We start from the raw sequence: 57,671 nt of genomic DNA, 5'->3' as shown, positions 1-57,671 counted from the left end.
AGTCCGTCTGCGGCGCGGGGTGCGGCGCGGAGCAGTACGGGGAGGGACGCGGGCAGCTGGACGTCGTGCCGGCCCAGAGTCGCGGGGCTCCGGACGGTGCGGGTCATCACCTGTATCCCGCTGCGTGACCAGGCGGGGCCGGAAGCCGGTGGGGCGGGATCGGCCCCGGCCACGACGTTCAGCTCCACCACCAGAGCGTCCTCTGCGGCCTCCGCCAGCAGGTGGTCCGTCTGCCCATGGCGCTGCAGCGCAGGGAACAGCAGTGCCCCGGCCAGGACGAGAATGCCGAGGTGGGCGAAGAGGACGTGGACGGCACGGGAGCCGCCGGCGAGCATGATCGCGCTCAGCGCGAGCGCGACGATCACCGCGCACGCGGCGACAGCTGCCGCGGTACTGACCATCACGCCCAGCACCGCGAGGATCCAGATGCAGGCGGCGGCGGGTATCAGTCGCAGGTCGGCGTGCTTCACGGGGTGCCGGTCGGGTCGGCGCCGAGGTGGTCATACGCTCGCGTGCTCACGGATCTTCTCCAGGGTGGCGGGCCCGATCCCGGAGACCTCGAGCAGCTCGTCGACGGACTCGAAGGGCCCGTTCTTGTCGCGGTGCTCGATGATCCGCTGACTGATCGCCGGGCCGACTCCGGGCAGCTGCTCGAGTTCAGCGGCGTCGGCCGTGTTCAGATCCACGGGCGCGGTGGAACCCGACCCGGAGCCGCTTCCGCCGGATCCCTCGGTGTCTGCGGAACCGGAGCCGGCGGCCGAGGGAGCGGGTACGGAAGGGGGATCTTCTCCAGGCCGTGGGACATGGATCTGTTCGCCGTCGGCGACCGGGCGGGCGAGGTTCACGGCGGAGAGGTCGGCCTCCGAGGTCGCTCCTCCGGCGGCCTGGAGTGCATCGTCGACCCGCGAGCCCTCCGGGAGGGTCACCACACCGGGAGATTCGACCGCGCCGGCGACGTGGACGACCAGGCCGCCGGACGGGTCGGTGCCCTCGCTGCTCCGGTCGCCGTCAGCCCCGGTGCTGCGGTCCCCGGGTTCTGTCGTCTCCGAGCCGCCAGCGTTCCCGGCGTCCCCGGCATCGGAGGAGTCCGACGGACCGCTCGGGGGCTCTCCCGGCCCCTCACTCCCGCCGTCGGCATCGGAGGCGGGCTCGTCATCCCCTCCGTCGAGTCCGTTGCCCTCCCCACCCGGACTCGGATCACCGGCGGCCGCCGGCTTCTCCTCCTCCAGCGGCACGGCGGAGCCGGCGCTGGAGAGGTGGATGACGCCGATCCCGATCAGGACCAGCACGGCGATGCCGACGAGGGCCGACGGCGCCGGGGACGGCAGGGAGAAGCGGCGCTCGGGACGCGCGTCGCGGTGATCCCGGCGTTCGATGAGCGCCTGACCGCTGCGCCGGTGCCTTCCCGCGCGGCCGCGCCCCGTCGTCCCGGATCGTCCGTGTGCTCCCATGGCCGCGACCCTAGGGAGGCGGGAGAGCCCCGGTCAGCGCAGGGTGCTGAATTGGGGACGCAGATGCTCTGGGGAGGAACCTCAGCCCAGGCCGAGCATCATCAGCCACTGACGGTGGAACGCTGCCAGGATCACGAGGACGACCAGCACGTACCAGGCGATGGTCAGCACCACCCAGCGGCGCAGCACGCCCGCCAGGGGTCCGGGCACTCGCAGCTGCCCGCTCTCGACGGTGTGCGCGAGAGTGGAGAAGAACATGGGCGCGGTGACGGTCCAGATGACCATGCACCACGGGCACAGCGCCTTGATGACGAAGATCGTCGAGATCGCCAGGAAGTGGATGTAGCCGAAGGCGAACGTCATGCCTCCCAGGCGAGCCCAGCGGAACCACGCGGGCAGGGCGCCGCCGCTGAGCATGAGCGATCCGACAACGCCCATGATTGCGAAGCCGGCCAGCCCGATCGCCTGGTTGGGGATGCCCAGTGCTGAGGCCTGCCAGGTCATCATCACATTGCCGCAGGAGATGAACGGGTTGATGTCGCAGGCCAACGAGGCGCCTGGATTCGCGAGCAGGTACTCCTTGTCGATGGTGAGCATCAGCGCGGCGATCCAGCCGATGAGACCGCCGAGCAGCAGTACAGCACCGGTCAGCCGGGAACCCGCGCGGGACCTGGCGGTGCGCTCGGCCGCCAGCTCCGCGTCGATCTCGGCCAGCAGCTCCTCATCGCTCGCCTCGGCGCCGGCGGTCCGGTCGAGGCCTGCAGACCGTGCGGCGGAGTCGTTCTCACTCATGTCGGCGCTTCCTCCGTGCGATCGAGTCCCGGGCATCAGGCCGTCACCGGATGCTCGGCGAACCAGGCGGCGAGGTGTGCGTTGCCCTCGTCCATGCTGACGCGTGGTCTCCACTGCAGCCGCGTGCGGGTGCGGCGCTGGTCGAACCAGTGCGCCGTCGACATCTGCTCGGCGAGGAACTCCGTCATCGGCGGTTCGTCGTGGCCGGGACGGATCTCCCAGACCCGCTCGACGACTCGGCCGGCGAGGCGGCCCACGCTGCCGGGAATCGTGATCCTGGGGCGGGGGACGCCGGCCGCATCGCACCAGCCGGCGAAGACGTCGCGCACCGTGCGGGGTTCACCGTTGGTGATCACGAAGCTCTCACCATGGACGTCCTCGATGCGGTCGTGGGCGGCGACGATCGCGTCGGCCGCATTGGTGACGTACGTGGTGTCGATGAGCGCCATTCCCTGGTCCAGCAGCGGCAGCCGTCCCCGCCGGGCGCGGTCGACGATGCGCCCCACCAGCTGCGTGTCCCCGGGTCCCCACACGATGTGGGGGCGCACGGAGGTCACGAGCATGCCGTCGCGGCCGTCGGCGTCCATCGCCAGCAGTTCGGCGGCGGCCTTGGTGCGGGAGTAGGGACCGCGCGCGCGGCCGGGGTCGGCGGGGGTGGCGTCCAGGCCCTCGATGGCGCGGCCCAGATGGGCGACCGACGGGGAGGAGACGTTCACAAGCTTTCCGCCGCCGCCGGACCGCATCGCGGCGAGGATGTTCTCGGTGCCGCCGATGTTGATGGCACGGTACTCGTGCTCGGGACCGGAGATCGAGACCTTCGCGGCGAGATGGATGACCGCGTCGGCGCCATCCACCGCGCGGCGCACGTCCTCGGCGTCGGTCAGTGAGCCGGTGACGTCCTCGACCCCCGGGATGCCGGCGGGCCGTCGCTGGAAGGCGCGGACCCGTGCGCCCCGGTCGCGCAGCGTGGCGGCCACGGCTCCGCCGAGCATGCCGGAGGCGCCGGTGACCAGGATCGTCGAGGTGCTCACAGCGGGTCGGGCCTCTCTCCCCGGAGGGTCTGACCGGACCATCGCGCCAGGGCCGCCCGGTCGATCTTGGAGTTGTGGCGGATGTCGGTGGGCAGAGTGCGTGTGGTGAACACCGCCGTGACGTCCGCTCCGGTGCGCTCGCGGACGGCGCGGCGCACGGCTTCCTGGAGGGAGGTCTCCGCGGGACGCGGCCGGGCAGGCTTCCCGGGGCGGTAGCCCTGCTCGGTCTCGAGGACGACGACGATCTGCTGGGTCCCGCGGGGTCCGATGGCGGCGGCGCCCGCGCGGCGCACCGTCGGCACGCTCTCGGCGGCCTCCTCGACCTGGACCGGCGTGAACAGTCCCTCGGCCGTGGCGAGGACGTGGTCGGCACGACCTTCGACCCAGAGGCGACCGGCCTCGTCGAGGTGGCCGACGTCGCCCGTGGCGTGCCACCCCTCGAAGCGCATCGAGGTGCGGGTGGTGCGCCAGAGCATGAGGTACCGGTCGCGCACGTGCGGGGCGCGCACGAGGATCTCACCGGTCGCGCCGGGCTCCTGCGTGATCTCGCCGGAGGTGCGGCCTTCGGCGTCCATGACGGCGATGGCGATCTCGGCCCGCGGGACCGGGGTGCCGACGCAGACGCCGGATCCTTCGCCGGCCCGGTCGATGCCCTCGAGGTCGATGGCGGCCACCGCCAGGCATTCCGTCATGCCGTACGGGGTCAGGGCCTTCGCCCGCGGCATCAGTGCGCGCAGCTCGCGCAGCAGGTGGGCCGGGATCGGGGCGCCGGCGGAGAAGAAGCTCGCCGCACCGGCGAAGGCCGCCCGCCCGCGCTCGTCGAGGTTGGAAGCGGTCTCCAGGATGTTGCGCAGTGCCGCTGGTGCTGTGAACACGGCGGGCCGGCCGAGGGCGGCGATCGCGTCGGCGAGGGCGGGTGCGGTCAGCTCGCCGGGGCGGGTGATGTCCATGTCGGGCACCACCGAGGGTGCGCCGAGGGCCGGTCCCAGCAGCGCGAAGGGGGCGAAGCCGGCGACCAGGCCCCGCTCGGGGTCGAGCTGGAGGGTGTCGCCGACCGCCGTGAACATCGCACTGAGCTGGCGGTGGGTGTAGACGGCGCCCTTGGCCGGCCCGGTCGAGCCGGAGGTGAACAGGATCGCGGCGTCGGCGTCCTGGTCGGGCCAGGCGGCATCCAGGGGAGCTCCGAGCTCGCGCATCATGGAGCCGGAGGTGGCCAGCTGGGCGATGGAGGTCTCCACGCCGAGCGCCGCCCGATCCAGCGTGGGCAGCTGGTCGACGCTGATGCGCCGGCCCGGCCAGCCCATCGCACGGGCGCCGACGAGCGCCTTGTTGATGCCGATCAGCCAGTCCGGGTGGGAGCCGATGACCGCGCGGGTCAGGCCCGCCGTGCCGAGCCCGGCGTCGGCGATCACCGCGACGGCCCCGATGCGCAGGCAGGCGTAGAGCACGGCGGTGAGATCGGCGCCCGGGGTGATCAGGATGCTGACGCGGTCCCCGGGGCGGATCCCATGGCCCAGCATGCCGGCGGCGATGTCGTCGATGCGCCGATTCAGCAGCGACCAGGAGATCTCGCGGCCGGGGCTGCCCTTGCCGGGCATCTCGACGACTGCGGGCAGGTGGGCGTGGGTGCGGTCGGCGGCCAGGCGGGCGATCGGCTCGCCGATGTGCCGCTGCGGCGCGGGCTCCGCGAAGGAGGAGACGGGCCGCCACGTGACCGGGTGGGCGTCGGCCCCGATCCCGGCCCCCGATCCGACCCGGTCGCGGAGCCAGTCGGCGACGGTCCCGGCGACGTCGGCGTCCTCCCACACCAGGTGGGAGGCGTTCTCGAAGCGGTGCACGTCGGCGTGAGGAACCCGCTCGAGGAGGTCGCGCAGGTAGCGGTCGGAGAAGGTGATGTCCCGGACGCCCCAGGCGAACAGGGTCGGCACCTCCAGGTGACGGATCCCCTCGGCGAGCCGCTCGAGGGCCGGCCGGGACGGGTGGTGCGCGTCGGCCGGGATGTCGGCGACGAAGTCCTCGATGCCCTTGCGGCGGGCGCGGGAGCGGTACGGCGCGAGGTAGGCGTCCTGGACGTCCTGCGGCAGCGGCGGCTTGGACAGCGACAGCGTGGTGCGCAGGAAGGCATCGGTCAGTGAGGTGGACGCGGGCAGGAACGCCGGCGCGGTCGCCAGTTGGAGCGCCTTGGGCAGCGACTCCCCCAGCTCCTGGTGGATCCCGGTGTTGGTCAGCACCATCCCGGCGAGGTCGTGGCGGTTGTCCAGGGCCCAGCCGACCGAGACGATGCCGCCCCAGTCATGCCCGACGGTGACCACCGGCCCGCGGACCGAGAGCGCGTCGGTCAGCAGCGAGAGGTCGGTGATGCGGTCCTGCAGGCGGCGGGTGATGCCCGTGCGCTCGGACCAGCCCATCTCGAGCTGGTCGACCGCGATGACGCGCCACGGGATGTCCTCGCGCACCAGGGAGCGGAAGAGGAAGGAGTAGGTCGGGTTGCCGTGGACGGCGAGGATCGTGCCCTGCGGGGCGATGCCGCGCTCGGCCAGCAGCGGGCCGGAGTCCAGCAGGTGCCAGCGGCGCGGCTCGCCCGTGTGATCCCGCACCTCCAGGGTGCGGCTGATGCGCGGGTCGACACCCGGCAAGCTCTGCTCGAGCGGGATTTCGGGGAGCGCGGCCCGGCGACGACCCGTGGCGGCGGCGTTCACCACTGCACCTCCAGCATCGCGGTGTTCAGGCCGGAGCCGACGCCCATCAGCAGGACGCGCTCACCCCGGGAGATCTTGTCCTGATGGTCGGCCAGGGTCATCGGGACGGCCTCCGCGGCGATATTGCCCCAGTCCGGGAAGCTGACAGGGATTCGTTCCATCCCTACGCCGGTGATCTTGGAGAAGTTGCGGGTGTAGACCATCGAGACCTGATGGGGGATCACGTGCTCGATGCTCTTGAAGTCCAGGCCGGCCTCGTTGGCACCCTTCCAGGTGTCCAGGATCAGGCTGATCCCGTTCTCCAGCAGGCCGGCGGAGTCCGTGCGCATGTCCTGCATGTCCGCCACGCACAGCTCGTGGTGCTCCGTGCCGGCGCGGGCCTGGGTGAGCTTGAGCGGGTGGCCCTCGGGATGCTCGTCCGCCGGCCCGATCACGGCGGCGGCAGCTCCGGAGCCCAGGGTCAGGGACGCGAACTGGTTGTTGAAGTCCTCCCGGGTGGAGGTCTTGGAGTTCAGGCGGTCGATGGTGCCGCGCTGGACCTCCTCGACATCCTCCGCGCCGACGATGAGGGCGTACTTGATCTGACCGGCGTCGATCAGCCCCGCCGCCATGGACATGGCATTGACGAACCCCAGGCACGCATTGGTGATGTCGAAGTTCATGCAGCTCGGCGGCATCCCGAGCGAGTGGTGGATGCCGGTGGAGACCGCCGGTTCCAGGTGCTGGCGGGACACGGAGGCGTTGATCATCAGCCCGACCTGGTCGCGCATGATGCCGGCCTTGGCCATGGCACGCTCGGCGGCGAGCACCACGCCCTGCTTCCAGCCGTCGCGGGGATCGCGCCACCACCGGCGCTCGTAGACGCCGGCCACGCGCTGGAGGACCCCCTTGGGCAGCCGCAGTCGTTTGCGGGCCGGGGCCAGCATCTCGTCGATCTCATCCGAGGTGACGGTGACCTGCGGAAGGGACATCTCGACCGAGAGCAGGGTCGCGTTCCTGTGGACGAAGCCTGTGTTGCCGTTCCCCATCTGCGTGCGCTACCTCGTTCGTCTCGTGCAAATCATGTGGCATGGCCGCGGGACGGACGCCGGCACCGACGGGCCGGCGCCGGGGCGCTCGGCCGCGACAGGGTCGGGCTCATGCACCGCACATTCTCCCACCGGGAGCTGAGGGCTGCCTCAGGGGGTGTCGGATTCGACGTCGGCCCCGTTGCTCCCGTCGGCCCCCTTGGTCCCCTCGTCCAGATGGTGGCCCAGGTGGTGGCGGGCGAAGGCCAGGCACTGGCGGAGGATCTGCTCGCGGCCGTCGGCGTTGCCGCTGGTGCTGACCTCGAGCAGCACGGAGCCGTGCCAGCCGCGGTTGGCCAGGCGCCGCAGCACCTCGGCGCAGGGCTGGTTCCCCTCCCCCGGCGGCAGGTGCTCATCCTTGGTGGTGCGGCCGGACCCGTCGGCGAGGTGCAGATGGCTCAGCCGGTCGCCGAGGCGGTCGATCATCTCCAGCGCATCGTCGCCCGCGGTGGCGGCGTGGGAGAGGTCGACGGTGACGTGGGCGTAGTCCTCGTCGGTGGGGTCGTGGTCAGGAAGGTAGGTCATCAGTTCACGCACGCCGAGGCGCCACGGGTACATGTTCTCCACCGCGATGTCCACGCCGTACGTCGCCTCCAGCTCGGCGACACCCTCGACGAACTCGCGGGCGTAGCGGCGCTGCCACCGGAACGGCGGGTGCGCGACGACCGTGTCGACCCCCAGCTCCTGCGCGATCTGGACGGTGCGCTCGACCTTGACCCAGGCGTCGCGGCCCCACAGGCCCTGCAGGAAGAACAGGGTGGGCGCGTGCAGGGACAGGATCGGCAGGCCGTAGCGCTCGGAGTACTCCCGCAGGAGCTCGGGATCCTGACTGTCCTTGGGGTAGGAGACCATCACCTCGATGCCGTCGTACCCGATCTCGGCGGCCAGCCGGAAGCACTCCTCGACCCCGGCCGGGAACACGGACGAGGTCGACAGCCCCACCGGGATCCGGCGCTGGGGGTCCTGCTCGCTGCGAGGGTCGCCGGCGGACAGCCGCTTGTACAGAGCGTCCCGACTCGCCTGCCCGGCGCGATTGGGCCGCGTATACGGTTTGCGTGCGCCATTGCGCGGCGCGCTCCTCGCGCGGCGATCACGGCGTGGGCTCACGGTTGCTCCTCAACGGTCGGCGGCCGGCGGCCGCAGACAGTATGCAACAGGCCCCGCCTAGACTCGTCGCCATGCGCCTTCGAGATCTCACGGCCGACGACTACGTCGCCTATCGGACCATGACCGCCGGAGCCTTCTCGGGCCGGTTCACCGACATCGAACCGCAGCCGTTCGATCCCGGCGAGACGGCGATCGGCATCGACTCCGAGGAGCTGCCGGGCGGGGTCCAGGGCGTGCTGGCCGCCGGCGCCCGCATCCGCCACGACCGCATCACGCTGGGCGGGGGCGTCGCCCGTTGCGGGGGGATCGGCGGCCTCGCGGTCCATCCGGCCCACCGCGGCGGCGGTGTCTTCCGGGAGCTGTTGACCGGGGTCATCGCCCGATGCGCCGGGGAGGGGATGGCGCTGTCGATGCTGTACCCCTCGAACCCCTCGATCTACCGCCGGCTCGGCTACCAGGTGGTCGCCTCCATGCAGAAGCTGATCGTGCCGCTGGTGGACCTCCAGAGGCTGCCTGCCGTCCCCGATCGGCGGCTGGTGCCCGTGACCGAGGAGACCATGCCGCGTCTGCGCGCCGTGTACCGCGAGCTCAGCGCCGGCGACAACGCGATGCTGCTGCGGGAGCCGCCGCTGTTCCCCGAGACCCTGCCCGGCGATGGCTGGTCCGCGCTGCTGCTCGAGGACGCCGAGGGCACCGACCACGGCTACATCTCCTGGACCCGCAGGGGCGGCGAGCACGACGGGGTCGGTCTCGACGTCCACGAGATCTTCGGCCGTACTCGGGGGGACCGCATCGCACTGCTGCGCTCCCTGGGTTCGTGGTCGACGGTGACCGAGCTGGCGCGGCTGCGGGTGCGCACCGAGGACCCGGTGCTCGATGCCCTGCCGGGCGGACGCCTGCGCCCCGATCCCGGAGTGCTGCCGCTGGTGATGATGCGGGTGATCGACACCGCAGCGACTCTCGAGTCCCGACGCGCCCCGGCGGGTCTGGGCGGCGCGGTGCGCCTCACGGTCGAGGACGACACGGTCCCGGCGGGGACCTGCCGGTCTGCGGGGAGCTGGATCGTCTCGGCGGCCGACGGGAACATCACGGCCGTCTCTGCGGGATCGACCGACTCTGCGGGATCGACCGCCGCGCCCTCGGATTCCGAGGTGCTGGGTGAGGTGCGGCTGGACATCCATGCCGCCTCGCTGCTGCTCGTGGGCGGCCGCACCGTGGCCGACGCCCGGCGGCTGGGACTGAGTCTCAGCGCCGATGCGCCCGCGGAGCGGTTCCTCGACGCTCTCCTGGCCGGGCCGCGCCCGAGCGTCATGGACGCCTTCTGAGCAGCGTCATCCAGGCGTTCTGAGCAGCGTCATCCGCGCCTTCTGAGCAGAGATGCCCGATCCGGCGCCGGTCGCGGCAGAGGGCATCGCGCCCGTACTCTGACGGCTCCGCCCGCCGCGCCGGCCCGCCCCTCGCCGGTCACTGTCCCCGCCCTCACCTCGGAGCTCTCCCGCATGGCCAAGCTGCACTTCAAGTACGGAGCGATGAACTCCGGCAAGTCCGACACTCTCATCAAGACCGCCTACAACTACGACGAGCGCGGTCTGGCCACGATCACCGTCAAGCCGGTCCTCGACACCAAGGGCGAGGACTGGGTGGTGGCCCGAGGCGGCGCCCAGCGTCGGGTGGACGTGCTGGCGCATCCCGGGCAGGATCTGCGCGAGCGTGTGCACGCCGTGGCCGATCAGCGGGGACTGCGGCCGCTGCACTGCGTGCTGGTCGATGAGGGGCAGTTCCTCGATCCGGTCCAGATCGATCACCTGTTCCGCATCGCCAAGCAGGACGGCATCTCGGTGATCTGCTACGGCCTGCGCACCGACTTCCGCACCCACATGTTCCCCGGCGCGGCGCGCCTGTTCGAGCTCGCGGACAACGTCGAGAAGCTGCCGACCATGTGCCGCTGCGGCTCACAGGCCGAGTTCAACTGCCGTGTGGTCGATGGCCGGCACGTCTTCGAAGGTGACCAGGTGGCGATCGATGATCTCGCGACCGGCTCGGTGACCTATGTGTCGTTGTGCGGGCCGTGCTTCATGCAGGAGCAGCAGACTGCGGGCGTCTCCGTGCTCGGCGGCTGACGCCGGGGCCGCACTGACCGCGGCGCACCGGAGATCGGTCCGCCGCCCGGGCGTGCCGGGCAGCGGACCGAGTCGCCCAGAACGGACTCAGGAGCTGAGCGGGCGGCCTTCGCCGACCTCGCCGTCTCCGCCGACGTCCGCGGGCTCCTCACCGGACGCCGAGCCCGTCGAGGAGGCGTCCGTGGCGTCCGCGGCGTGGGAGCCGGAGTCCTTGCCCAGGCGCTGTTTCGCCGAGGTGGCGGTCCCCTCCGCCTTCTCCTTCGTCGCCGACGCCGTCTCCTGGGCCTTGCCCTTGACGTTCTCGGCGACCTCGGGGGCCTTGCTCTTGACCGTCTCGGCGGTGTCATGGGCGACCCGCTCCGCGGTCTCCTTGGCCTGCGCGGTCCGGCGCTGGACTTCCGGATCCTCCGCGACCTGCCGCGCGGTGCGCTCGAGGGACTCATAGGGGCCGCGCCCCGCGCGGGAGCCCACCACGAACCCGATCGCGAGTCCGGCCAGGAAAATGAACTTCTTCATCACTGCCTCCAGGGATCCTCGGGGTTGTGCTCCGCATGGTGTCACAGGCCACCCAGGGGCTCGCCATGCCTTGACCGAGCGGTTCAGCGCGCGCTGCCCCGTCCCCGATCCGTCCCATCCTGGTCACAGGACCTCCACCGCGCCGGTCCCCTGCGCGTGCGCACGCCCCACATGGAAGCCCTACGATCGTGTCCGAGGGCGATGGCGCCCTCTGCCGAGATCTCACCGTCCCCACGTCCACCGTTCCTGGCACGGTGACAGAGGAGAGGACCACGTTGTCCCCGTCATCCCCGCCGCACGCCCCGCGCTCCGAGCGCCGCTCCACCACGCTGACCATCGAGGACGTCGCCGCTCAGGTCCGCACCTGGCTCGAGGCGGCTCGCGAGCGCCCCGTCCCGGGCCCCGCCAGGCTGCTGTCCGACCTGCTGCGCGACCCGCAGGGCCTGGACTTCACGCTGTCGTTCGTGGATCGCGTGATCCGCACCGAGGACCCTCGCGCCGCCGCGGTCGAGCTGCGCCGTCTGGCCCAGGATCCACCGGCGTTCCTGCCGCCGGCATTGCGTCGCGTCGTGGCCCTGGGAGGTACCGGCTCGCGGGTGGCACCGTCGGTCGTGGTGCCGACCGCGCGGGCCGCGATGCGCGCGATGGTCTCCCACCTGATCCTCGACGCCCGCAGCGGCCCGCTGTCCCGCTCGATCGCCCGTCTCACGGCCGACGGGACGAAGCTGAACATCAACCTGCTCGGCGAGGCCGTGCTCGGGGCGCAGGAAGCGGCGCGCCGGCTCGAGGGTGTGCGCGAGCTCGTCGCTCGAGACGACGTCGGCTACGTGTCCATCAAGGTCTCCTCGATCGTGGACCACCTGCCCCTGTGGGCCGCCTCCCAGACCGTCGACCACATCGTGGAGACGCTGCTGCCGCTGTACCTGGACGCCGCCCACGAGGACGAGCCGACCTTCATCAACATGGACATGGAGGAGTACCACGACCTGGAGCTGACGCTTCAGGTCTTCGAGAAGCTCCTGGACCGTCCCGAGCTGGCGCATCTGCGCGCCGGCATCGTGCTGCAGGCGTACCTGCCCGATGCTCCCAGCGCGATGGCCCGTGTGCGCGCCTTCGCCGAGCGCCGCGTCGCGGCCGGCGGCGCGCCCGTCAAGGTGCGGCTGGTCAAGGGTGCGAACCTGGCGCTGGAGAAGGTGGACGCCTCGATCCACGGGTGGACGCAGGCTCCGCTGCTGACCAAGGAGCAGACCGACGCCCAGTACAAGCGGATGCTGATGGAGGCGCTGGACCCGCAGCGGCTGGAGGCCGTGAACCTGGGCGTGGCCGGCCACAACCTCTTCGATGTGGCCTTCGCGCACCTGCTGATGCGCGAACGGGGCATCCCGGCCGGTCCCGGCAGCGGCGTCGAGTTCGAGATGCTCGCCGGCATGGCACCCGGCCAGCAGGCCGTCGTGCGTGAGGCGACCGGCACCATGCGGCTGTACGTGCCCGTGGTCCACCCCCGTCACTTCGATGTGGCCGTCTCCTACCTGGTGCGTCGGCTCGAGGAGAACGCCTCCTCGGAGAACTTCCTCTCGGCCGCCTTCGAGCTCGACACCTCACCAGAGCTGTTCGACCGCGAGGAGCTTCGCTTCGCGCGCGCCCTGGACCGGGCTCTGCGGACGACGTCCGTGCCCACTCATCGCGACCAGGACCGGGGCGCCGAGAGCGACGCCGGTCCGGCCCAGCTCGGGTCCCCGGCACTGCCCGCGGTCCCCGGGGCTTTCCGCAACACTCCGGACACCGACATGTCCACCGCGCCCAATCAGGCGTGGGCCGAGCGGATCACTCATCGCGTACGCGCCTCCACGCTCGGTGAGGACGAGGTGCGCGCGGCGCGCGTGGAGAGCGTCGAGGGAGTCGGCGAGGTCATCGGCCGCGCCCTGGACGCCCAGCACGGGTGGGCGGCACTCGGTGTCGAGAAGCGTGCGATGGTGCTCCGTCGCGTCGCGGGCACCCTTGCCGCTCACCGCGCGGAGCTGCTCGAGGTGATGGCCTCGGAGACCGGCAAGACGCTCGACCAGGGTGACCCCGAGGTCAGCGAGGCCATCGACTTCGCCCTGTACTACGCGGAGCAGGCCGAGCGACTGGACGCCCTGAGTGACGTGCGCTTCTCACCGCGTGCACTGACTCTGGTCACGCCGCCCTGGAACTTCCCGGTCGCGATCCCCACCGGCGGCACACTGGCGGCGCTGGTCACCGGCAGCGCCGTGATCATGAAGCCCGCTCCGCAGGCACGCCGCTGCGGAGCACTCATCGGCCGGCTCCTGCTCGAGGCCGGTGTCCCCGAGGGCGTGTTCACCCTCGTCGACGTGCCCGAGAACGAGGTGGGCCGGGCGCTGGTCACCGATCCCCGGATCTCCCAGCTCATCCTGACCGGCGCCGCCGACACGGCCGCGATGTTCGCCTCGTGGCGGCCCGGGCTGCGGATCCTCGCCGAGACCAGCGGCAAGAACGCAATCGTGGTGACCCCGCATGCCGACCTCGACCTCGCGGCCAGCGACGTCGCCGCCAGCGCCTTCGGTCACGCCGGGCAGAAGTGCTCGGCCGCCTCACTGGTGATCGCCGTCGGCTCCGTCTCCCACTCGCGCAGGTTCTCCGCCCAGCTCGCCGACGCGGTGCTGAGCCTGCACGTCGGCGAGCCGAACGACGGCACCGTGCAGATGGGGCCCGTCATCGAGCAGCCCGGCGAGAAGCTCGCCTCCGGGCTGACCGAGCTCGGGGACGGGGAGACCTGGCTCGCCAGGCCACGTCAGCTCGACGACGAGGGGCGCCTGTTCACCCCGGGTGTCCGCACCGGCGTCGAGGAGGGCTCCGCCTTCCATCTCACCGAGTACTTCGGACCGATCCTCGGTGTCATGCATGCCGACACCCTCGAGGACGCGGTGCGCCTCCAGAACGGCACCGACTTCGGCCTCACCGCGGGGCTCCAGTCGCTGGACCCCGACGAGATCGCCTGGTGGAGCCAGCATGTCGAGGCGGGCAACCTGTACGTGAACCGGGGTATCACCGGAGCCGTGGTCCAGCGTCAGCCGTTCGGCGGCTGGAAGCGCTCCTCGATCGGGCAGACCGCGAAGGCCGGCGGCCCCAACTACCTCGTCCATCTCATGGACGCCTCCGATCCCGAGGACGTCGCGGCCCGCGACGAGGCGGCATGGCTGGAGGATGCACGCCACTCGGATCGCCAGTACTGGGCCGGCACGTTCGCCCCGCGCGACGTGCAGGATCTGCACGGCGAGATCAATGTGCTGCGCCACCTGCCGATCCCCACACTGGTGCGGGCCGCCGCGGGCACCCGTCCCGTCGACCTGCAGCGGGTGCTGCACGCCGCCGCGACCGTCGGCGCCGAGATCGAGGTGTCCGTCGCGGATCGGGAACTGGTGCAGGTGGCCCTGGCGGCCGGCGTCGCGGAGTCCCGGGTTCGGCTCGAGGACTCCGGCGCCTTCGCGGAGCGGATCCCCGCGGTCCCGCAGCCGCGCATCCGTCTCATCGGGCACGCCGACGAGGCGCTCCGCACCGCGATGGCCGCACACACCGAGATCGCCCTGTTCACCGGAGCGGTCGTCGCCAGCGGCCGGGTCGAGCTGCTCTCGTTCCTGCGCGAACAGGCCATCAGCGCCACCGATCATCGCTACGGCAACCCACTGCCCCACCGGCTGGACCTCACCGGTGGTGCGGGCTGGTCGCGCGGTCCGGCCCCGACCGGCTGAGCCGCGGGAGCCGGGCGCAGGACCCGGTACCGGACATCTCGGGCGTTCAGGAACGTTCCCGGGGAAGCTGGTGCGCTGCGTCACAGAAGGCTGTAGCGTGGATCGGCCCCCTCCCCCGAACGCACACAGAGGTGCTTCTCCATGACTGACCAGGGTTTCCCCGCCGCACACCGTCGCTCGGCCCGAGATGCTCCCGGCAGCTCCGGCCCCTCGCGACGCGGCATGCTCGCCGCCGGCGCGGTCACGGGCACCGCCGCCCTCGCCGCGGCCCCGTCGGCCCTCGCGGCGCCGACGCCGCCCGCAGTGACCGTGCCGGCCGAGCAGCCGGCCCCGGACGGCCGGCCGGTGCCGCCGAAGGAGGCGGCCGCTCGGGCGGTCGCGGCGACCGACGCCCTGCTGACATACTTCGCCGCCGAGAACGATCCGGACATGCTCCTGGAGCAGTACCCGCGCCAGGAGGGCGATCCGGAGTTCAGCTATGTCTGGCCACTGTCCCAGGCCCGCGCCGCCGTGACCGAGCTGATCGCCGCGTTCGCCAAGGGCGGCCCCAAGGTCGATACCGGCGACCTGGACCTCGACGCGGCCGACGCCTCCCTCATCCGCGCCCAGGAGCACTACTGGTACCCGCAGGGCGGGACCACCGGGCTGCCCGGGTACACCGCGGCCACGGACTCGGAGCAGGGCGCCCACGGCGACTTCTTCTACGACGACAACGACTGGATCGCGCTGATCGAGATCGAGCAGCATCTGCTCAGCGGCGGCGAGAAGGGCGACCTCGACCGTGCCCGCCAGCTGCTGGACCTGTTCCGCTCCGGGGAGTCCACCGACCCGAGCCTGGCCTCCCCCGGTGGCATCGAATGGACCCAGGGTGACTGGAACCAGGATCGCAACACGGTCTCCACCTTCCCCTCCGCCAAGGTCGCCCTGCGCCTCCACCAGATCACCGGTGAACAGCAGGCCCTCGAGGACGCTCTGCGCTGGATGGACTGGGGACGCTCGACCCTTCTGGCTCCCGAAGGTCTGTACTGGGACAACATCAAGCCCGACGGGGAGATCGACCGCACCTTCTGGGCGTACAACCAGGGCGTGCCGCTGGGCACCGAGGCTCTGGCGTACCAGATCACCGGCGACCGGGAGCATCTGGACAACGCTCTGAGCCTGGTGGAGGCGATCATCGCTCACTTCCAGCCCTTCGAGGAGGGCGGCGAGCTCGATGCACAGCCCATCCAGTTCTCCGCCATCATGCTCTCGAACCTGCTGATGGCCGAGTCGATCCTCGGTGGCGAGGTCCAGGGTCGCGCGATTACCCAGGCCTACGCACAGCGACTGTGGGAGAACCGCCGCGATCCCGAGACCGGTCTGGTGACCGATTCGCGCGAGAGCGAGTCCGGAGTGCACCTCCTGGACCAGGCCGGCTTCGCCCGCAGCCTCGCCCTCGCGGTCATGCCCCGTCCGCTCTGGCAGCACCTGAGCTGACCCGCGGCACGACGAGACACGCACGCGGGGTCCTGGCCGACGCTGAGCGGCCAGGACCCCGCGCCGCGGTCAGGCGTTGCTGATGGAGCCGACGCGGGCGCCCTCGGGCACCTCGCCGCCCTCTTCACCGAGCACGGCGTCACCGATCACGGAGACGTCTGCCCCGAAGGTCCAGTCCCCCTGGACATCGAGACTCTTCGCCTCCCGCAGCGAGGGCACGCCCTGGGGGAAGCGCAGCTCGAAGTCCTGGATCAGCTTGTAGGGCTCCGGGGCGAGCGTGATCGTCGGGGCGGAGTCGACCTGCTGGACCAGCGCGGCGCGCCCGTCCAGGGTGTACGCGTCGGAGCGGACCAGCATCAGGTCGCTGGTGGACTTCACCGGCAGGAACCGATCGCGGCCGACGACGATCGCGGTCGCCCCCTCGAACACCTCGATCGCCGCGCCCATCGCGGATTCGATCTGGTAGACCTTCGGGCTGGTCTTGTCGGCGGGATCCACGGTCTTCTCGTTGCGGATCAGCGGCAGCCCCATCACGCCCTGTCGCTCCTCGAGCACGGCGGACAGCTGCTCGAGGTCGAACCACAGGTTGTTGGTGTGGAAGAACGGATGACGGTGCTCGTCGGTGAAGTAGTCCATCTCCTCCTCCGGCGTCTGCGCGGTGTCACGCAGGATGAGCCGCCCGTCGGACTTCCGCACGGCGAGATGTCCGCCCTTGCGATCCGCCGGGGTGCGGGGGCACAGCTCGGCGGCGTACGGGGCTCCGGTGGAGGCGAACCAGGCCGCCAGGACGGGACTGGGCACGGTGCCGAGGTTGTCGGAGTTCGAGACGGAGGCGTACTTGAAGCCGGCATCCAGCAGCTGCTGGAGAACGCCCGAGGTCTGCAGCGCGGTGTAGATGTCGCCGTGGCCGGGCGGGCACCATTCCAGCGCCGGGTCCTGCGGCCACTGGACCGGGGTGAGATCGTCAGCTCGCAGCTTGGGTTCCTTGTTCTGCAGGAAGTCCAGCGGGAGGTCGCCGACGGGCAGGTCGGGATACTTCTCGAGCACCGCCAGCGTGTCCTCGCGGGTGCGGAAGGAGTTCATGAAGATCAGCGGCAGCCGGGATCCGGTCCCCTGCCGCGCCGCCAGGACCTGCTCGACGATGATGTCCAGGAAGCTCTTGCCCTCACGCACAGGCAGCAGGGACTTCGCCTGGTCCAGCCCCATCGAGGTGCCGAGGCCGCCGTTGAGGTTGATGACGGCGAGCTGATCGAAGACCTGCTTGGCGTGCGCCGGATCGATGGTGACGTCCTCGAGGCGGGGCGGATCGAGGTAGGGCTCGATCGTGTCCTCGGGGATCGTTCCCGTCACGCCCTCCTCGAGCTGACCGTAGTAGTGGGTGAAGACGTCGATCGCGGTCTGCGCGACTCCGTCGTCGGCCATCTTCTTCTGCGCTGCAGAGAGTCCTTCAGTGCTCATGGCCACAGGGTATCGGGCTCCCGTCGCCGCAGCATCGCCGACGCCGACCATCCGATCGACGCGATCCGGTGCGTGCTCGCGGATGCCGCGTCCCGGCTCACTCCTCCGGGTCGGGCCAGTCCAGATCGTTCGCGGCGACCCAGTCGATCGCACCGCTGAGACGGTCCGGCGCGGCGGCGAAGTCCTCGAGCACCCGGAAGGCCAGCTCACCGCTGATGAACGTCCCCATCGGCACCTGTGCCTGATTCGGCTTCACCAGGAACCCGTGCAGCAGCTGCCGGTTTCCCACGCTCATCACCGTCGGCTGCAGGCGGCCGTCCGCCTCCACGCGGCTCCAGGCCAAGGAGAACCCGCGCCCCGGGTAGTACTCGTAGGAGAGCGTCGGGCCGTGGGGACGCTTGGGGAGGGTGCTGAGGACATCGGCATCCTTGGCCGAGGCCGCGGTGACGAACCCGTCGGAGCCGAACTCCGCATCGTCCTCGTCACCCACCAGGAAGAACGGCCGCAGCTCTGCCACGTCGTACTCGTGGCGCCCCGAGGCCGGGTCGCCGCCGGGCAGATAGACGTGCGAGGTGTGGACACGGGGCATGGGTGCTCCTCGGGAGTCGTCGGCGGCCGTCAGCGGGCTGGCCGCCGATTCTGCCATCCGGGCGGGCGCCGGCACCGTGCTGTCCACACCGTGCTGTCCGCGCCGCCCCGCAGACGCTTCTGTGCACCGCGCCGAGCAGGTCGTCCGCGCGGGGGCGAGCTTGTTCGTAGACTGGTGCGCTATGAGCACAGTCCTGTCCGCGGTCGCCTGGCCGTATGCCAACGGTCCCCGCCATATCGGCCATGTCGCCGGTTTCGGCGTCCCCTCCGACGTCTTCTCGCGCTACATGCGCATGGCCGGTCACGACGTGCTCATGGTCTCCGGCACCGATGAGCACGGCACGCCGATCCTGGTCGCCGCCGACGCCGAGGGCGTCAGCGCCCAGAAGCTCGCCGACCGCAACAACCGCCTCATCGTCGAGGACCTCGTCGCCCTGGGACTGTCCTATGACCTCTTCACCCGCACCGTCACCCGTAACCACCAGCAGGTGGTCCAGGACATGTTCGTCACCGTGCGTGACAACGGGTACATGATCGAGAAGACCACCTCCGGTGCCATCTCGCCCTCGACCGGGCGCACTCTGCCGGACCGCTACATCGAGGGCACCTGTCCCATCTGCGGCGCCGGCGGCGCCCGCGGCGATCAGTGCGACAACTGCGGCAATCAGCTCGACCCCACCGACCTCATCGACCCCGTCTCCCGCATCAACGGCGAGACCCCGCAGTTCGTGGAGACCTCCCACTGGTTCCTGGACCTCCCGGCCCTGGCCGGCGAACTGGGCCGGTGGCTGGACGAGCGCGAGGGGACGGGTCTGTGGCGACCCAACGTGATCCGATTCAGCCAGCACATCCTCGAGGACATCAAGCCTCGTGCGATGACGCGCGACATCGACTGGGGCATCCCGGTGCCGGGCTGGGAGGACCAGCCGAACAAGCGCCTGTACGTCTGGTTCGACGCCGTGGTCGGCTACCTGTCCGCCTCGATCGAATGGGCGCGCCGTTCCGGTGACCCGGAGGCCTGGCGTCGCTGGTGGAACGATCCGGACGCCCTGAACTACTACTTCATGGGCAAGGACAACATCGTCTTCCACTCCCAGATCTGGCCGGCCGAGCTGATCGCGCAGAACGGCGCGGGCGACAAGGGCGGCGAGCCCGGGACCTTCGGGGAGCTGAACCTGCCCACCGAAGTCGTCTCCAGCGAGTTCCTCACCATGGAGGGCAAGAAGTTCTCCTCCTCCAAGGGCGTGGTGATCTACGTGCGCGACGTGCTGGAGCGGTACCAGCCCGACGCGCTGCGCTACTTCATCTCGGCCGCCGGTCCGGAGAACCAGGACGCCGACTTCACGTGGGTCGACTTCGTCTCCCGCACCAACAACGAGCTGGTCGCGGGCTGGGGCAACCTCATCAACCGCACCGCCGCGATGATCGCCAAGAACGTCGGGGAGATCCCGGCGGCCGGTGAGCTGGAGGAGATCGACGAGCGTCTCCTGGCGGCGATCCGAGAGGGCTTCACGACCGTCGGCTCGCTGATCGAGGCCCACCGTCAGCGCGCCGCGATCGCCGAGGTCATGCGGCTGGTCGGCGAGGCCAATCGCTACGTCTCCGAGACCGAGCCGTTCAAGCTCAAGAGCGAGGAGCAGCGGCCGCGGCTGCTGACGGTGCTGCACGTGCTCGCCCAGGCCGTCACCGACCTCAACACGATGATGGCCCCGTTCCTGCCGCAGTCCGCCAACGCCGTGGAGAAGGCGCTGGGCGGGGACCGCCAGATGGCGCCGATGCCCCGGATCGAGGAGGTCGAGGATCTCGACGGCGGCCCCGGGTACCCGATCATCACGGGTGACTACACCGACGTGCCGGCGTGGGGACACCGTCCCGTCGCGGTCGGGCAGACGGTCGTCAAGCCCACCCCGATCTTCGTCAAGCTCGACCCGGCGGTCGCGGAGCAGGAGCTCGAGCGCCTCGAGGCGGCGGCGGAGGACTGATCCCCGGCCGGGCCGGGGCACCGGAACGGTACAGAGCGTAGGCTTGCTACTTACAGTTTCTCGAGAACTGTCAGTAAGGGGCCACCATGGGGACAGATCATTCGCACGCCGACGCCGCCTCGCCGATGACTTCGAGCCTCCCCGTGCCGCCGATCGGTCAGCGGGCGGGTACCTGGACCGTGCCCGATACCGGACTGCACTCACGGCGGGCGAGGACCGCGGGCACCGGCAGGTACCACGCCGCCGTGCCCGCTCGGCTCGCCGAGAGCGACTGGCGCGTCCCCTCCGATCTCGCGGCCGACGTGGCCGACGCCGAATCCGCTCTGGTGGCCCTGGACCGCGACGCCGCGACCTCGCTCCCACAGACCGGCGACGCGTCGCCATCACGGGGACCGGTCCTCGGTCCGATGAGCGCGATCCTGCTGCGCACGGAGTCGGCGTCGTCCTCGCAGATCGAGGACCTCACCGTGGGCGCCCGCCAGCTGGCCCTCGCCGAGCTGCAGGAGTCGGCCAGCGCCAATGCCCGGGTGGTGGTCGCGAACGTGCGTGCCATGGAGTCGGCGATCGCCCTGTCGCGCCGGCTGGATGTCGGCGCGGTGCTGACGATGCAGCACGCCCTTCTCGGCGAGGACGCGGTGCACGGACAGAGTGCCGCCGGGCTGCGCGAGCAGCTCGTATGGATCGGCCGCAACGGCCATTCACCCGTCGGCGCCGTGTTCGTCGCCCCGGAGCCCGCGGACGTCCCCGCGGCGATGGAGGACCTGATGGCGTTCGTCGGCCGTGAGGACCTGCCTGTGCTGCTGCATGCGGCGCTGGCGCACGCACAGTTCGAGACGATCCATCCCTTCACCGACGGCAACGGTCGTACCGGTCGCGCGCTGGTGCACGCCATGCTGCACGGGAAGGGACTGCTCTCGACCCTCGCGCCGCCGATCTCCGCCGGCCTGCTGCGGGAGCTGGAGGGATACACCGACTCGCTCACGGCGTTCCGCGCCGGGGATGCACGGCCGGTGGTCGAGCGCTTCGCGCAGGCGGCCCGATACGCCGCCGCGACCGGCCGGCAGCTCATCGGCTCGTTGTCGGCGCAGCTGGATGGTGACCGCCGCCGCCTGGGGGGTCTGCGCCCCCAGGCGGCGGGGTGGAGGCTGCTGCCGCTGCTGGTGGGACAGCCGGTGCTCAACGCCGCCTATGTGCGCTCTGCGCTCGGCACGTCCGACACCACCGCGCAGCGGGCCATCTCGCAGCTCGCCGACGCTGAGATCCTCACCGAGCGGACAGGCGCCTCGCGGAACCGCGTTTGGCAGCACTCGGGGATCCTGGACATCCTCGATGAGTACGCCGAGGCGATCCGGCGCCCCGGGTGAGCGCCGCCCGGGACCGCGGGGATCCCGAGCCGCAGGCTCCCGGGCCGCGAACGGCTCAGTGGCCCGCGGGCTCCGGGATCTCGTCGAACTCCTCCGGCTTGCGGACGAACCAGGCGAGCACGACCGGCACCAGCACGATCATCGCCGCCAGCAGGAACGCAGTGCGGGCGCCCGGGGCACCGGCCGCCGCCGTCTCCAGGCCCTCGGCCTGACCCGCGTGCAGGACGCTGGAGTACAGCCCGATCAGCATGGCCACACCGACGGCCCCGCCGACCTGCTGCAGCGTGTTCAGCGCGGCCGAACCGTGCGAGTACAGCTTCGGGACCAGCGAGCCCAGCGACGCCGAGAACAGCGGCGTGAAGGACATCGCAAGGCCCACCGACATACCGGCCTGGACGATCATCAGCACCACCACCGGGGTGCCGTGCGCGGTCATCGAGTAGAACAGCAGCGCCCCGGCGATCAGCAGCGTGCCCGGCACCAGCAGGGTCCGAGGGCCGCGGGCGTCGTAGACGCGACCCATCACCGGGCCCAGCAGGCCCATCAGGATGGAGCCGGGCATGAGGATCAGGCCGGAGGTCACGGCGTTCAGACCGACCACGTCCTGCAGGTACAGCGGCAGCAGGTTCAGCGTGCCGAACATCGCCAGCGCCACGATGCCCATGATGACGACAGCGAGGGTGAAGTTGCGCGAACGGAACACGCGCAGGTCCAGCAGCGCGGCGCCGGAACGCTGCAGGACGATCTGACGCCAGGCGAACCCGGCCAGGACCACCGCTCCGAACACGAGCAGGATGACGCCGGTGCCGATGGCGGACGTGCCGGGAATCGTGGCGGCGGAGATCTCCGCGCCTTCGGCGGAGCCGAACAGACTGAGCCCGTAGACGATGGTGCCGAAGGACAGGGCCGACAGGACGATCGAGAAGATGTCGATCGGGGCGCGGGTGGACTCACCGAGGTTCGTCATCCAGCGAGCGCCGAGCAGCAGCGCGACGATGGCGATGGGCAGCACGATGCCGAACAGCCAGCGCCAGCCCAGGGTGTCCAGGACGATGCCGGACATCGTGGGGCCGATCGCCGGTGCGAGCGAGATGACCATGCCGACCCGGCCCATCATGCGGCCCCGCGAGGACGGGGGCACGACGTCCATGATCGTGGTCATCAGCAGCGGCATCATCACGCCGGTGCCTCCGGCCTGGATGATGCGGCCGGCCAGCAGCATCGGGAAGCCGCTGGCGACCATGCACACCAGGGTGCCCACGGCGAACGTGGTGATCGCGGCCAGGAACACCTGGCGCGTGGTGAACCGCTGCAGGATGAAGCCGGTGGTCGGGATGACCACGGCCATGGTGAGCATGAAGGAGCTGGTCAGCCATTGACCCAACTCGGGCGGCAGGCCGAGATCCGCATTGAGGTGCGGGATCGCGATACCCATCGTGGTCTCGTTGAGGATGGCGACGAACGCCGCGACCAGCAGCAGCCAGATGACCCGCATTCCCTGCGGGTTGATCTGGGGCTGGGAGGGCGGCGCGGTGGCGGTGTCGGTCGTAGTCATGCGACTCCTGCACGGTCAGCGCACCCCGGCGGAGGCCGCCGACGTGCGGGAGGGGTAAAGAAAGGTGGTGGCACGGGCGGCCATGGCAGAGCGACGGCCCGCCGCCACGGGCCGGGCCGGAACTCCGACACTTCGACAACCGCGTCAGGGCTCAGCCTATTCCCGGCCAGCGCCGCCATGCCGAGGGAATATCGGTATGACCCCGGACACATCCGGCGGGACCCGGTGGGGATCCGCCCCGGTGGTGGTCCCCCTCGCGACGCCTCGACCGTCCGGTCTTGATCCCCACGCCACGCATCGGGGGCCGGTAGCCTGGCCCGGCTCATCGTCCCCGCACGGGAGGCAGCTGTCCCATGTCCTCAGCAGATCAGCCCACCGGCTCGTCGAGCGAGACGCAGGCTACGCACCTGAACCCGAAGGTGATCGTGATCAGCGTGGCCGCCGCAGTCGGCGGATTCCTCTTCGGTTTCGACACCTCGGTGATCAATGGTGCCGTCGATGCGCTCTCCGCCGACTTCGAGCTCGGCGCGGGCCTCACCGGCTTCGCCGTCTCCTCCGCTCTGATCGGGTGCGCCGTGGGCGCATGGTTCGCCGGCAGTCTCGCCAACCGCTACGGGCGCATCACCGTCATGGTGGTCGCCGCGAGCCTCTTCTTCGTCTCCGCGCTCGGCTCGGGCTTCGCCGTCGGGGTCGTCGACCTCATCATCTGGCGCATGATCGGCGGGCTGGGGGTCGGCGCCGCGAGCGTCATCGCCCCGGCGTACATCGCCGAGGTCGCACCGGCCCGATTCCGCGGCCGCCTCGGGTCGCTGCAGCAGCTGGCGATCGTGCTCGGCATCTTCGTCGCGCTGCTGTCCAACGCGCTGCTGGCCGGGGTCGCCGGCGGCGCGGCCGAGACCCTGTGGTTCGGGGTCAGCGCCTGGCGATGGATGTTCGTGATCGAAGCGATCCCGGCCGCCGTCTACGGCGTCATGGCCCTGTTCCTGCCCGAGTCCCCCCGCTTCCTGGTGGGCAAGGGCGAGCGCGACAAGGCCTCCAAGGTGCTCTACGACTTCACCGGTGAACTCGATGTGAACCTGAAGATCCAGCAGATCCAGCACTCGCTGGAGCGCGAGAAGAAGGAGAGCTTCCGCGATCTGCTCGGGGGCAGCTTCGGTCTCAAGCCGATCGTGTGGATCGGCATCCTGCTCTCCCTGTTCCAGCAGCTGGTGGGCATCAACGTCATCTTCTACTACTCCACCACGCTGTGGCGCTCGGTCGGTTTCGAGGAGTCCCAGGCGCTGCTGACCAGCACCATCACGTCCGTCATCAACATCCTCGCCACGATCCTCGCGATCATCCTGGTGGACAGGGTCGGCCGACGGATCATGCTGCTCGTGGGATCCGCCGGGATGACCGTCTCGCTCGGGGTGATGGCGCTGGCCTTCTCCTTCGCCCACGCCACCGACGGCGCCGAGAGCGTCACGCTGGAGCAGCCCTGGTCGATCATCGCCCTGATCGGCGCCAACTCGTTCGTGATCTTCTTCGGCACGACGTGGGGCCCGCTGGTGTGGGTGCTGCTGGGAGAGATCTTCCCCAACCGGATCCGTGCCTCCGCGCTGGCCGTGGCGGCCGCCGCGCAGTGGGCCGCGAACTGGGCGGTCTCGACCACCTTCCCGATGCTCTCCAACATCGGACTGACCTTCGCCTACGGCCTGTACGCGGCGTTCGCCCTGGTCAGTTTCCTCTTCGTGTTCCTGCGGGTGCCGGAGACCAAGGATCGCGAGCTCGAGGACATGGACGACCTGAAGCTCGGCCGGGAGCGCAGCGGCTCCAGCAGCACCTGACCCGCCGCATGCAGAGAGCCGCCCCTGATCCATGATCAGGGGCGGCTCTTCGTCTGAGTCGGTCCGTCTGCGCCGGTCCGTCTTCGTCGGCCCGCTCCGTGCGCCGGGGACTGCCTCACCGGTCGTCGACAGGACGGCGCTGGCGCAGAGGACGGCGGCTCTCAGGCCTCCAGCAGGCTCCGGGCCGCGCTGGCGATGTGCTCGGCGTCGATCCCGGCCCACCCGAGCAGCTCCGCCGTGGTGCCGGAGCCGGGCACACCGTCGACGGCGAGGTGCTCGAAGTGGAGATCATTGATCGGCGCAGTCGCCAGGGCCGCCAGCACGGCGGCGCCGAGGCCGCCCTCGTGGTGATGGTCCTCGACCACCACCACGCGACCACCGGTGGCCTCCACCGCCGCCCGGATCCCTTCCACGTCGATCGGCTTGATCGAGTACGCGTCGATGACACGGGCACGGGTGCCCTGCTCACCGAGGGTCTCCGCCGCCGAGAGCGCCTCGTGCACGGTCACGCCGGCGCCGATGATCGTGACGTCGTCGCTGTCGGAGCTGCGCACCGTCTTGGACCCGCCCACGGGGAAGGTCTCCCCCGCCTCGTACAGGACGGGGTAGCCGCCGCGAGTGGTGCGGAGGTAGCTGACGCCCGAGGTGGCCGCCATCTGCTCGACCAGCGCGACCGTCGACGTGGCGTCGGAGGGGTACAGCACGGTCGATCCCTGCGTCGCGGTGAACAGGGCGAGATCCTCCAGCGCCATCTGGGAGGGACCGTCGGCTCCGATCTCGACGCCGGCATGCGAGCCGACCAGCCGCAGGTCCGCCTGGGAGACCGGGGCCATGCGGATGAAGTCCGCCGCGCGGGTGAGGAACGCCGCGAACGACGAGGCGAAGGCGACGTATCCGCGCGTGGACAGGCCGGTGGCGGCGGCGACCATCTGCTGTTCGGCGATGAACATCTCGAAGAAGCGGTCCGGGTACTCGTCGACGAAGGTGGCGGCACCGGTGGAGTTGGAGACCTCGCCGTCCAGCGCCACCACGCGCTGGTCCGCCGCCGCGACGGCGGCCAGGCCCGCACCGTAGGCCTTGCGGGTGGCGATCTCCTCGCCCTTGTCGAACGTGGGCAGCTCGACCTGGCCGGTGCTGAGGTCGGGGCGCTGGACCTCGGGCGGCTTCGGGCCGCGCACCTGCAGGTTCCGCTCGCCGCCGAGCTCCTCGATCGCCTCGCGGGACTTGTCCTCCGGCAACGGCTTGCCGTGCCAGTCCAGGGCGTCCTCCATCGGCGTGTAGCCCTTGCCCTTGACGGTCTTGGCGAGGATCACCAGGGGACGCTCGGGGTCTTCGTCGATCAGGGCGAGGGCCTCGTCGATCTGCTCGAGGTCGTGCCCGTCGATCTGGACGGCGCGGGCGCCGAAGGCCTCCACCCGTGCGGCGTAGGTCTCCAGGTCCCAGCCCAGGGCGGTCTCACCGCGCTGGCCCAGCCGGTTGACGTCGACGATGGTGACCATGTTCGTCAGCTCGTAGTGGGACGCCGTGGCCAGCGCCTCCCACATCGAGCCCTCGGCCATCTCGCTGTCGCCGCACAGCACCCACACGCGGTAGGGGGCCTTCTCGAGGTACTTGCCGGCCAGTGCGATGCCGACCGCGTCGGGCAGGCCCTGTCCGAGGGAGCCGGTGGCGACGTCGACCCAGGGCAGTGCGGGGGTGGGGTGGCCTTCGAGCCGATGATCGAAGCGGCGGTAGCCGTTCATCAGTTCATCGTCGGAGACGACTCCGACGGCCTTGTACACCGAGTACAGCAGCGGGGAGGCGTGCCCCTTGGAGAAGACCAGGTGGTCGTTTCCGGGGGCATCGGGCTGATCCCAGTCGTAGCGGAGGTGCCTCGAGGTCAGCGTCGCCAGGATGTCTGCGGCGGACATGCTCGAGGAGGGGTGCCCGGAGCCGGCGCTGGTGGAGGCGCGGACGGAATCGACGCGCAGCTGCGCGGCGAGCTCGCGGACCTGGTCGAGGTCGGAGTTCTCCTGGATGGACGTGGTCATGTCTTCTCCTTCCCGGACCCCGGGGCGGAGAGTATCGGGACGCCGCCGACGGGTCCGTGGCTCGTCGTCCTGTGTGCTGATAACCCTAGGAGCCGGATCCCGGTGCGGCAATGCCGCGGTGCGACCAGGCGGTCAGAGCCGTCACGCCGTCGGCGGTTCCAGGCCGCCGAGGTCGTGGACTCGCAGCGTGACGGCGTACTCGGCGCCGGCCGCCTCTCCCCCGGCCCGCAGGATCTCGGGGATGAAGTCGCCGGGGGCCGGATGGCCGGTGACGTGCTCGAGGTAGGCCTCGTGGGCGCCGAGAGAGGCGACGGCGGCCCGGACGTGATCGCCGTCGACGGTCTTGGCGTGCGTGGGCTCGGGATGGCCGACCACCAGGAGGGCGCGCGCCTGCCAGGGGGCGAGTGCCTCGTGCTCATGCAGTTCGCGGAAGACCCAGGGATTGGCGGCATCCCGGGTGCCGTCGGCGGCGCTGAGCCCGGCGGCGCGGTGATCGGCCTGGTTCAGGCTGCCGTAGGCCTCGAGGTCGAAGTTGGCGGTCAGCACGAGGTCCGGGCGTACCTGCCGCACCGTCCGGGCGACGTCGCGGCGCAGGGCGAGGCTCGGCTCGAGCATGCCGTCGGGGTGCTCGAGGATGCGCAGGTCGCCGACGCCGACGATGTCGCAGGCGCGACGCTGCTCCGTCGCCCGCAGCGGGGCGATGATCTCGGGGGCATCGGCCATCCCGGCCTCGCCGCGGGTCAGCAGCAGATAGGTCACCTCGACGCCGGCTGCCGTCCACGCGGCGACCGCGGACGAGGCTCCGTACTCCATGTCATCGGGATGGGCCACGATGCACAGCACCCGGCGCAGATCATGCTCGGGCAGCGGCGGCAGCGGGGACGGTTCCGTGGTCAGGGTGCCGCCGGGCGAGGGGTCGGTGGGCATCTGTGCTCCTCAGGACTGTGCAGGGCTGCGCATGACTGCGCGGGGCCTGCTCTCACCGTAGCCACCAGGGAGCACCGACGGTAGCGTGATGAGCATGCGTATCCTGCTCATCGGTGGAACCGGAAACATCAGCTCCTACGTCACCCGGGTCGCGCTGGAGCGCGGCCATGAGGTCACGGTCCTCAATCGTGGGCGCTCCCCCGTGCCCGAGGGTGTGGAGACGCTCGTCGGGGATGCCGGGGATCCCTCCTCGCTCGAGGCGGCTGTCGGCTCCCGGACCTTCGATGTGGTCGCGAACTTCCGTGCGTTCAGTCCGCAGCAGGCGGCCGACGACATCCGCATCTTCGCGGGCCGCACCGAGCAGTATCTCTACATCTCCAGCGCCTCCGCGTATCAGAAGCCGATCGCGCAGCTGCCGATCGTCGAATCCACCCCGCTGCGCAACCCGTTCTGGAAGTACGCCCGCGACAAGATCGCCAGCGAGGACCTGCTGGTCGCGGCCTACCGGGAGACGGGATTCCCGATGACGATCGTGCGGCCCAGCCACACCTACGGCCCCTCCCTGATCCCCCTGGAGGGCAAGTGGGCCACCCTCCGGCGCATCCTGGACGGCCGGCCGATCGTGATCCACGGCGATGGCACCAGCTGGTGGACGCTGACGCACTCCCATGACTTCGCCAGGGCCTTCGTGGGCCTGTTCGGCAATCCCCACGCCATCGGCCAGGCTGTGCACATCACCAGCGATGAGTCGCTGACCTGGGACCAGATCGCGCGGCAGCTCGGCCGCGCCCTGGGACGAGAGGTCGACATCGTCCACGTGACGTCGGAGGCGATCGCGCGGGAGATCCCGTCGATCGGGCCGGGCCTGGTCGGCGACAAGGCCCATTCGGTCCTGTTCGACAACTCCCGCATCAAGCAGCTGGTCCCCGGCTGGGAAGCGACCACACCCTTCTCCGAGGGTTCGCGCGAGATCGTCGAGTGGTACCTCACCGACGATCTGCGCCAGGAGACCGACCCGGAACTGGATGCCGCGCTGGACCGGCTGATCGAGCGCTACGGGGCCTGAACCGGCGCGCGCCGCGTCCTCACGCGGCGAAAGCGCGCATCAGGTCCCGGACGGCGGTGCGACCTGCCCGGTTCGCACCGATGGTCGAGGCGCTCGGTCCGTACCCGAGCAGATGGACACGGGCATCGCCCGCCACGGCGGTGCCCTCGAGGGAGATCCCGCCGTGCTCGTTGTGCAGCCCAAGTGGGCTGAGATGTCGCAGCTCGTGCCGGAACCCCGTGGCCCACAGGATCACGTCCACAGGGGTCTCGCTCCCGTCGGCCTCGAGAACCTCGTCCTCGGTGATGCGGGTGAACATGGGACGACGTTCGAGGATGCCGCGACGCTGGGCCTCGCGCAGAGCCGGAGTCCACACCAATCCGGTCGCGGAGACGACGCTCCGCACCGGCAGTCCGCGGGCCACGCGCTCGCTGACTGCTGCCACGGCCTCCCGACCGAACTCCTCGGTGAAGGGCCGGTCCTCGAAGCGTGGCTCCCGGCGGGTGTACCAGAAGGTGGTCGCGACCTCGGCGATCTCCTGCAGGTGACCGAGGGCGCTGATACCGCCGCCGACGATTGCGACGCGTTGCCCCGCGAAGTCCTCGGCGCGCACATAGTCCACGGTGTGCAGCTGACGGCCCCGGAAGTCTCCGGCCCCCGGGTAGGCGGGCCGGAACGGCCGGGTCCAGGTCCCGGTGGCGTTGAGGACCGCGCGGGTGCGGATCGGTGCCCGAGGCGTGCCGTCGGCGCCGACGGAGTGGACCAGCAGCGGGGCACGGCCCGCCCCGGAGCCCGAGTCGCGGCGGGGACCGACGTCGGCATCAGTGGCGGCGTCGGCGGACGGGTCCTCCTCGACCAGCGTCACGCGGACGGGGCGTTCGACGGGGACCTCGAAGCGCTGCTCGAAGTCCGCGAAGTAGTCGGGTACCGCACGGCGCGCGGACACGTCGGCAGCGGCGTCCACCCGGGGCATGCCGGGCAGTTCGCGGATGCCGTTGACGGTGGCCATGGTCAGGCTCTCCCAGCGGTGGCGCCAGGCCCCGCCCGGGCCCGTCTCGGCATCCAGTACCACGAAGGTCCCCACGCCCGGAACCGGGTTCTCCCCGAGCGCGTCCGCGGTCTGCCGGTCGGCGCCGGCTGCGGGACGCACCCCACGACGCAGCAGGTGATAGGCGACGGACAGGCCGGCCTGCCCGGCCCCGATCACCACGACGTCGGCGGTGCGCACGGAGGTCTCCACACCCCCTCGAACCTCCCGGCCGCTTGCGCTGTTCCGGGAGGCGAGCTGTGTCACCTCTGAGGGGCGGGTACGGCGTTCTGGGACGAGGGCACCGGCGGCTGCGAGAGCTCTGAGGGCCCCGGGGCCTCTGCCGGCGTGGAGGAGGTGACCGGCCGACCATCCGGATCGTCGATGCTCGCGCTCCGGGAGGCGGAGACGGTTCCAGGGACGGCTGCCCGGGCCGCCGCCAGGCCGCGCTCGAGATCGGCGGCGAGATCCTCGAGGTCCTCGAGACCGACGCTGAGGCGCACGGTGCCCGGGCCGACGCCGCAGGCGAGGCGCTGGACCTCGGTGAGATGGGAGTGGGTGGTGGTGGCGGGGTGGCACACCAGGGAGCGCGCATCACCGATGTTCACGGCGAGGGTCCACAGCGTCAGCGCATCGCAGAAGGCCGCGGCGGCCGCCTCTCCCCCGTCGAGCTCGAGCGAGAACACGCCGGAGGTCCCGCGAGGGAAGTCGCGGTCGGCGACGGCGGCGTCGGGCCGGCCCGGGATGCTCGGGTGGTTGACCCGCGTGAGCCCGGCGGAGCCGTGCAGCCGAGCCGCCAGGGCTGCGGCGTCGGCGCTGATCTTGCGCATCCGCAGGTCGAGGGTCTCGATGCCGACGAGGATCTGCTGGGCGCTGGCCGCGGGAAGGGTGGCGCCGAAGTCGGTGACGTATTTGGCGCGCGCGTAGGCGAGGAAGCCGGAGCAGCCGCCGTCGTACTCGTCGGCGAAGGTGACGCCGAACCGGCGATTGGGGGTGGTCAGCCGCTGCCACCGCTCGGGACATCGGCGCGGGTCGAAGCTGCCGGTGTCGACGATCAGCCCGGCGATGGTGGTGCCGTGGCCGCAGAGGTACTTCGTGGCGGAGTGGACGACGATGTCCGCCCCGTGCTCGCCCGGGCGGTAGAGCGCCGGACTGGCCAGGGTGGAGTCGACGACCACGGGCACGTCGCGGGCGTGGGCGATGGCGCTGATGGCATCGAGGTCGACCAGCTGGGCGCCCGGGTTGGCGATGGACTCGACCAGGACCGCGCGGGTCTGCGGCGTGATGGCCTGTTCCCACGCGTTCAGGTCCCAGGGGTCGACCGTGGTGGTGGTGACCCCGAGGTCGGCCAGGGTGTCGTCGAGGAACTCGGTGGTGCCGCCGTACAGCAGCTCGGAGGCGACCACGTGGCTGCCGGGCTCGAGCAGGGCGCACAGGGCGATCGTGGTGGCCGCCTGTCCGCTGGCCACGGCGATCGCTCCGATCCCGCCCTCGAGCGCGGTGATCCGCTCCTCGAGCACGGCTGTGGTGGGGTTCCCCGATCGTGAGTAGGCGAAGCCCTCGCAGCGCCGGGCGAACAGGTCCTTCAGGGAGCTGTGGTCGCGGTGGGCGTAGGCGCTGGTGGAGTAGACAGGAGGCACGACGGCGCCATGGGTGTCGTCGCCTCGCCACCCGGCGTGTATCGCTGCGGTGCTCACAAGGGCCTCCCTGGTGCGTCGTTCATCGGCGACCTCGGTTCGATCGCGGTCCTGTCAGGATCGAGGACGCTTCGTCCTGGCGACGAGGACTGTGACGAACTGTTTCGGACGGCCGACGGACAGGAGGCCGCTGCGGGGTCTGGGCTCAGGCCGGGGTGCCGTCCGCCGCCCAGACGCCGGAGGTGCCGCGGCGATGGGAGCCGACGAGGTGGGTGTCGACGATCCCGAGCGCCTCCATCAGCGCGAACATCGTCGTCGGGCCGACGAAGCGGAACCCACGACGCTTCAGCTCCTTGGCGGCGGCGATCGACTCGGCGCTGGTGGTGGGAACATCGGCGGGCGTCGTGGGCATCGGGGTGCGCTCGGGACGGTAGGACCACACGAGGTCGGCGAGGCTCGCCCCGGGGCCGAGGTCGCCACGGGCGCCGATCCCCTCGGCGCTGCGCAGGTCGATGGTTGCGCGCGCGTTGGAGATCGTGGCCTGGATCTTGCCGCGGTGGCGGATGATGCCGGTGTCGGTGAGCAGCCGCTCCACATCCTGCGCCGTGAAAGCTGCGACCGCCTCGACCTCGAACCCGGCGAAGGCCCGGCGGAAGCCCTCGCGCCGACGCAGGATCGTCGCCCAGCTCAGGCCCGACTGGAAGCCCTCGAGGGCGAGTCTCTCGAAGACTCCGCGTTCGTCGCGGACGGGCATGCCCCATTCGGTGTCGTAGTACTCCCGCAGGTCGTCGTGCACGGAGGCCCACGTGGGCCGGGCGAGCCCGTCCGGTCCCACCACCACTGCGGGGACGGGCGCCGGCGCCTCGGCCCCCGGACCCGCCGGGGAGCTCGGGCCGGGTTCAGTCATCGATCGCGCCGATCGGCTCGCGCTTCTCGGCCTGGAACTGGTCCTCGATGCGGCCCAGCGCCCAGTAGGCGGAGATCGAGACCTGCTCACGCGGAATGCCGGCCTCCTTGACCAGGATCCGGCGCAGCTGCTTGGTCAGGCCCCGCTCGGCATGGCAGAAGACCCCGAAGCGCTCGGGGACGGAGAGATCGAGCGCGGAGACCTCCTCCAGCAGCTGCTCGCGGGCCCCGATCACCCAGCGCAGCTCGATCCCTGCCGGGTGGGGCAGGTCGAGCTGGTCCTCGTCGTGATCGAGGTGGATCAGTGCCACGCCGGTGGCGGAGGGGTCCATGGCCTCGAGGGACGCCGCGATGGCGGGCAGGGAGGCGTGGTCGCCGATCAGCAGGTGGGACTCCGTGGAGGCGGCCGGCGTGTAGTCGCCGCCGGCGCCCATCAGGGCGATGCGGTCACCGGGAAGCGCGCCGTCGGCCCAGCGTGCGGCCACGCCGCTGTCCTCCCCGTCGCCGTGGAGGACCACGTCGATATCCAGGCTCCGGGCCTCGTCGTCCCAGTGGCGCACGGTGTAGGTACGCCGGGCGGGCAGCAGATCCGGGTGCTGCTCTCGCAGCGCGTCGAGGTCGTAGGGAGGCTGCAGCCCGGCGGCCGGATCGGCGATCAGCAGCTTGACGTAGGCGTCGGTGTGATCGTTGCGGTTCAGCTGCGAGTACTCCTGACCGCCCAGCGTGACCCGCAGCAGTCGGGGCGAGATGCGGGTCTTGCCCGTCACCTCCAGCACGGCCTGCTTCCGCGGTCGCGTGGGTCCGCGCTGTGCGGTGGCGGTGGACGCGGATCCGGCTGAGGTGCTCTCCATGCGTCCCACATTACGCGACGACCCTGTTTCGTAAATAGTTGCCCGGGGCGGCCCGCGCCCCGCTGCGGCCCCGACCGCCGTGTCGGTTCCGATCAGTTCCGTGCGGACGAACAGATCGGGACCCCGCGCGACAGTGCGTTCCGGACCTGTCCGACCGGAGCGGTTCCGCGTAGGCTCACCGTTGTGAGCGCATCCCCTTCGCCCGAGGTCGACGCCGTCGTCGTCGGCTCCGGCCCCAACGGCCTGGCCGCTGCCGTCACCCTGGCCCGGGCCGGGCTCACGGTCGAGGTGCTCGAGGCGCAGGAGACCGTCGGAGGCGGAGCCCGGACCCTCGATCTGGAGCTCGCCCCCGGGCTGGTGCACGACATCTGCTCGGCGGTCCAGCCCATGGCGCTGGCGAGCCCCTTCTTCCGCGCGTTCGACATCGCCTCCCGCGGCGTGACCATGGTCGCCCCGGAGGCCTCCTACGCGCAGCCGCTGGATGACGAACCGGCGGCGATCGCCTGGCATGACGTCGAGCGCACGGCCGACGGGCTCGGCGCCGACGGGACGGCCTGGCGCGCGACCCTGGGAACGCTGTCGAGGAACTGGGAGCTGGTGGTCCAGCTCGCCCTCGGCGACAAGCGCTCGGTGCCACCAGCGGCCCTGACCCCGCGCACCCTTGCGGTGGCACCGCTGTTCGGTGCGCTGCTCGGGGCCCAGGGGACGCCGGCCTGGGATCTCCCCTTCCGCACGGATCGGGCGCGCGCACTGCTCGGCGGCGTCGCCGCGCACGCCATCGGCCGCATGCCCTCCCTGGGCCTCAGTGCGACGGCGTCCTTGCTGGGCACGCTCGCCCACGGCACCGGCTGGCCGATCCCCGTCGGCGGCTCCCAGACGATCATCGACGCGCTGGCCGCGGACCTGCGCGAGCACGGCGGGCAGATCCGCACCGGCCACCGCGTGCGAACCTGGCGCGACGTCCCACCCGCCCGCGCGGTCCTGCTCGACACGCCTGCCGGGGCGGCGGCGGACATCCTCGCCAACCGTCTGCCCCGCTCCCTCGAGCGCTCCCTGCGCCGCTTTCCGCACGGCAACGCCGCCGCGAAGGTCGACTTCGTCCTCTCCGGCCCGGTGCCCTGGCGCGATCCCGACGTGGCCCGCGCCGGGACCCAGCATCTCGGCGGCACCCGGGAGCAGATGGCTGCCGCCGAGGCCGACGTCGCCGCGGGCCGGGTTCCCGCGCGCCCCGTGACCCTGGTCAGCGATCCTTCGATCGCCGATCCTGGCCGGATCCACGACGGTCTCCGCCCCGTGTGGGCATACGCGCACGTGCCGGCCGGAGACACCACGGACCCGACAGAGCTGGTCATCCGCCAGATCGAGCGCTTCGCGCCGGGGTTCCGCGACGTGGTCGTCGCCTCCCGTGGGGTCTGTGCCGCGGACATGGCCGAGCACAATCCTGCTCTGGTCGGCGGGGACATCTCCATGGGCCGGGTGACGATGGCCGACATGATCGCCCGCCCCACCGCACGGTGGGATCCGTACCGGCTGGCAGAGACCGGCTGGTACCTCTGCTCGGCGGCCACCCCGCCCGGCCCGGGGGTCCACGGCATGAGCGGCTGGCACGCCGCGCAGCGCGTGCTGCAGCGCGAGTTCGGGATCGACGAGCTGCCGGATCTGGGCCCCGCCGGTTCGGCCCCGCCGACTGCCTGAGCGGCTGAGTACCAGGCGCCTGCGCACCTGAGCGTGCCGGCCCGCTGATCCAGCGCGCCCACTCCGTGCGGTGAGTTCTGCCGACGGCCCGGGGTGGAGTCCTGATTGATCTTTCTTCTACCGTGGAGGCCACCCGGAGCCTCCGGGTGCCGCTCTGTCCCCCGAAAGGACGCTCACATGGCCTCTTCCTCCGCATCCCGCTTCCCTGCCCTCCGTGACCCCGCACTCCTGATCGCTCGGCTCGTCGTCGGCGTCGTCTTCATGGCGCACGGATGGCAGAAGATCGGCCAGAACGGACTCGGGGCGACCACCCAGGGATTCGAGGGCATGGGCATTCCCGCTCCCGGGATCGCCGCGCCGGTCGTCGCCTTCGCCGAACTGATCGGCGGCGCGCTGCTGATCCTGGGCCTGTTCACCGGGCTCGCCGGCGTGGTCCTCGCCGTCGACATGGCCGTGGCCGCCTTCATGGTCCACGTTCCCGCCGGGCTGTTCGTGGCCGAGGGTGGCTGGGAGCTCGTCGGCGTCCTCGGCGTCTCCGCACTCGTGCTCGCCGCCGTCGGCCCCGGAACGATCGCCCTGGACCGCTTCGTCGGCGGCGGCTCGACGGGACGGCGCAGCTCGGCGCGCTCCGCCTCGGCGTCCTGAACCATCCGGGGCGGCCCGGCTGCTGCCGGTGACAGACAGCCGCCGGTGGCCGGGTCGCCCGCGCGATGAGCTCTCCCGGCGTGCCCGGGAATGCCCGTTTCATGAGCCCCATCACGCCGACAGCTTCGTCACATCCGCGCCGGTGACATTGCCGCGCGCGCCGTATCTGGCGCAGGATCGCTCACCGTGAATTCTTCCGACACCCCCGATCCGACCGCGCCGCTGCCCGATCAGCCGGGCGGCGACGGTGGCGCGACCGCCGTCGCCACCGGCGAGAAGGATCTGCACAATCCTTCGGGCAAGACCTTCCTCGGACAGCCGCGCCCGCTGGCGAACCTCTTCAGCGTCGAGCTGTGGGAGCGCTTCAGCTTCTACGGCATGCAGGGCATCCTCGCGCTGTACATGTACTTCGAGGTCACCCGCGGCGGGCTCGGGATCGACGAGACGGTGGCGGCGAGCATCGTCGGCGCCTACGGCGGCTCCGTCTACATCTTCTGCATCATCGGCGCGCTGGTCTCCGACCGCCTGCTGGGCCCGGAGAAGACGCTGTTCATCAGCGCCGTGATGATCATGCTCGGCCACATCGCACTCGCGCTGGTGCCGGGCGTCCCGGGTCTGATCGCCGGTCTGCTGCTGGTGGGCGTCGGCTCCGGCGGGCTCAAGGCGACCGCAGCGACCCTGGTCGGTTCGCTGTACGACGTGAGGGACACGCGCCGTGACGCGGGCTTCTCGATCTACTACATGGGTGTGAACATCGGCGGCCTGTTCGGCCCGCTGATCACCGGTTTCGCCCAGCAGCAGTGGGGCTTCCACCTCGGCTTCGGCCTCGCCGCGGCCGGCATGGCCATCGGACTGACCCAGTACGTCCTCACCCGTGGTGGCCTGCCGGCCACCGCCCAGGTCGTCCCGGATCCCCTGCCGCGCTCGAAGTTCGCGGTGTGGGCGGCGGTCGCCGTCGGCGTCGTGGCCCTGGTGATCGCCCTGGTCCTCGCCGGCGCGATCCACCCCGGCAATCTGGCGAACATCATGACGGGCCTGTCCGTCGCCGGCGCCGTGGTCATCTTCGCGATGCTGCTGATCTCGAAAAAGGTCACCGCCGACGAGCGGTCCCGGGTGGTGGCGTTCATCCCGCTGTTCATCGGGACCGCCGCGTTCTTCGCGCTGTTCCAGCAGCAGTTCACCGTGATCACGCTGTACTCGGACAGCCGGCTGGACCGGGAGCTGTTCGGCGTCCTGGGCATCCCCACCTGGGAGATGCCCATCCCATGGGTGCAGTCGTTCAACCCGTTCTTCATCATCGTCCTGGCCCCGCTCTTCGCAGCGCTGTGGACCAAGCTCGGCCGCCGCCAGCCGGGCACCCCGGTGAAGTTCGCGATCGGCATCATGCTGATGGGCTCCGCCTTCGTGCTGTTCCTGCCCATGGCCTCCGTGGTCGCCGTGCCGGTGCTGTGGGTCGCGATGATCATGCTGGTCGCCACGCTCGGTGAGCTCTCCCTGTCCCCGGTGGGTCTGTCCCTGGCCACGAAGCTGGCGCCCTCGGCGTTCCCGGTGATGATGATGGCGCTGTACAACCTCTCGGTGGCGCTGGGCACCTCGCTCTCCGGGGCGCTGGCGCAGTTCTACTCGCCCGAGAACGAGGTCGCCTACTTCGGCGTGCTCGGCGCGGTGACCATCGGCATCGGCCTGATCATGCTCGCCATCGCCAAGCCGGTGACCAAGGGCATGCGCGGGGTGCTCTGACCAGCCTGCCTGCGGGCGATACTGCACGCTCCCAGGGAGAGGCCGCCCGCTCGACGAGGACATTCGTACCGCCGGCCCGGGGACAACGCGCACTGCCGGGACCGGTGCCGCCGCTCATAGTGTCGCGGACATGGATCGCACGAGTCACCTGACCAACGCCCACCCCGCTCCGCGCGGCCCAGCCGTCTCCGCCGGTTCATGGGACTGCTCGCGGCCGCCGCCATGGCCGCCGCCGTCTGGACCATCGCGGTGCCCGTTCTCGGCGTCGAACTCGATGTCGCCGAGGTCCCCGGCGGACCCGTCGGTGCTCGCACGGTGGGGCTCGCTGCCGTCGTGGGTTCCTCCCTGCTCAGCGGAGCGCTCGGTTGGATCGTCCTCGCAGTCCTGGAGAGGTGGACGGCTCGCGGCCCACGGCTGTGGCGAGGCATCGCAGTCACCATCGCCGTCCTCTCCTTGGCCTCACCGCTCACCATGACCGGCGACGTCGGCGCCGCGATCACGCTGAGCCTGCTCCACCTCGTGGTGGCCGCCGTGGTCGTGGGAGCATTCACCGGCGTCACCGGGCGTCCCGAGCCCGCGGTGCGACCGGCCGAGTCCCGATGACGGCCCGATCCCACGGCGCAGGCCGGCCCGCAGCCGCGGTCGCCATGGGCCCGGGTCCCGGGAGCCGCGGCTGCGCGTACGATTCTGCCGGGGCCCGCGATTCTGCCGGGGCCCGCCCCTTCGACCGTGATGAGACGAGACTGCCGACGACGCCGACGACGGAGCGCTGCGCGCGATGACTGCGCGGGATACGAGGACGATGGACACGGATGGCCGTGCCGATGCCGCGTCGGGTCCCGCGGCCGGCCGCTGCCCCGACCTGCCCGGCCCGAGGGGCGGCCGGTGGAGACGATTCGGCCCGTGGCTGGTGCTGGCGTGGCCTCCCCTGCTGCTGGGGGCGTTCCTGGTCGTGGCCGTGCAGGAGCGACGCTGGCTCGACCTGGCCCTCATGCTCGCGCTGTGCGCGTCCTTCGCGGCCGCCATGATCGTCGTCCTCCGCCCCTCACGAGCCCGACGGCGCCGGCTGACGCCCGTCCTGCTCCTCGCCCTCGAGGGCGTCCTGGCCGGTGCGATTCTCCTGACCGGCACCTCAGCCGACGGTCCGGGCCTCGCCTTCGCGACGCTGCCGCTGGTCGCGATCACCGCCAGTGTGGTGCTCCCGCCCGACACCGGTCCGGCAGCGATCGCCCTGATCACGGTCGTGACGGTTGCCGTGGCCATGCTGGCCCGCGTCGACGCGGGCGTGGTCGCTGGCCTGGCCGTCACCACTCTGCTCAGCGGAATGGGTTCCTACGTCGTCCACCGCCTCGCTGCGACGGTCACCGAGCTTGACCGGACCCGGCGCGAGCTGGCCGAGGCAGCGGTGGCGGCCGAGCGGCTGCGGTTCTCGCGTGACCTGCATGATCTGCTGGGCCACACCCTGTCGGTGATCGTGGTGAAAGCCGAAGCGGTGCGTCGGCTGGCCGAGGCCGATCCGGCATCGGCGACCGCCCACGGCGCAGACATCGAGTCCTTGGGGCGCACCGCGCTCGCGGAGGTCCGGGACGCCGTAGCGGGCTACCGTGACGGCGGACTCGAGGACGAGCTGACCCGTGCCGGGGCGGCGCTGCGTGCCGCCGGGATCCGCGTCAGGATCGACCCGCCTCCGCCCGGGCTCGACCAGGACTCTCAGGCCGTCCTGGTCTGGGTGATCCGCGAGGGCGTGACGAACGTGGTCCGCCACGCGCGGGCGCAGCATTGCCACATCGTCGCGGCAGTCGACGCGAATGCGACACAGCTCGTCGTCGCCGACGACGGGCCCGGGACCTCCCGACCGTTCCGTGCCGGAGCGGGTCTGCGAGGCCTCCGAGAGCGTATCGATGAGCATGGTGGAACGCTCACGGCCGGGCCGACGAACGACGGTTTCCGTCTCGAGGCCACCCTCCCGGTATCCGCGGCCTGGGCCGCGTCGCCTCATGAAAGGAAGTCGTCGTCGCCGTGACCAGAGTACTGCTGGCCGAGGACCAGGCGATGCTGCGATCCGCGCTGGCCTCGCTGTTGAAGCTCGAAGACGACCTCGAGGTCGTCGCCGAGGTGGCACGAGGTGACGAGATACTGCCGGCTGTCCGGCGGCACCGGGTCGATGTCGCACTCCTGGACATCGACCTCCCGGGTGGCAGCGGACTCGAGGCACTCCCCCGCCTCGCCGATGAAGCACCCTGGTGTGCCGCCATCATCGTCACGACCTTCGCGCGCGCGGCGTACTTGCGTCAGGCGATGGCCGACGGCGCGCGGGGATTCCTGGTCAAGGACGATCCTGCTGACCAGTTGGCCGCAGCGATCCGTCGAGTGCTCGCCGGGGAGCGGGTCGTCCAGCCGCGACTGGCGACCGCCGCCCTGAGCGCCCCGCCCAATCCGCTCACGGCTCGGGAGGCGGAGGTGCTGGTGCGGTCCCGCGGGGGCGCGACCGTCGCCGACATCGCCACGTCGGTGCACCTTTCCGAACAGACAGTGCGCAACTATCTCTCCTCGGCGATCGGCAAGACCGGTGCCCGCAATCGCGCCGAGGCCGAGGCCCTGGCGCGTGAGCACGGCTGGGTCGATCCGGCGCTCTAGACTCGTCGGACCGAGAACAGAAGGAAGCACCCATGGCTCTGACCTCCGACCGACCGCGTGCGTCGCTGACGCGTCGTGCCCTGCTGGCCGTCTCCGGCGTCGGCGCGCTCGCCCTGGCGGGGTGCACCGAGGATCCCGACGGGTCCACGGCCAAGGCCACCGCGAAGCTCTCCGAGTACGCCGACGCGTACGGCGACCATCCGATCCGTCAGGTCGGCTTCGACGTCCCCGAGGGCGGGGCCGCGCCGGAGACGTACACGGAACAGGGACAGTCGGCCCGCCACGACGTGCTGCAGGCCGCCAAGGAGGAGCAGGAGTGGACGGCGCAGGAGCCGCTGCTGGTGCTCGACCCCTACGGAACCACGCGCACGGGTCTGTACGTGTACTTCACCGTCGCCGCCGCCGGGCGGCTCTCGTACTCCGTCGAGGTCCTCGGCACCGAGGACTACTCGCGCACCGCCGCGAACCATGCGGCCGACGGGTCCGGCTTCGAGGGGCTGGTGATCGGTTTGGTCCCCGGCGCGCACAACGACCTCACCCTGACGTGGGAGCCCGAGAGGGGCGAGACGGTCACCTCCCGGGTGCACGTCAAAGCCCCCGCCGCTCTGTCGGACTACAGCACGCAGCTCTCCACCGAGATCCACGATGAGCAGGCTCTGACCCCTGGTCTGTTCGCCCTGGCCGGCGTGACCCGCCGGGAACCGGAGAACAGCTTCAACACGATCCTGTTCGACGAACGCGGCGTGCTGCGCGCAGAGTTCCGTTCGGGCGACCACAGTCAGCACAACTTCGTGAGCGAGGACGGACGCCTGGTGACCACCACCGGTGGGCGACAGGTCTCCGTCATCGACCCGCTGGGACACGCGAGAATCATCATCGATATCGACGGTCATCTCGCCCATCACGACCTCGATGTGGTGGGGGACGTCGCCTACCTGCTGACCTCGGCCGAGAACACCGATCGGGTCGAGGACCGGGTGATGCGCATCGACCTCACCTCCGGCGAGTCCGCCGAGTGCGTGGACCTGCAGAAAGTGTTCCCGGAGTACGAGAAGCTCGCGCACACCCAGGAGGGAGAGGCCGGAGGCACCACGGCGAAGGGCAAGGACTGGACGCACATCAACTCCATCCACGTCGCCGGCGGGGTCATGTACCTCTCCAGCCGCGAGACCTCCACCATCATCGCCCTGGACGATGCGCTCGAGGCCGATTCCGACCCCTCGGTGCGCTGGCTCATCGGAGCTCAAGGCCTGTACGCGGGCACCGAGCACGAGGACCAGTTCCTCAGCCCGGACGGCTCCCCCACCGAGATCGCCGGTCAGCACTCGGTGCGGCGGATCGACGACGACTCCCTGCCCGAGGGGCAGTACTACCTCGAGATGTACAACAACAACTGGTGGAACCTCGGCACCCGCGACGAGGAGGACTGGCTGGACCTGCAGCCGGAGGGATCCAGCACGGACGACATGGAGGGCACCAGTCACATCCTGCGGTACCTCGTCGACGAAAGCGCGGGCACCTTCGGCGAGGACCTGCGGGTCGACGTCGCCTACTCCTCCGTGGTCTCCAACGTCCAACGACTAGGCGGCGGCACCGTGGATGATCCGCTCGTGGTCAACTCCGGCCGGTACAACGAGTTCTCCGAGCGCGCGGCCGACGGCACCCCGCTGGCGCAGTACCGCTACGACTCCCAGAGCATGGCGTACCGGGTGTACAAGGACGGCTTCGAGGACTTCTGGTTCGCCGGGGCGTGAACGGGCGTCCATCCCCGCTAGCGGCTCTCGCTCTCCCCCGGGCCGTGCTCCTTGATCAGCTCGATCAGAGCCACCATCACCGCCGATGACCCGCTGTAGCGGTTGCCATCGCGTTCGAGCACGCCCATGGCGGCGAGGTCGGAGAGGTCGTGGGCGACGGCGAAGAGGCGCCTCAGCTCATCACGGTCCCACTCTCCGGTGGACGGATCCTGCGGGACCTCCGGCGCATCGGGTTCCTCCGAGAGGGCGTCGTGCAAGGTCAGGCCGCCCGGACCGCACGCCACCAGCAGGGCCGCGATCGTATCCGGCATGCCCATGAATCCACCGTCCGCCCCGTCGCGAGCGTCCTTGCCGAACAGTGTCGCGGTGAGCACGGCGTGACCGAACTCGACGAACCCGTCGGGATCCTCGGACGCCGGGACGAAGCGGACCGGCCCCGTCTCGCGCCGCACCCAGCCGGCGCCGATCTCCAGCCATCCCCCGTCCAGCAGTGCGATCCACGGCCCGGCGAGCTCTGGGTGGTCCCACATGCTCCGCACGCCCCGCTCGATCCCCATCTGTTCCAGCAGGGCTGCAGAATCGGCGCGGCCGAGGGCGTCGGTACCGGTGACCCGGCGGCCGTCGCCGACGAACTCCAGGACAGCCACCGCCCGCTGGACGAAGGAGTTGGCGGCGAACGCCTCGCGCTCCTGGCCGGGGTCGGTACCGGCCAGCGGATTGCCGATGTCCTCGTCCGGGGCCGGCAGGAACCAGGGCCAGGCCGAGGTCGATACGCCGGCGGCGGGGCTCTCGCGCGGCGCGGTGTCCGGATCGAACGGCGTCGAGGGATTCGCCAGCCGGCCGGTCTCGCTGAGCTCGAGGCGCTCCTCGTCGGGCAGCGAGTTGTACCAGTTCATGTAGATGGCCAGCTCGGCGTCGTCCTCGAGGTCGACGCCCTGGGCGAGGCCGTAGCCGAGGATGTTCGTGGAGAACGAGCGCCGGGACGGATCGTCGGCCGCCTCCAGCGTTGCGAACTCGAGGCTGCCCAGCAAAGTGGGGGCCTCCTGGGGACGCATGGAATCGGGATCCCACCTGCCGGTCGCCCGCAGGTAGGCGAAGAACTGCTTCAGGGTGGGAACCAGATCCATCACCTGCTCGCGAGGCTGGATGACTGTGCGCGGGACGACCTCGGTCAGCAGCGCCGTGGTCTGCTCCTCCCGCCACACGCCGGGCTCCGGGCTGCCCTGCTGCTCGGCCTTCAGCCGCAGCAGGGTCTCGAGGGTCTGCACCTCGGTGGCGACATCGGCACGCTCGTCATCGCTGCTGCGCCATGTTCCGTACTCGGCCAGCACCTGCTCTCTTTCCCGTTGCCACTGCTGCCGTGAGGCCGAGTCGTGCTCGTCCTGCGGGTGCCCGTGGCGCTTCTTGTCCGACATCCCTCCAGCATGACGCCCTGACGGCCATCCGGCCACCATGGCCGGGACATCGGGATTCATCCAGCGTTCATCGAGTGACCTCACAGAGGTCGCGTCCGGTCCTTAGGTTGGGAGCGCTTCCAGTCCTCGATCCCCCTGGGAACCTCCTCATGTCTGCATCCTCCTCCTCTCCCGCCCCTCTCCTCCCCGCCGGTGGCCCGGCCACGTCATCGGGCTCATCCCTGACCAGGCTGCTCTCCCTGGTCGCAGCTTTCGCGCTGCTGACGCCCTCGCTGCTCGCCCTGCAGGCGCTGCAGGCCCCGTCGGCATCCGCCGAGGTCACCGACGAGCAGCTCGCCGAGGGCGGCGTCCTGCCGGAGACCCGCAACTACCGGGTCGCCCCCGGGCTCGAGCTGACCAACTTCTCCCGCCTGGAGTCGGGCGGGTGGAACGAGGGCAGCGTGCTGACGGCGGACCTGCGCGAATCCAGCCTCTCGATGGACGTCGCCGACGGAGGGTCGGTCTCCGGTCGCGCCCCGCTGCAGGACGTGATGACCTCTGGTCCGCAGGGCGACCAGGCGGTCGCCGCCGTCAACGGCACCTTCTTCGACATCAACCACTCCGACGCCCCGATCTACACCTCCGTCTCCCGTGACGGGGTCCGGATGGGCTCGCCCACGCCCCGCCCGGCCTTCACCGTCGCCGACGGCCAGGCCGCCGTGCAGGCACTCTCGGCCACCGGCACCCTGACCCTGGACGACGGCAGCAGCCAGGAGCTCGCCGGAGTCAACAACCCCTCGATCTCCGAGGACGGCATCGGCCTGTACACCGCCGCCTGGGGCGACTACACGCTGGATCGGCCCGTCGGCGCCCCCGATGCCCCGGCCGGGAAGGTGGCACGCGCGAGCGTCGTCGACGGTGTGGTCACCGAGGTCAGCGGAATCCAGGAGACCGCCGGGGATCCCGACATCGCCGATGGCGAGCAGGTGCTGCTGGGCCGTGAGGCGGGGGCCGACGCGGTCGCCGCTCTCGAGGTGGGTCAGAGCGTCGAGATCGAGGTCGGCCCCAGCGAGGACGTCGATCTCGGCATCGCCGGTTCCCATCAGATCCTCGAGGACGGCACAGTGCCGGACATGGGCTCGGGCTCGCTGGTGACCGGGGAGCACCCGCGCACCGCCGTGGGCGTCAGCAAGGACGGCTCCGAGCTGTTCGTCATGGTCATCGACGGCCGCTCGTCCTCCTCGCGCGGCATGACGCTGCCCGAGGCGGGCAAGATCCTTCAGGACATGGGCGCCTACAACGCGCTGAACCTCGACGGCGGCGGCTCCTCGGCCCTGGCCGCACGCACGGCCGGCAGCGAGAGCTCCGCCATCTGGAACAGTCCCTCGGACGGCGAGGTGCGACAGGTCCCCAACGCGCTCGTGTTCTACTCCGACGCCCCCGCCGAAGAGCTCAGCGACGTGCAGGCGACCCCGGCGATCGACGAGGCCGACGCCGTCTTCCCCGGCATGCGGCGCACCTACGAGGCCACCGGCCTGGGCGCCAACCTCGAACCGCTGATGGCCGACGGCTCCTTCACCGCCGACGGTCCCGCCCGGGTCGAGACCTCCGACGCCGAGGGCGCCGTCGTGCGCGGCACCGAGCAGGGTGAGGCGACGGTGACCTACGCCGCGGAGGGTCACGAGGCCCGTCAGCAGCTGCGCGTGCTCGGCGATCCCGTCGTCCTGCAGGCCGATCGGCGCGCCGTGAACCTCGCCGACGCCGAGGATTCCGCGCAGCTGACGCTGTCCGGCCTGGACAGCGACGGCCAGCGTGCCCGCATCGAGACCGGGGACGCCGAGATCGACGTCGAGGGAGACTTCGAGGTCGCCGCCGACGGTGTGGGCAGCTGGTCGGTCCGCGCGACCGGCGACTCCGGCTCCGGCGCCGTGACGTTCACAGCAGGCGGCCTGTCCACCACGGTCGCCCTGACCCAGGGCACCGAGACCCAGCCGGTCTTCGACCTCACCGATCCGGCGGCGTTCAGCACCGCCACCGCCCGCGCCAGCGGTGAGATCGCCGCCGCCGACGGTCCGGTCGGCGAGGACGGCGCTGCCACTTCCGCGATCGGCATGACCTACGACTTCACCGCCTCGACCGCCACTCGTGGCTTCTACCTGGTGGCGAACGAGCCGAAGCAGGTCGAGGGCACGGCGCTCGCCTTCACCCTCGATGTGCGAGGGGATTCCAGCGGGGTGTGGCCCCGGCTCCAGGTGCGCGATGCGGAGGGCACCGTCACCAACCTCGACGCGGAGAACATCACCTTCGACGGCTGGCAGCAGGTGCGGTTCACCGTGCCCGAGGGCCTCGCCCAGCCACTGACCGTCGAGCGCCTGCGGATGATGGAGACGCGCCCCGAAGCGCAGTATCAGGGGGACATCGCGGTGGCGAACCTGCAGACGGTGACCACTCCCGTCGCGGACACTCCCGAGGAGCCGCGCGTCCACGATGCCGCCCTGCTCAGCCACGGGAGCGTGGCCGATCGCCCCCAGCAGATCGCCGTGATGAGCGATGCCCAGTTCATCGCCGCGAACCCGGACAGCGGTGCCGTCGAGGGCGCCCGGCGCACTCTGCAGGAGATCAAGGCTGCCCAGCCGGACCTGCTGGTGATCAACGGTGACCTCGTCGACGAAGGCTCGCCGGAGGATTTCGCCCTGGCCCAGCAGATCCTCGATGAGGAGTGGGGCGAGGACATCCACTACGTCTACGTGCCCGGCAACCACGAGATCATGGGCGGGGACATCGCGAACTTCGAGGACGCCTTCGGGCCGATCACCACCGAGCGGAACCTGGGGCGCACCAAGGTCGTCACGCTCAACACCGCCTCCGGCACCCTCGCCGGCGGCGGGATCGACCAGATCGCCCAGCTCGAGGAGACTCTGAGCGAGGTCGCCGCCTCGGACACGCTCACGGGCGTGACGGTCTTCTTCCACCATCCGCCGACGGATCCGCTGCCGAGCAAGGCCAGCCAGCTCGCCGACCAGCGCGAGGCGCGGGCGGTGGAGGACGCGCTGGCGGAGTTCCGCCGTTCCTCCGGGAAGTCGGCGGCGCTGATCAACTCCCATGTGGGCGTCTTCCACGGCTCGGCGGTCGAGGGCGTGACCACCCTGATCAACGGCAACTCCGGGAAGTCGCCTGCCGGCACCCCGGAGACCGGCGGTTTCACCGGGTGGACGATGCTGGGGATCAGTCCCGGCGCCGGTGTGGTGGGACAGGACCCCACCACGGCCGACCGGGTGAACTGGCTCGCCGCCGAGACCCATCCGTGGGTCGATGAGATCTCCCTGGAGGCGAGCTCGGGGCTGCCCGTCGGTGGCGTCGGCTCCGCCGCGGCGTCGTTCACGCAGGACGGCCGCACCGTGCCGGTGGCCTGGCCGGTCACCGCGCAGTGGGGCGGTGAGGGCGTGCAGGTCGACGGTGGCTCACCGACCTCTCCGGCCGACGGGGCAGAGATTGCGACCGTGGCCTCCGGTGACGCGCCGGAGCAGGCCGACGCCGGCGCCGTGGTCCGGGTGAACCCGGTGACCGGCGAGATCACCGGGCTGCGCCCAGGTACCGCGACGGTGCAGGTCACGGTGAACGGCCGGAGCGCCGAGAGCACCGTGACCGTGGTCGGTGGCGAGCCCGGACCGGGCCCGGACAAGCCCGGCAATGGTCATGGCAGCGGCAACGGTCACGGCAATGGCAACGGCAATGGTCATGGCAACGGCAACGGGAAGGGGAACGGCAAGGGCTCCGGCCGGAGCCCCGCGCCCGCGGACCCGCAGGATGAGGAGTAACCCGCGGCCCTTCCCCTGATGCGGACGCGGCCGCCCGGAGAGATCCGGGCGGCCGCGTCCTTGTCCGCTTCCACTGCCGGCGCACATCGGCGCAGGCTCTGGAGAGTCCCCTCAGGGACAGCTCACATCAGACCAGTTCGATCGTGGCGTCCTTGTCGTTGAGCACGATGACAGGAGTGATGGTCGGATGCCCGGCGTTGCGGATCGCTCCCAGGTCGACCCGCAGCAGGGGCGTCCCCGCGCTGACGCGCTGGTCGACCTCGACGAGCGGGGTGAAGCCCTCGCCCTTCATCTGCACGGTGTCCAGGCCCACGTGGATCAGCAGCTCGGTGCCGTCGTCCAGCAGCAGCGCGACGGCGTGCCCGGTCTCGAACACATGCTTGACGGTGCCGGCGGCGGGGGCGACGACCTCGCCGTCGATCGGCTCGATGGCGATGCCGGGACCCATGATCCCTTGCGCGAACGTCGGGTCCGGCACGTCGGCCAGTGCAACCTCGGCGCCCTGGAGCGGGCGGCGCAGACGCACCAGGTGACCGGCCCGCGTCATGGTGGCGAGGCCGCCGGCCGGCGCATCGGCCGCGGCGGAGCCCTCGTCCCCGCCGCGCTCCGGCTCGGCGACCGCGGCGGGATCAGCGACGGGGGCGGCCTGCCCGCTCATTATCCGGTCCATCGCGTCCTTGACGAACTGGACGTTCAGTCCGTAGATGACCTGGACCGAGCCACCACCGGGCTTCATCGTGCCCGCGGCCCCGGCGCGCTTGAGCGCCGCGTCGTCGATCACCGAGGGATCGGCGACCTGCATCCGCAGACGGGTCGCGCAGTGCTCGAGGTCGAGGATGTTGTCCTTGCCGCCCAGGGCACCGAGGAACGAGGTCGCCGTGGCGAGATACTTCTCGTCGCCGGTGGCGGCGTCTCCGCCGGCCGGGGCGCCGACGAGGTCCTCGTCCTCACGGCCGGGCGTCTTCAGATCGAAACGCTTGATGATCGCGTAGAACACCACGAAGTAGACGACGAACCAGAACACGCCCATCACGGGGATCAGCCACGGGTTCTGAGCCATGGGATTGACCCAGCCGAGCACCAGGTCGATGAAGCCGCCGGAGAAGCCGAAGCCCATGCGTACCGGGAGCATGGCGCTGACCGCCATGGAGATGCCGGTGAACAGGGCGTGGACGACGTACAGACCCGGGGCGAGGAACATGAAGGAGAACTCGAGAGGTTCGGTGACACCCACGAAGAAGGACGCGATCGCGCTGGAGAGCAGCACGCCGGCGGCGATCTTGCGGCGCGAGGACTTCGCGGTCACATACATCGCCAGCGCCGCGCCGGGCAGCCCCAGCATCATCACCGGGAAGAATCCGGTCATGTACTGGCCGGTGACCCCGTAGGTGCCGGAGCCGTCCAGGAAGTTGTTGAGGTCGTTGATCCCGGCCACGTCGTACCAGAACACGGAGTTCAGCGCGTGGTGCAGGCCCAGCGGGATCAGAAGACGGTTCAGGAATCCGTAGATGCCCACACCCAGCGGGCCGAGGGTCAGAATGAACTCACCGAAGTCGACCAGGCCGCCATAGACGAGAGGCCACAGGAAGAACAGCGCCAGTGCCAGAACCAGCGAGATCCCGGCGGTGATGATCGCGACGGAGCGGCGGCCGGAGAAGAAGGCCAGTGCGTCGGGCAGCTTCGTGTCCTTGAACTTGTCATAGGTGTAGGCGCCGATGAGCCCACACAGAATGCCGACGAAGACATTCTCGACCTGGCCGTAGGCCGGATCGACGGCGCCTTCCTCGATGCTCCGGAACAGCGCCACGCTCTCCGGACTCAGCAGCGTGGTCACCGTCAGCCACGAGACCAGACCGGCCAATGCGGAGGTGCCGTCGGGCTTCGTGGCCATGCCGATGGAGACACCGATGGCGAACAGCAGCGCGAGATTCCCCAGTAGCGCACCGCCGGCGGTGGTGAGGAAGACACCGGCAAGATTGTTCTCGTCGCCGGTGGCGGTGAGGATCCAGTAGCCGAGGCCATTGAGGATGGCGGCGACGGGGAGAACGGCCACTGGCAGCATCAGGGATCTGCCGAGTCGCTGGAAGAACTTCATCGAAACCTCTCAGGGTTGTGAGCGCACCGAAAGTACCCGGCGGCGTCGCCGCGCGGTGCGCTCAAGGGATCAAGCACCTATTGTGCACACCTGTTGTGTTCCGGGCCCCGCCGGCGCCCCTCTGGACCGATCGAGATGACCTACGCCATAGGAGTCATGCCCGCCGGTGCGCCGCCGTCCCCGCTACAGCGACTTGAGCCGCACGTTGCCCTCGTCGAGGCGCTTCTGCGCACGGGCGATCGTGTGTGAGTCATAGGTCCCGGTGGAGCGGGCGTGATTCAGGGTGTCCTGCTGGGCGTCGAACAGCAGCTCCATCAGTTCGGGGTACTGAGCGCGCACCGGATCGTCCTCGCTCTCGCTGCCGCCCCGATCCGTCAGCTTCGCGTACATCGTCTGGGCCCGCTCGATCACCGTGGGGTCGAAGGGGGTGCCGTCCCTGCGCCGGAGATCCGGGTTCTCGAGCACCTGACCGACGGCCGCCTCTCCCAGCTCGGTGAGCAGCAGGGACAGCTCGCGCTGGGCCTGCTCCTCGTCGGTACCGCGGACCCCGAGCACACGGATCAGCAGCGGCAGCGTGCTGCCCTGGCCCACCAGGGTCACCAGCGCCACGACGAAGGCGACCAGGATCAGCTGCGTGCGATAGGGGAAGTCGGTGGGCAGCGACTGGGCCGCGGCAAGGGTGACCACGCCGCGCATGCCGGACCACGCCAGCACGGCCCCGCCGCGCCAGCCGAGGCCGTTGCCGGCATAGAAGCGGGCGTCCGCATGGTGACGCTGCAGCCAGCGCCGGATGCGCGGCCCGCGGGGGTGCTGCTGGAAGCGCTCGTCCTCGGAGACGTGCTCGAGGATCTCGCCGAAGCGGCGGGCGCGCTCCTCGTGGTCGGAGCGACGCGCACGGGCGGTCAGCACCAGCGGGATCACGAATCCGGCGCGGACGATCCCGAGCACAACGGTCAGCGCCAACCCGATCCACACCGCGTTCCAGACGGACAGGCCGACATTCTCGACGTCGTCGACCAGGGTGACCAGCTGCAGGCCCATCAGCAGGAACACCCCGTTCTCCAGCAGCAGCTGCACGGTCAGCCAGTTCGTGCGTTCGGCGTTGCGGTCCTGCACGCTGAGGCGCCGCACGCCCATCGCTCCGGTGACCAGCCCGGCAGCGACCACAGCGAGCACTCCGGAGGCATCGGCGAGCTCGGCGGGAAGGAAAGCGATGAAGGGGACGACGAAGGAGATCGCCGTGGTCAGCGCCGGCTGGTCGATCTTGGAGCGGATGCGTACCGCCAGGAATCCGACCGCCACTCCGACGAGGACTGCGACCACCACGGCGTAGACGAAGTCCCCGGCGGCCTCCCGGAAGGAGAACGCGCCGGCCGTGGCGGCGACCGCGGTGCGCAGGAGAACCAGCGCGGTGGCGTCGTTGACCAGACCCTCACCCTCGAGGATCGTCAGCAGACGCGGCGGCAGGCCGAGGCGCTTGCCGATCGAGGTGGCGGCGACAGCGTCGGGCGGGCTGACGACGGCCCCCACGGCTACCGCCGCCGCGAAGTTCAGGTCGGGGAAGATCCACCACAGCACACCGCCGATCGCGAAGGCGGAGACCAGCACCAGGACCACCGATAGAGCGCCGATCGTGCGCAGGTCCCGTCGGAAATCCATCACCGGCATGTTCACTGCCGCCGAGTACAGCAGCGGCGGCAGCACGACGGCGAGGATCAGGCCCGGCTCAGGCGCGATCGGTGGCATGCCCGGCACGAGGCTGAGTCCGAGGCCGACGAGGACGAGCAGGATCGGGGTGGCCAGGCCCAGCTTCTTCGCGAAGTAAGACGCCGCGACGATGATCAGCACGGCCACCACCGCGACCATCTCGAACTGCTCGAGCTCCACAACGGTTCCTCACGCTCGGGGGGCGGATGTACGTGCGGGGCCTGGGCCGGTGAGTGCCGCGGTCCCCCGAATCCGACGTTCTCGTCACCCGATCCTAGGCGTGCCCGCTGGTCACCTTCTCCGTGCCCGTCGGTCGCTGCACGCTCGGCTGCCGCACTCCGCCACCCGGAGACGGCCAGGCACGTCCTCGCCCCCTGCCCAGGTCACCGCAAGTTCTCGCAATGTCCAAGCACAGGACACCTCGACGTCCCACATTCCGGCGGCAAATCAGTGGAAACTAGGTGCACAGGCACGCCACACTGCAGATGCTCGGTCCGCTCCGAGGGTTCCACCATAGGGCCGAGTGGATCGACACTCGCGTCCGTCGGAAGGAGGTGGCGGCGATGTCGCAGGTCCGGGTCTACAACCTCGGCTACGACCCCGAGACGGGGATCGGCGAGCTGCTGCACACCACCACCGTCCGCCACGCCTTCGGCATGATCCGCCGCGAGGTGGCCAACCCCGTCGAGCTGACGATGGTGATGGACCGGATCGTGCCCACGGCGCTCGAACTGACCCGCGAGCTCAGCGGCGCATGGGTCGAGGGCGGCGGACGGCGTTCGATCGGCTTCTCGTTCCGCGCCATCCACGAGCGCGACCACTGGACGTGCGCCTATTGCGGTCGCAGCGTGTCGAAGACTCCCGCCACGGAGGCGCTGCTGGCCACCGTGGACCACATCATGCCGATCTCGCGCGGCGGCCCGTCCTCTTGGCTCAACCTGGTCTCGGCGTGCAAGGAGTGCAACAACCGCAAAGCCGATCGCACGCCGCAGGAAGCAGGCATGGACCTGCGCTTCGAACCGTACGACCCGGCGCGGGCGTACCGCGTCGGCGGGCATGTCGAAGCGCTGCCCGTCCTGGCCGTCGCCTCATAGGATCGCCGCCTCCTGGGCTCAGTCAGCTCAGAAATCCATGGAATGGGCGGAGCCTGCGCCGATGCGGCGCAGGTGGACGCGGCGAGCCAGTCGAATGGCGGGTCGAATGGTCATCTGGATGCTCCCGATGAGGAACAGCCAGGTCCCCAGAGACATCAGCTGCTCGGAGAAGAAGCAGATCGAGCCGATGATGAACCAGAGCCCGATCAGCACATCGTTGGCGATGCTCGCGGCCTCGTACCTGTTGCTCAGCTCGAGCTCGTGGCGACCGATGCGCAGCTCCAGCGCCGCGTCGCCCTGGTCCTGCTGATGCCCCATGTCCGCTCCCTCGAAACCGGCTCCACGCGTGCCCGGGTGACATCCTCTCACCGGCCGCTCGCTCGCCCTCGCCTGCCGCGGGACCGTACCGCGATGCGCAAACCGTCACACCTCCACCCGTTTATCTCATAGAAGAGATACGGTGTGGACCATGACCGTCAACGAGACGTATCTCGCCCGCATCGGCACTCTTATCCGCGACGCCCGTCAGCACTCCGGCCTCACGCAGGCCGAACTCGCCGCTCAGCTGAAGACCAGCCAGAGCGCCGTGAACCGCATCGAGAAAGGCCAGCAGAACTTGACTTTGGAGACCGTCTCGAGGATCGGTTCCGCCCTGGACTCGGAGCTGGTCGGGCTCGGCACCGCCGGCCCCAGCCACCTGCGCGTGCAGGGGCAGACGACCCTCAGCGGCTCGATCGAGGTCAAGACCAGCAAGAACGCCGGCGTGGCCCTGCTGTGCGCCTCGCTGCTGAACACCGGCACGACCGTCCTGCGCCGAGTGGCCCGGATCGAGGAGGTCAATCGCCTGCTCGAGGTGCTCACCTCCATCGGCGTGAAGGCGCGCTGGCTCAATGCCGAGAACGATCTCGAGCTGCAGGTTCCCGAGCAGCTCGATCTCGCGTCCATCGATGCCGACGCTGCCCGCCGCACGCGCAGCATCATCATGTTCCTGGGCCCGCTCATGCACCGCGCCGAGAAGTTCCAGCTTCCCTACGCCGGCGGCTGCGACCTCGGTACCCGCACCGTCGAACCGCACATGACCGCCCTGCGGCCCTTCGGCCTGGACGTCGTGGCCACCGAGGGTCATTACCAGGCCACGGCGACGCCGGGTGTCGGTCCGCGCCGTCCCATCGTGCTCACCGAACGCGGTGACACGGTGACCGAGAACGCGCTGCTGGCAGCAGCCACGTACGAGGGCGAGACGGTCATCCGCAACGCCAGCCCCAACTACATGGTCCAGGACCTGTGCTTCTTCCTCGAGAAGCTCGGCGTGCGGATCGAGGGCATCGGCACCACCACGCTGACGATCCACGGTGCCTCCGACATCCGCACCGATGTCGAGTACGCCCCCAGCGAGGACCCGATCGAGGCCATGAGCCTGATCACCGCCGCGATCGTGACCCGCTCGAGCATCACGGTGCAGCGCGTTCCGATCGAGTTCATGGAGATCGAGCTGGCGATCCTCGAGGAGATGGGCTTCCGCTACGACCGCTCCGCAGAGTACGTGGCCCGCAACGGGCAGACGCGACTGGTGGACATCACCACCCAGCCCTCGGATCTCAAAGCGCCCATCGACAAGATCCACCCGATGCCGTTCCCCGGCTTGAACATCGACAACCTTCCCTTCTTCGCCGTGATCGCCGCAACGGCGGAGGGGCAGACGCTGCTGCACGACTGGGTCTACGAGAACCGGGCGATCTACCTCACCGAGCTGACCAAGCTCGGGGCCAACATCAAGCTCATGGATCCGCACCGGGTGCTGATCGAGGGCCCGACGCATTGGAGCGGCACGGAGATCGTGTGCCCGCCGGCCCTCCGGCCCGCCGTGGTGATCCTGCTCGCGATGCTCGCCGCGAAGGGCACCTCGGTGCTGCGCAGCGTCTACGTCATCAATCGCGGTTACGAGGACCTTGCCGAGCGGCTGAACGCTTTGGGCGCTCGGATCGAGACCTTCCGCGACATCTGAGCCCGGGCGACAGCCCTCCGCGTTCACTGCTCGCGACGGTCGTCCCCGTTCACTGCTCGCGTCGTCCCCGTTCACTGCTCGCGTCGTCCCCGTCGTGACACGCAGCTGCGCGGCCGGCTCACGGCTCCAGAAGTTCGCGGATCCGTGCGGGATCGAGCAGCGCCGGGGCCGTGCCGTCTGCCTGCAGCACCGACCGGGCCAACCGCCGCTTCTCGTCCTGCAGGGTCAGGACCTTCTCCTCGATCGTGCCGGAGGCGACGAACCGGTAGACGCTGACCGGTGAGGTCTGGCCGATCCGGTGGGTGCGGTCCACGGCCTGTTCCTCCACCGCGGGGTTCCACCACGGGTCCAGCAGGAAGACGTAGTCGGCCTCGGTCAGGGTGATGCCGGACCCGCCGGCCTTGAGGCTGATGAGGAAGGCGTCCTGGTCCCCGTGGCGGAACTCCTCGAGCACGCGTTCTCGGTCCCTTGTGGTGCCATCGAGGTAACTGGTGGTGATCCCGGCACCCTCGAGGATCGCCTGGACGATCTTGAGGTGGCCGGTGAACTGGCTGAACACCAGAGCGCGGTGCCCTGTGGCCGAGGTCTCGCGCAGCCGTTCGACGAGTTCGGCGGTCTTGGCGGAGGGCTCCTCGACGGTGCCGGGATCCGTGGCGAGCAGCCGCAGTCGGGTCAGGCAGGCGAGGATCTCGACGCGATTCCGGTCAGGATCGGCGAGCAGGCCCATGATCCGCAGGCGCTCCCGGTTCAGGACGCGGGAATAATGGTCGGCGGCCTGCGGATGCAGAGGCTGTGTCAGCACGTCCTCGGACTTCTCGGGAAGATCCGTCGCGACCAGCTCCTTGGTGCGTCGCAGCATCGATGGAGCGATGCGCGTGCGCAGCTCCTCCAGGAGCTGGGCGTCGCCGGCCTTCTCGATCGGCTTGCGCCAGGTGGCGTTGAACTCCGCCAGCGAGGGCAGCAATCCCGGGGCCGTCAGGGCCAGCAGCGCCCACACGTCCTGCAGCGAGTTCTCGACCGGAGTGCCGGTGATCGCGAAGGTGACCTCGCGCCTCAGGTGCCTCACGGAGCGGTGCAAGCGCGAGAGCGGATTCTTCGCCGCCTGGGCCTCGTCGAGCACCACAGCTGCCCAGTCGACACCGCTGTAGACGTCCTCATCCAGGCGCAGCAGGTGGTGGGAGACGACGTAGACGTCGGCCGGTTCCTCGTCGGCCACCGCCCCGGGCAGGCGCTGGGTGATCACCCGTACCCGCAGGTCGGGAGTGAACAACTCGCTCTGCTGCGCCCACGTGGACAGCACGGAGCGCGGTGCCGCCACCAGCACGGGTCGCTCGTCGCGGCGCCGGTGTCGACGGATCGCCGCCAGCAGCTGGAGGGTCTTGCCCAGCCCCATATCGTCCGCCAGGATCCCGCCGAGCCCGACGTCCCATCTGGCAGACAGCCACTGGTAGCCCTCCAGTTGATAGGGGCGCAGGGTGGCGTGGACGCCCTCGTCGAGCGGTTCCTCGGAGAGGTCGGCCGGGATGACGGCGCCGAGCCCCTCGCGCCACCGCTCCGCCTCGCGCTGCAACCTCGAAAGATCGTGCAGCTCTTCCAGGAGGTCGAGGTCGTGACGATTGATGCGCAGCCGGCCCTCGTCCGGAAGCGCGGCCGCTCTCTCGAGCAGCCGGCGCAGCGCCGCCATCTGCGGTGTGAACAGGTCGAGGTAGTGGCCTGCGGGTGTGACCAGCAGCGGTTCGCCGCTCAGCAGGGCATGGATCAGGGTACTGACCGCTACCCGCTCGTCGCCGACCCTGATAGCACCGGACAGGTCGAGCCAATCCCGCCGGTCGGTCTGGATGATGTCCCAGTCGATCGTCGGCTGCTCCTCCTCGACGAATTGGGGCGCGTCCTCCGTGGTCAGCACGATCGCGAGGTCGTGCTCGGACAGAGCACGCTGGACGGTGAGCGAGAAGCGGCACGCCTCGACGAGGTCGAGGTCGCGCGGGGCACGGTCGAGCCATCGCTCGAGGCCGTCGATATCGCGCTTCAGTCGTGCCAAGGTCTCGAGTTCGTCGCCGGGACGTCGCCCGCCGTCGATAGAGGGCGCGAGCTCGAAGACATGGCGCATTCCGTCGCCGTCGCCTCCCCCGTATGTCCACCCCCAGGTGAGACGGAGTCCCTGCGTCGCGCGGGACGTGAGCGTCGCGACCAGCCGGATCGGGTCGGGAAGCTCCGGAGGAGGACCGCTGAGTTCCCCGGTCGAGTGGTCCGGGCTGCGCTGGACGTGCACCGGTGCCACGTCTCGCAAGGTCGGCAATGCCCTTTCGGTGAAGTCGTCGATATCTCCTCGGGGAACCCAGAGATCGCCCTGCTGGGCGAGCGCGATGAGAGAGGGATCAGCCACGACCGGGGCCACCACGGTGTTCGCCGTCGCGGTGGCCAGCACGGCATGCACCGGCCGTCCCAGCAGTCGCCATCGCCGGATGCCGCGGTTCCGGGGCCACACCGGCTGGGCTCGCACCGTCAGCCCGTCGCCGGCCGCAGCCACTCTGGTCTCGAATATTACCGGCTCCCGATCCAGGTGCAGATCGCCCTCGGCCTCGACCTCGAGTCCGACGTCGACCGCGCTCTCCAACAGGGACCAGATCTCCGGGCCCATGTGATCCAGCGGCACCTCCCGGGTTTCGAGCGTGCGGAACCGCATCAGGGTGCGCAGTACGGACTGCTGCTCGGGCGGCAGCGAGTCGAGGTTCTTGCGGATCTCGTCCCAGCCGAGATTCTGGTGCCACGTGCCCTTCTGGGTCCGACGGGACGGCCGCACCGCCACGCCGCGGTCCGCGTAGGTACCGGGACGGTCGATGGTTCCGATCACCAGCCCGGTCACCACCGGCGAGTTCGCCGGGCGGCCCCCGGTCGACGAAGCGCGTCGGTCGCGACCCTCCAGCGCGGCGCTCACGGGCTCACGCCAGAGCGTGCGCGTACGGCCTTCAGCCAGGGCACGCAGGGCCGTGGCCACGTGCTGGCATCGGCCGTGGCCGCATGAGCACTGCGAGGGTGAACCTGCCACGTACAGCGGATTCTGCACGTGTGCCGTGGTGCCGTCGGGAAAGACCAGCTCAGCGCGCAGGTGCTTGGAAGGCGTCGCGCACGCCGGGATCACCCCGTGCTCCAGCTCCTGCCCGGCGCGTTCCCACTGCCAGGGCTGCAGACCCATCTGCGCAGGGCGGATCCCGGACCACAGGCCGTGGTCGCGACCGGCGGGCCCGGATGAGCCGCCCTCACGAGCGGCAGCGAGGTCGTCGTCGGCATCGGGCCGGTCCGGGTGTTCGTCGAGCATGCGGCGAGTGTGGCAAGCCGCCGATCCCGCTCGTAGGGGCCTGTGGACGCGTAGTGGTTGGGGAGGAACAGTTGCGGCTTCGTCCTGCCCTCGGGCGCTGGGGTCCCGGCAACGGGCCTTTCCGCGATGCCCACCCGTACGAGGAGCATTCCGCGTCGGCCCCGCGAGCCAGCTCACTGTTCGCTGAGCGCCGCCTCCAGTCTCTCCACGAAGGCCACCTGAGCCGGGTTCAGCTTCTCGCGCGCAACATCCGGTGAGCACCACATCGCCCGGTCGACCTCCGGGAAGCTCTGGACGCGCCCGGATCTCGGTGGCCAGGCCATCTCGAACGTGTTGCTCCGGACCGTCGTGACGTCGACATCGCCCTCGACCGCGTAGCCGGTCACGATCTTGCCGCTCTTCAGCCGCACCTCGCCAAGGTCGAGCACCGGACCGTCGGGCGGCGAGCTGCCCATCTCCTCGGCGAACTCGCGCCGCGCCGCAGCCACGGGCTCCTCGTCGGGGTCGTACAGCCCTTTGGGCAGGGACCAGGCGCCGGCATCCTTCGCGGCCCACAGCGGTCCG

Annotated in this window: 40 protein-coding genes and 1 pseudogene (2 of these 41 only partly in view); 18 read left to right on the top strand and 23 right to left on the bottom strand. The window is 70.5% G+C overall.

Going from position 1 to position 57,671, the window contains the following annotated elements; all coding sequences use genetic code 11:
• The 7 genes from ACFQRJ_RS02720 to ACFQRJ_RS02690 form a co-directional block, all read right to left on the bottom strand.
• Positions 1-470 carry the start of a ComEC/Rec2 family competence protein gene (locus tag ACFQRJ_RS02720; protein ID WP_377016781.1) on the bottom strand. 1,891 nt of this gene lie to the left of the window's left edge, so only the first 470 of its 2,361 coding nucleotides appear in the window; it begins with the start codon at positions 468-470; its stop codon lies off the left edge, out of view.
• Between the two features lie 30 nt (positions 471-500).
• On the bottom strand, positions 501-1,451 hold the full coding sequence (locus ACFQRJ_RS02715; RefSeq protein WP_377016779.1) for a helix-hairpin-helix domain-containing protein: 951 nt from the start codon (positions 1,449-1,451) through the stop codon (positions 501-503).
• 81 nt (positions 1,452-1,532) lie between these two features.
• Complete coding sequence (locus ACFQRJ_RS02710) at positions 1,533-2,243, bottom strand: vitamin K epoxide reductase family protein (protein ID WP_377016777.1); 711 nt, start codon at positions 2,241-2,243, stop codon at positions 1,533-1,535.
• Between the two features lie 35 nt (positions 2,244-2,278).
• Complete coding sequence (locus ACFQRJ_RS02705) at positions 2,279-3,274, bottom strand: NAD-dependent epimerase/dehydratase family protein (protein ID WP_377016775.1); 996 nt, start codon at positions 3,272-3,274, stop codon at positions 2,279-2,281.
• Positions 3,271-5,973: an alpha/beta fold hydrolase gene (locus tag ACFQRJ_RS02700; RefSeq protein WP_377016773.1), complete on the bottom strand. Its 2,703-nt coding sequence runs from the start codon at positions 5,971-5,973 to the stop codon at positions 3,271-3,273. Before ACFQRJ_RS02700 ends, ACFQRJ_RS02705 begins: the two co-directional genes overlap by 4 nt.
• Positions 5,970-7,001 carry a 3-oxoacyl-ACP synthase III gene (locus ACFQRJ_RS02695; protein WP_377016771.1) on the bottom strand — a complete coding sequence of 344 codons (1,032 nt, stop codon included), beginning with the start codon at positions 6,999-7,001 and terminating at the stop codon, positions 5,970-5,972. The genes ACFQRJ_RS02700 and ACFQRJ_RS02695 overlap by 4 nt, the downstream gene beginning before the upstream one ends.
• Positions 7,002-7,151: 150 nt before the next feature.
• Positions 7,152-8,147: a sugar phosphate isomerase/epimerase family protein gene (locus ACFQRJ_RS02690; RefSeq protein WP_377016769.1), complete on the bottom strand. Its 996-nt coding sequence runs from the start codon at positions 8,145-8,147 to the stop codon at positions 7,152-7,154.
• Between the two features lie 71 nt (positions 8,148-8,218).
• Here ACFQRJ_RS02690 and eis point away from each other — a divergent pair, with 71 nt between their 5' ends.
• Positions 8,219-9,472, top strand: a complete 1,254-nt coding sequence (gene eis, locus ACFQRJ_RS02685; protein WP_377016767.1) for an enhanced intracellular survival protein Eis — start codon at positions 8,219-8,221, stop codon at positions 9,470-9,472.
• Positions 9,473-9,646: 174 nt separating this feature from the next.
• Positions 9,647-10,267 (top strand): thymidine kinase, encoded by a 621-nt coding sequence (locus tag ACFQRJ_RS02680; RefSeq protein ID WP_377016765.1) that lies wholly within the window; start codon positions 9,647-9,649, stop codon positions 10,265-10,267.
• 87 nt (positions 10,268-10,354) lie between these two features.
• Here ACFQRJ_RS02680 and ACFQRJ_RS02675 read toward each other — a convergent pair whose 3' ends face one another.
• Complete coding sequence (locus ACFQRJ_RS02675; protein WP_377016763.1) at positions 10,355-10,783, bottom strand: hypothetical protein; 429 nt, start codon at positions 10,781-10,783, stop codon at positions 10,355-10,357.
• A 275-nt stretch (positions 10,784-11,058) separates the two neighbouring features.
• On the opposite strand from ACFQRJ_RS02675, the gene ACFQRJ_RS02670 reads away from it, so the two are divergent.
• Positions 11,059-14,532: a bifunctional proline dehydrogenase/L-glutamate gamma-semialdehyde dehydrogenase gene (locus ACFQRJ_RS02670; RefSeq protein WP_377016761.1), complete on the top strand. Its 3,474-nt coding sequence runs from the start codon at positions 11,059-11,061 to the stop codon at positions 14,530-14,532.
• A 141-nt stretch (positions 14,533-14,673) separates the two neighbouring features.
• Complete coding sequence (locus tag ACFQRJ_RS02665) at positions 14,674-16,008, top strand: glycoside hydrolase family 76 protein (protein ID WP_377016758.1); 1,335 nt, start codon at positions 14,674-14,676, stop codon at positions 16,006-16,008.
• A gap of 69 nt (positions 16,009-16,077) precedes the next feature.
• Here ACFQRJ_RS02665 and ACFQRJ_RS02660 read toward each other — a convergent pair whose 3' ends face one another.
• On the bottom strand, positions 16,078-17,466 hold the full coding sequence (locus tag ACFQRJ_RS02660; protein ID WP_377016756.1) for a UTP--glucose-1-phosphate uridylyltransferase: 1,389 nt from the start codon (positions 17,464-17,466) through the stop codon (positions 16,078-16,080).
• Between the two features lie 97 nt (positions 17,467-17,563).
• Positions 17,564-18,055, bottom strand: a complete 492-nt coding sequence (locus tag ACFQRJ_RS02655; RefSeq protein ID WP_377016754.1) for a hypothetical protein — start codon at positions 18,053-18,055, stop codon at positions 17,564-17,566.
• Positions 18,056-18,236: 181 nt separating this feature from the next.
• Here ACFQRJ_RS02655 and metG point away from each other — a divergent pair, with 181 nt between their 5' ends.
• Positions 18,237-20,036 (top strand): methionine--tRNA ligase, encoded by a 1,800-nt coding sequence (gene metG, locus ACFQRJ_RS02650; RefSeq protein ID WP_377016752.1) that lies wholly within the window; start codon positions 18,237-18,239, stop codon positions 20,034-20,036.
• An 86-nt stretch (positions 20,037-20,122) separates the two neighbouring features.
• Positions 20,123-21,400 (top strand): Fic family protein, encoded by a 1,278-nt coding sequence (locus ACFQRJ_RS02645; RefSeq protein WP_377016750.1) that lies wholly within the window; start codon positions 20,123-20,125, stop codon positions 21,398-21,400.
• A 55-nt stretch (positions 21,401-21,455) separates the two neighbouring features.
• On the opposite strand, the gene ACFQRJ_RS02640 is transcribed toward ACFQRJ_RS02645, so the two are convergent.
• Positions 21,456-22,955, bottom strand: a complete 1,500-nt coding sequence (locus tag ACFQRJ_RS02640) for an MDR family MFS transporter (RefSeq protein ID WP_377016748.1) — start codon at positions 22,953-22,955, stop codon at positions 21,456-21,458.
• A 353-nt stretch (positions 22,956-23,308) separates the two neighbouring features.
• Between ACFQRJ_RS02640 and ACFQRJ_RS02635 the strand changes: the two genes are divergently transcribed.
• Positions 23,309-24,781 carry a sugar porter family MFS transporter gene (locus tag ACFQRJ_RS02635; RefSeq protein ID WP_377016746.1) on the top strand — a complete coding sequence of 491 codons (1,473 nt, stop codon included), beginning with the start codon at positions 23,309-23,311 and terminating at the stop codon, positions 24,779-24,781.
• A 161-nt stretch (positions 24,782-24,942) separates the two neighbouring features.
• On the opposite strand, the gene ACFQRJ_RS02630 is transcribed toward ACFQRJ_RS02635, so the two are convergent.
• Together ACFQRJ_RS02630 and ACFQRJ_RS02625 are read right to left on the bottom strand one after the other, a co-directional pair.
• Complete coding sequence (locus ACFQRJ_RS02630; RefSeq protein WP_377016744.1) at positions 24,943-26,811, bottom strand: transketolase; 1,869 nt, start codon at positions 26,809-26,811, stop codon at positions 24,943-24,945.
• 141 nt (positions 26,812-26,952) lie between these two features.
• Positions 26,953-27,738, bottom strand: coding sequence for a PIG-L deacetylase family protein (locus ACFQRJ_RS02625; RefSeq protein ID WP_377016742.1), 786 nt, complete (start codon positions 27,736-27,738; stop codon positions 26,953-26,955).
• Between the two features lie 88 nt (positions 27,739-27,826).
• On the opposite strand from ACFQRJ_RS02625, the gene ACFQRJ_RS02620 reads away from it, so the two are divergent.
• A complete protein-coding gene (locus tag ACFQRJ_RS02620) occupies positions 27,827-28,804 on the top strand; it encodes an SDR family oxidoreductase (protein ID WP_377016740.1) in 978 nt (325 codons plus the stop codon).
• Between the two features lie 19 nt (positions 28,805-28,823).
• On the opposite strand, the gene ACFQRJ_RS02615 is transcribed toward ACFQRJ_RS02620, so the two are convergent.
• The 4 genes from ACFQRJ_RS02615 to ACFQRJ_RS02600 all read right to left on the bottom strand — a co-directional run bounded on the left by ACFQRJ_RS02615 (position 28,824) and on the right by ACFQRJ_RS02600 (position 33,204).
• Positions 28,824-30,011, bottom strand: coding sequence for an FAD-dependent oxidoreductase (locus ACFQRJ_RS02615; RefSeq protein ID WP_377016738.1), 1,188 nt, complete (start codon positions 30,009-30,011; stop codon positions 28,824-28,826).
• Between the two features lie 62 nt (positions 30,012-30,073).
• A complete protein-coding gene (locus ACFQRJ_RS02610) occupies positions 30,074-31,507 on the bottom strand; it encodes an O-acetylhomoserine aminocarboxypropyltransferase/cysteine synthase family protein (RefSeq protein ID WP_377016736.1) in 1,434 nt (477 codons plus the stop codon).
• Positions 31,508-31,652: 145 nt separating this feature from the next.
• Positions 31,653-32,354 (bottom strand): DNA-3-methyladenine glycosylase I, encoded by a 702-nt coding sequence (locus ACFQRJ_RS02605; protein WP_377016734.1) that lies wholly within the window; start codon positions 32,352-32,354, stop codon positions 31,653-31,655.
• On the bottom strand, positions 32,347-33,204 hold the full coding sequence (locus ACFQRJ_RS02600; RefSeq protein ID WP_377016732.1) for a siderophore-interacting protein: 858 nt from the start codon (positions 33,202-33,204) through the stop codon (positions 32,347-32,349). Before ACFQRJ_RS02600 ends, ACFQRJ_RS02605 begins: the two co-directional genes overlap by 8 nt.
• 183 nt (positions 33,205-33,387) lie before the next feature.
• Between ACFQRJ_RS02600 and ACFQRJ_RS02595 the strand changes: the two genes are divergently transcribed.
• The 7 genes and pseudogenes from ACFQRJ_RS02595 (at position 33,388) to ACFQRJ_RS02565 (ending at position 41,675) form a co-directional block, all read left to right on the top strand.
• The gene (locus ACFQRJ_RS02595) at positions 33,388-34,899 is read left to right on the top strand and encodes a phytoene desaturase family protein (RefSeq protein ID WP_377016730.1); all 1,512 of its coding nucleotides are present in this window, start codon (positions 33,388-33,390) and stop codon (positions 34,897-34,899) included.
• Positions 34,900-35,076: 177 nt separating this feature from the next.
• Positions 35,077-35,544 (top strand): DoxX family protein, encoded by a 468-nt coding sequence (locus ACFQRJ_RS02590; protein WP_377016728.1) that lies wholly within the window; start codon positions 35,077-35,079, stop codon positions 35,542-35,544.
• A 186-nt stretch (positions 35,545-35,730) separates the two neighbouring features.
• Entirely contained in the window at positions 35,731-37,284 is a 1,554-nt protein-coding gene (locus tag ACFQRJ_RS02585; protein WP_377016726.1) for a peptide MFS transporter, read from the top strand.
• A 183-nt stretch (positions 37,285-37,467) separates the two neighbouring features.
• Positions 37,468-37,887: pseudogene (locus ACFQRJ_RS02580) on the top strand (DUF6069 family protein); the annotation flags it as partial.
• A 307-nt stretch (positions 37,888-38,194) separates the two neighbouring features.
• Entirely contained in the window at positions 38,195-39,307 is a 1,113-nt protein-coding gene (locus ACFQRJ_RS02575) for a sensor histidine kinase (RefSeq protein ID WP_377016724.1), read from the top strand.
• Positions 39,304-39,921 carry a response regulator gene (locus ACFQRJ_RS02570; protein ID WP_377016722.1) on the top strand — a complete coding sequence of 206 codons (618 nt, stop codon included), beginning with the start codon at positions 39,304-39,306 and terminating at the stop codon, positions 39,919-39,921. Before ACFQRJ_RS02575 ends, ACFQRJ_RS02570 begins: the two co-directional genes overlap by 4 nt.
• Positions 39,922-39,953: 32 nt before the next feature.
• The gene (locus ACFQRJ_RS02565; RefSeq protein WP_377016720.1) at positions 39,954-41,675 is read left to right on the top strand and encodes an aryl-sulfate sulfotransferase; all 1,722 of its coding nucleotides are present in this window, start codon (positions 39,954-39,956) and stop codon (positions 41,673-41,675) included.
• A gap of 17 nt (positions 41,676-41,692) precedes the next feature.
• Here ACFQRJ_RS02565 and ACFQRJ_RS02560 read toward each other — a convergent pair whose 3' ends face one another.
• Positions 41,693-43,090, bottom strand: a complete 1,398-nt coding sequence (locus tag ACFQRJ_RS02560; protein WP_377016718.1) for a hypothetical protein — start codon at positions 43,088-43,090, stop codon at positions 41,693-41,695.
• Between the two features lie 149 nt (positions 43,091-43,239).
• Between ACFQRJ_RS02560 and ACFQRJ_RS02555 the strand changes: the two genes are divergently transcribed.
• Positions 43,240-46,887 carry a phosphodiester glycosidase family protein gene (locus tag ACFQRJ_RS02555; protein WP_377016716.1) on the top strand — a complete coding sequence of 1,216 codons (3,648 nt, stop codon included), beginning with the start codon at positions 43,240-43,242 and terminating at the stop codon, positions 46,885-46,887.
• 127 nt (positions 46,888-47,014) lie between these two features.
• On the opposite strand, the gene nagE is transcribed toward ACFQRJ_RS02555, so the two are convergent.
• Positions 47,015-48,982, bottom strand: a complete 1,968-nt coding sequence (gene nagE / locus ACFQRJ_RS02550; RefSeq protein ID WP_377016714.1) for an N-acetylglucosamine-specific PTS transporter subunit IIBC — start codon at positions 48,980-48,982, stop codon at positions 47,015-47,017.
• Between the two features lie 183 nt (positions 48,983-49,165).
• Positions 49,166-50,869, bottom strand: a complete 1,704-nt coding sequence (locus tag ACFQRJ_RS02545) for a cation:proton antiporter (RefSeq protein ID WP_377016712.1) — start codon at positions 50,867-50,869, stop codon at positions 49,166-49,168.
• A 383-nt stretch (positions 50,870-51,252) separates the two neighbouring features.
• Between ACFQRJ_RS02545 and ACFQRJ_RS02540 the strand changes: the two genes are divergently transcribed.
• Positions 51,253-51,783: an HNH endonuclease gene (locus tag ACFQRJ_RS02540; protein ID WP_377016710.1), complete on the top strand. Its 531-nt coding sequence runs from the start codon at positions 51,253-51,255 to the stop codon at positions 51,781-51,783.
• A gap of 27 nt (positions 51,784-51,810) precedes the next feature.
• On the opposite strand, the gene ACFQRJ_RS02535 is transcribed toward ACFQRJ_RS02540, so the two are convergent.
• Entirely contained in the window at positions 51,811-52,101 is a 291-nt protein-coding gene (locus ACFQRJ_RS02535) for a YrhK family protein (protein WP_377016708.1), read from the bottom strand.
• A gap of 151 nt (positions 52,102-52,252) precedes the next feature.
• On the opposite strand from ACFQRJ_RS02535, the gene ACFQRJ_RS02530 reads away from it, so the two are divergent.
• Entirely contained in the window at positions 52,253-53,788 is a 1,536-nt protein-coding gene (locus ACFQRJ_RS02530; RefSeq protein ID WP_377016706.1) for a UDP-N-acetylglucosamine 1-carboxyvinyltransferase, read from the top strand.
• Positions 53,789-53,906: 118 nt separating this feature from the next.
• Here ACFQRJ_RS02530 and ACFQRJ_RS02525 read toward each other — a convergent pair whose 3' ends face one another.
• Both ACFQRJ_RS02525 and ACFQRJ_RS02520 read right to left on the bottom strand, forming a co-directional pair.
• Entirely contained in the window at positions 53,907-57,107 is a 3,201-nt protein-coding gene (locus ACFQRJ_RS02525) for a DEAD/DEAH box helicase (protein ID WP_377016704.1), read from the bottom strand.
• Between the two features lie 173 nt (positions 57,108-57,280).
• On the bottom strand, positions 57,281-57,671 hold the 3' portion of the coding sequence (locus tag ACFQRJ_RS02520) for an NUDIX domain-containing protein (RefSeq protein ID WP_377016702.1). The gene runs 89 nt beyond the window's last position; only the last 391 of its 480 coding nucleotides appear in the window; the start codon falls outside the window, past its right edge — the gene reads right to left on this strand; its stop codon occupies positions 57,281-57,283.

It is taken from the genome of Brachybacterium sp. GCM10030252 (assembly GCF_042666535.1).
GTDB lineage: Bacteria > Actinomycetota > Actinomycetes > Actinomycetales > Dermabacteraceae > Brachybacterium.
The sequence above is the reverse complement of the archived record's forward strand: the minus strand, read 5'-3'. Positions and strand labels throughout refer to the sequence as shown.

What these genes read in the sequence shown, in the direction of transcription:
- ACFQRJ_RS02635 (WP_377016746.1), top strand. Translation starts at nt 23,309, where the DNA reads ATGTCCTCAGCAGATCAGCCCACCGGCTCGTCGAGCGAGACGCAGGCT.
- ACFQRJ_RS02680 (WP_377016765.1), top strand. Translation starts at nt 9,647, where the DNA reads ATGGCCAAGCTGCACTTCAAGTACGGAGCGATGAACTCCGGCAAGTCC.
- ACFQRJ_RS02660 (WP_377016756.1), bottom strand. Translation starts at nt 17,466, where the DNA reads ATGAGCACTGAAGGACTCTCTGCAGCGCAGAAGAAGATGGCCGACGAC.
- ACFQRJ_RS02525 (WP_377016704.1), bottom strand. Translation starts at nt 57,107, where the DNA reads ATGCTCGACGAACACCCGGACCGGCCCGATGCCGACGACGACCTCGCT.
- ACFQRJ_RS02630 (WP_377016744.1), bottom strand. Translation starts at nt 26,811, where the DNA reads ATGACCACGTCCATCCAGGAGAACTCCGACCTCGACCAGGTCCGCGAG.
- ACFQRJ_RS02565 (WP_377016720.1), top strand. Translation starts at nt 39,954, where the DNA reads ATGGCTCTGACCTCCGACCGACCGCGTGCGTCGCTGACGCGTCGTGCC.
- ACFQRJ_RS02665 (WP_377016758.1), top strand. Translation starts at nt 14,674, where the DNA reads ATGACTGACCAGGGTTTCCCCGCCGCACACCGTCGCTCGGCCCGAGAT.
- eis (WP_377016767.1), top strand. Translation starts at nt 8,219, where the DNA reads ATGCGCCTTCGAGATCTCACGGCCGACGACTACGTCGCCTATCGGACC.
- ACFQRJ_RS02645 (WP_377016750.1), top strand. Translation starts at nt 20,123, where the DNA reads ATGGGGACAGATCATTCGCACGCCGACGCCGCCTCGCCGATGACTTCG.
- ACFQRJ_RS02625 (WP_377016742.1), bottom strand. Translation starts at nt 27,738, where the DNA reads ATGCCCACCGACCCCTCGCCCGGCGGCACCCTGACCACGGAACCGTCC.
- ACFQRJ_RS02540 (WP_377016710.1), top strand. Translation starts at nt 51,253, where the DNA reads ATGTCGCAGGTCCGGGTCTACAACCTCGGCTACGACCCCGAGACGGGG.
- ACFQRJ_RS02530 (WP_377016706.1), top strand. Translation starts at nt 52,253, where the DNA reads ATGACCGTCAACGAGACGTATCTCGCCCGCATCGGCACTCTTATCCGC.
- ACFQRJ_RS02675 (WP_377016763.1), bottom strand. Translation starts at nt 10,783, where the DNA reads ATGAAGAAGTTCATTTTCCTGGCCGGACTCGCGATCGGGTTCGTGGTG.
- ACFQRJ_RS02640 (WP_377016748.1), bottom strand. Translation starts at nt 22,955, where the DNA reads ATGACTACGACCGACACCGCCACCGCGCCGCCCTCCCAGCCCCAGATC.
- ACFQRJ_RS02605 (WP_377016734.1), bottom strand. Translation starts at nt 32,354, where the DNA reads ATGACTGAACCCGGCCCGAGCTCCCCGGCGGGTCCGGGGGCCGAGGCG.
- ACFQRJ_RS02620 (WP_377016740.1), top strand. Translation starts at nt 27,827, where the DNA reads ATGAGCATGCGTATCCTGCTCATCGGTGGAACCGGAAACATCAGCTCC.
- ACFQRJ_RS02695 (WP_377016771.1), bottom strand. Translation starts at nt 7,001, where the DNA reads ATGGGGAACGGCAACACAGGCTTCGTCCACAGGAACGCGACCCTGCTC.
- ACFQRJ_RS02600 (WP_377016732.1), bottom strand. Translation starts at nt 33,204, where the DNA reads ATGGAGAGCACCTCAGCCGGATCCGCGTCCACCGCCACCGCACAGCGC.
- metG (WP_377016752.1), top strand. Translation starts at nt 18,237, where the DNA reads ATGAGCACAGTCCTGTCCGCGGTCGCCTGGCCGTATGCCAACGGTCCC.
- ACFQRJ_RS02655 (WP_377016754.1), bottom strand. Translation starts at nt 18,055, where the DNA reads ATGCCCCGTGTCCACACCTCGCACGTCTATCTGCCCGGCGGCGACCCG.
- ACFQRJ_RS02555 (WP_377016716.1), top strand. Translation starts at nt 43,240, where the DNA reads ATGTCTGCATCCTCCTCCTCTCCCGCCCCTCTCCTCCCCGCCGGTGGC.
- ACFQRJ_RS02535 (WP_377016708.1), bottom strand. Translation starts at nt 52,101, where the DNA reads ATGGGGCATCAGCAGGACCAGGGCGACGCGGCGCTGGAGCTGCGCATC.
- ACFQRJ_RS02710 (WP_377016777.1), bottom strand. Translation starts at nt 2,243, where the DNA reads ATGAGTGAGAACGACTCCGCCGCACGGTCTGCAGGCCTCGACCGGACC.
- ACFQRJ_RS02715 (WP_377016779.1), bottom strand. Translation starts at nt 1,451, where the DNA reads ATGGGAGCACACGGACGATCCGGGACGACGGGGCGCGGCCGCGCGGGA.
- ACFQRJ_RS02560 (WP_377016718.1), bottom strand. Translation starts at nt 43,090, where the DNA reads ATGTCGGACAAGAAGCGCCACGGGCACCCGCAGGACGAGCACGACTCG.
- ACFQRJ_RS02590 (WP_377016728.1), top strand. Translation starts at nt 35,077, where the DNA reads ATGGCCTCTTCCTCCGCATCCCGCTTCCCTGCCCTCCGTGACCCCGCA.
- nagE (WP_377016714.1), bottom strand. Translation starts at nt 48,982, where the DNA reads ATGAAGTTCTTCCAGCGACTCGGCAGATCCCTGATGCTGCCAGTGGCC.